This is a genomic window from Rhizobium sp. 05N430 (assembly GCF_056396985.1).
In genome coordinates this window covers 224,217-278,953 of sequence record NZ_JBFTMO010000001.1, presented here as the reverse complement: position 1 = coordinate 278,953, position 54,737 = coordinate 224,217, and the positions used below count along the sequence as shown (strand labels likewise).

Here is a 54,737-nt window from a genome sequence, read left to right as displayed (position 1 = left end):
GATGACGAAGGAGAGCAGCGTCGGCAGGAACATGGCGGTGCGGTAGAAGGCCACGAACCGCAGCCGCGGCGTTGACAGCAGGGCTGCCAGCGCAATGCCGATCGGGTTCTGCACGCACATATGAATGACGAAGAAGATCAGGTTGTTGACCAGCGCGTTCCAGAAATCATGCGCCCAGCGCGCGTCTCCGAACAGTACCTTGTAATTCGCCAGACCAACGAAGGCCGGCTGACCGTCGACGAGATTGTAGAACGAAAGCCTGAGCGTTTCGATCAGCGGCAGGATCATGATCGCCGAATAGACGACGAATGCCGGAAAGAGAAAGACGCCGATATGCCAGCGTATGGGGCGCTTGATCGGGGTGATGTCTGCCGATGTCTGGTCGGTCATTGCTTGGCTCGCTGTTCGCATCATTCTCTCCCTCATCTCTGTGCTTGTCACAGAGATCCAGCAGCGCCGCGTCGGCGGCGCGGGAGACTCATTCACGCGAAAGACTTCGCGTGGCTAGATTCCTGTGACGAGCACAGGAATGAGGGCGGCAACAGAGTTGCCGCCCGTCTTAGGCTGTACCGCTTACTTGGCAGCGCCCGGCTTGTACCAGCTGTCGAGGCCCTTCTGGAGCTTCTCGCCGGCAACGGCAGGCGTGTCCGTACCGTTGATGACGTTGGCCGATTCAACCCAGGTCTCGTTTTCGAGATTCGGGGTGCCGCGCGACAGGATCTGGTAGGTCGAGCGGACGGTCGACTTGTACGGGCCGCGCCAGGAAACGAATTCCTGAGCCAGCGGATCGCTCATCTTCACCGGATTGGAGTTCAGGCTGAAGAAGCCCGGCAGCGAGTTCGCGTAGATGTCGGCGAATTCGCTGGAAGCAACCCACGACAGGAACTTCTTGGCTTCTTCGGCATGGGCGCTCTTGGCGTTCAGGGCAACGCCGATATCCGGATGATCCGAAATGTAGCCCTGGTCGCCAGCCTTCGGAACCGGCGGCGGGAATGCGCCCATCTTGAACTGTGCCTGCGTGTTGAACAGCGCGATTTCCCACGAACCGGCAGGATAGATCGCTGCACGGCCGAGCGTGAAGAGGTTCTGGCTGTCCGAGTAGGTCTGGGCTTCGAAACCGTCGCCGAGGTAAGGCTTCCACTTGGCAAGCTCTTCATAAGGCTTGACCCAGTCGGCATCCGTCAGCTTCTGCTTGCCGGAGATCAGAGCGGCGCGGCCGTCTTCACCCTTCCAGTAGTTCGGACCGATGTTCTGGTAGCCCATGGTGGCGGCTTCCCAGAGATCCTTCGTACCCATGGCGAGCGGGATATAGGTGCCGTCGGCCTTGATCTTGTCGAGGGCTGCGAAGAACTCGTCTTCCGTCTTCGGGATCGAGATGCCGAGCTTGTCGAAGGCATCCTTGTTGTAGATGAAGCCGTGGATAACGGATGCCATCGGCACGCAGAAGGTCGACTTGCCGTCGTCGGTGGACCAGGCAGCCTTGGCGACCGGCGTGAAGTTCTCCATGCCCGGCAGGCTCGTCAGGTCGGCCAACTGCTTCTTGTTGAAGAGCTCGAGCGAAGCGTCGAACGGACGGCAGGTGATGATGTCGCCAGCGGAACCGGCGTCGAGCTTGGCGTTCAGCGAAGCATTGTATTCGGTCGGAGCGGTCGGCGAGAAGACAATCTTGATGCCCGGGTTCTTGGCTTCGAAAGCCGGGATGATCTTTTCCTGCCAGATCTGCAGGTCGTCGTTACGCCAGCTTTCGACCGTCAGCGTCACGTCGGCGCCATAGGCAAAACCGGCCGACGTCAGCAGGCTCGACGCCAGCAGGAAGCTTTTCAGAGCAGTGTTTTTCATTTCCCTCTCCTGTTTTTAAGCGCCATCAGGCGCATCTTTGGTTCTGAAACAAGCAATCGGAGTGTCTGAGGAAACACCCAACGCCCCTTTGGAGGATCGCCAGGGCTGGCGGTCCCTTAAGCTCGAACCGGCATGAAGGCTTGGAGCCCCCGGGCCGGACTGCACCCTCCCATACACAAGCGGGGCGCGGTGTTTTCATGAGGAAAAAGCTGATGATGACGGGCCAGCGGATTGCCTGAACGGGCAGTTCCGCGTCAAACCCAATCGTCTTCAGGAGCGTCCCGGCATTTGGTTTTGGCGCCGGTGTAAATTTGCCCCTGTTTGCTGTTCCCTTTTTCAGAATTAAGGCCAAAAAAATACCAATTGTCCAGCCGAATTTAACTTTTGGCGGTCCGAATTTTCATAAAAAATTTTTATCATTAAATATCAACATGATAGAAATATGAAATTTCAAAGCCAATTTCGCTTGGTAAATGGTATTTTTTTGGTATGGTAATAAAAAACGACGGGAACAGCGTTATCCGGGGGTCCGATGACGGAACTGGCAATCGGCATTGATGGCGGCGGGTCAAGCTGCCGCGCCGCGGTCGCAGACCGGAGCGGCAAGATTCTGGGCCGCGGCACCGCAGGCCCCGCCAATATCCTGTCCAATCTCCAGGGTTCCTTGGAAAACATCATTCTCGCCGCGAAAGAAGCATTGCGCGATGCCGCATTGCCGCCTGAAACCGTTTCCGGCGTCTCCGCCGTCGTCGGCGTCGCAGGCGCCAATGTCGGCGACTACGGCAGCCGCATCGAGAAGGCCCTTCCCTTTGCCGATGGCAAGGTCGTGACCGACGCCCTGATTGCACTGCAGGGCGCGCTCGGCGATTCCGACGGTGTTATCGGCGCCTTCGGCACCGGCTCCGTCTATAACGCGCGGCGCAACGGCACGATCAGCGGCATCGGCGGCTGGGGCTTCATCGTCGGTGACCAGGCAAGCGGCGCCCGCCTCGGCCGCGACCTACTGGAAAGGTCGCTCCTCGCTTATGACAGGGTACGATCCGGCTCTGCCTTGACCGAGAAGATCATGGCCGAGTTCGGAAACGATCCTGAAAAGCTCGTCGAATTCGCCCATGTCTCCAAGCCGAAGGATTTCGCGCGCTACGCGCCTGTGATCTTCGACCATGCGAACAACAATGACGAAGTCGCAGTGGGCATCGTCAGCGAAGCCGCATCCGCGATCGGCGAAAATCTCGATGCGCTGATCTGGCCGCAATGCCCGGCGATCTGCCTGCTGGGTGGCCTGGCAAATGCCTATCGCCCCTGGCTCGTGGAGCGTCACGCCGCGCTGCTCGCCGAGCCGAAAGGCGACGTGTTGCAGGGGGCTGTCGAACTGGCCGTCAGACGCCTTGCCATCGAGACGCGGGGGGCGGCATGACCGAAGATCTTTCCGCCATCCTCTCGCCCGAACGCGTCCAGGCCGGCGGCACCGGCCCGCTCTATGTCAAGCTTCGCCGTACGCTGGAAGAAGCCGTCCGCACAGGCACGCTCGGTCACGGCGATGCCCTGCCCCCGGAACGCGACATTGCCGAATTCGCCGCCGTCAGCCGCGTCACCGTTCGCAAGGCGATCGACGATCTTGTCGCCGATGGCCTGCTGGTGCGCCGTCACGGTTCGGGGACCTTCGTCACCAAGCCGGTTTCCAAGGTTGAGCAGCGCCTGTCGCAATTGACCTCGTTTACCGAAGACATGGCGCGGCGCGGTATGACCTCGCGCTCCGAATGGCTGCACAAGGGCATCCACACGCCCTCGCCCGACGAGATGATGATCCTCGGCCTCGGCACCGACATCAAGGTCTCGCGCCTGTCACGCCTGCGCATCGCCGACGACCAGCCGCTGGCCATCGAAAATGCCAGCGTCTCAGGCGAGTTCCTGCCTGATCCCTCTGTCGTCACCACCTCGCTCTACGCCGAACTCGAACGCCGCCAGGTCCGCCCGACCCGCGCCGTCCAGCGCATCTCGGCCACCAACATGAAGGAAGCCGACGCCCACCTCCTCGGCGTCGCCGTCGGCGCCGCGGGCCTGTCGATAGAACGTATCTCCTACCTCGCCTCCGGCCGCGCCGTCGAATTCACCCGCTCGCTCTACCGCGGCGACGCCTATGATTTCGTCGCCGAACTGACGATCGCCTCGTAGTCATGCAGATCGCATTGAAGAGCCGCTCGCTTGGCGCTATTCCTTGAGATCATGATCACAGGACCCAGAATTTCCGTCCTCGACGCCGTTTCCGACCCAGGCAATCCGGCAAAGGCAAACGAAGACCGCTTCGGTCACAACGAAGCCTGCGCCTTCGTCATCGACGGCGCAACGGGTCTCGGCGACCGCCAATATGTCGATGCTGACGGCAGCGATGCCGCCTGGATCGCCGCGCGCTTCGCGGATGGTTTTCAGCGCGGCATTACGCGCAAGACGGCAATATCGGATATCGCCCGCGCCGTATCCAAGGACGCCCGCAAGGACTTCACCGACAGCCACCCGGGCGTCCCCCGCTATGCCTGGCCGCTCTCGGCCTTCGCCATGATACACGCAACGGGTAACGCCTTCGGCTTCTATGGTCTCGGCGACTCCTGTGTTTTTCTGCTTCAAGAGGACGGTTCGGAAAGCCTCCACACGGCGATACCGGGTGCCTATGCGCGCGAGCAGGAGCATGCGCGCAGCCACATCGCCCGCACCGGCGGCATCAACAAGGGCGGCGGCGCGCTCGGTGACACCGAGACGCTCGCCGCACTTCGGCGGCATCGCGAAAGCCAGAACACCCCGGGCGGCATCTGGACGCTCGGCCTCGTTTCCGAGGCAGCCGACCATCTTGTCCATGAGCGGCTAACGGTCAAAACCCGGGCGCACGCCGTCATCTGCAGCGACGGCCTGGCCGACCTCGTCGTCCTCTACGCGCGCTACGACGCCGCAAGTCTTGTGCGGACGGCGCTCGACAAGGGACTGCGCCCGATGATCGAAGAACTCCGCCAATTGGAACGGGAGATCGATCCCGAAGGACTGCGCTATCCCCGCTTCAAGCAGAGCGACGATACAACGGCGATATTGGCGGAGCTCAGCGCTTAAACCAAAAACAGCATCATTTCAAAACGATAAGGGCGGAAAGTGAATCACTTTCCGCCCTTCTTGATTCAAACTCTGAACTTGCGGTCCTGAGATCAGGCAGCGTCCTCGATCGCGTCGCTGACCTTGGCAGGCACATAGTTCAGCACCGGGCCGAGCCAGCGTTCGACCTCGGTGACCTCCATGCCCTTGCGGGCGGCGTAGTCTTCCACCTGGTCCCGCTCCACCTTGGCAACGCCGAAATAGTAGGAGTCGGGGTGACCGATATAGATGCCTGAGACCGAAGAGCCCGGCCACATCGCGTAGCTTTCCGTCAGCGTCACACCTGCGGTCTTCTCGGCGTCGAGCAGTTCGAACAGCGTCTTCTTCTCGGTATGATCGGGCTGTGCCGGATAGCCGGGCGCCGGGCGGATACCGGCGTACTGCTCGGTGATCAGCTCGTCGTTGGAGAGCGTCTCATCCTTGGCGTAGCCCCAGTACTCGCGGCGAACCTGCTCATGCATGCGCTCGGCAAAGGCTTCCGCGAAGCGGTCTGCCAGCGCCTTGACGAGGATCGACGAATAGTCGTCGTTCGCCCGCTCGAAACGCTCGGCAATCGCCACTTCCTCGATACCGGCGGTCACGACGAAGCCGCCGACATATTCCTCGATACCGGTTGCTTCGGGCGCGACGAAATCCGACAGCGCCACATTCGGACGGCCATCGCGCTTCGACAGCTGCTGACGCAGCGTGTAGAAGGTCGCGAGCTCGTGCTTGCGGTCCTCGCCGGTGAAGAGACGGATATCGTCGCCGACAGCGTTCGCCGGCCAGAAGCCGATCACCGCCCGCGGCCGGAACCACTTCTCGTCGATGATCTTCTTCAGCATCGCCTGCGCATCGTTCCAGAGCGCCCGCGCCGCCTCGCCCTGCTTCTCGTCTTCGAGAATGGCCGGATAGCGGCCGCGCAGTTCCCAGGTCTGGAAGAACGGCGTCCAGTCGATATAGCGGGCGATATCGGCCAGGTCGTAATCTTCGAAAACCTTGGTCCCCAGGAAGCTCGGCTTGGTCGGCTTGTAACCGGTCCAGTCGACCTTGTGAGCATTTTCACGGGCACGCGACAGCGGCAGGCGTACCTTCTCTGCTTCGCTGCGCGCATGCGCGGCTGCGACCTTGGCATATTCGGTGCGGATATCGGCGACATAGCCGTCCCGGTTGTCAGGTGACAACAGCGACGACACCACGCCGACTGCGCGGCTGGCATCCGTCACGTAGATCGCCTGGCCCTTGTTGTAGCCCGGATGGATCTTCACCGCGGTATGCACACGGCTCGTCGTCGCGCCGCCGATCAGCAGCGGGATCTCGAAGCCCTGGCGCTCCATTTCGGCCGCCACATGCACCATCTCGTCGAGTGACGGTGTGATCAGGCCGGAGAGGCCGATGACATCGACCTTCTCGGCAACCGCCGTCTCCAGGATTTTCGTTGCCGGCACCATGACGCCGAGATCGATGATCTCATAGTTGTTGCAGGCGAGCACGACGCCGACGATGTTCTTGCCGATATCGTGCACGTCGCCCTTGACGGTCGCCATCAGGATCTTGCCGGCCGACTTCTGCTCGCTGCCGCCGTTCAGCCGCTTCTCTTCTTCCATAAAGGGAAGCAGAACGGCAACGGCCTGCTTCATGACTCGGGCGGATTTCACCACCTGCGGCAGGAACATCTTGCCCGATCCGAAGAGATCGCCGACGACATTCATCCCGGCCATCAGCGGGCCCTCGATGACATGCAGCGGACGCGCAGCCTTTAGTCGCGCCTCTTCCGTATCGGCCTCGATATATTCGGTAATGCCGTTGACCAGCGAATGCTCGAGACGCTTCTCGACCGGCCATTCACGCCAGGAGAGATCCTGCACGCGGCCTTCGCGCGCCGCCCCGCCCCGGAACTTCTCGGCCACCTCAAGCAGGCGCTCGGTGCTGTCAGACCGGCGGTTCAGCACCACGTCTTCGCAGGCTTCGCGCAGCTCGGCATCGATGTTGTCATAGACGGCCAGCTGACCGGCATTGACGATGCCCATGTCCATGCCCGCCTGGATGGCGTGATAGAGGAACACGGCATGCATCGCCTCGCGCACCGGCTCGTTGCCGCGGAACGAGAAGGACAGGTTAGAGACGCCGCCCGAAATATGCACCAGCGGCATTTCCTTGCGGATCGTCCGGGTCGCCTCGATGAAATCGACGCCGTAATTGTTGTGCTCTTCGATGCCGGTCGCAACAGCGAAGATATTCGGATCGAAGATGATGTCCTCGGGCGAGAGCCCCGCCTCTTCCGTCAACAGCTTGTAGGCGCGGCGGCAGATTTCGACCTTGCGATCGTAGCTATCCGCCTGCCCGGTTTCGTCGAACGCCATGACGACGACCGCAGCACCGTAGCGATGCAGCAGCTTCGCCTGCGCCAGGAAATTCTCCTCGCCTTCCTTCAGCGAGATCGAATTGACGATCGGCTTGCCCTGAACGCATTTCAGGCCCGACTCGATGATCTGGAACTTCGAACTATCGATCATCACAGGGACGCGGGCGATATCCGGCTCGGCGGCGATCAGGTTCAGGAACTCGACCATCGCCTTCTCGGAATCGATCAGGCCTTCGTCCATGTTGATGTCGATGACCTGCGCGCCGTTCTCCACCTGGTCGCGCGCCACGTCGAGCGCTGCGGTGTAATCGGCATTGGTGATCAGCTTGCGGAACTTGGCAGAACCCGTGACGTTGGTGCGCTCGCCGACATTGACGAACGGAATGTCCTTGGTCAGCTCGAAGGGCTCAAGGCCCGACAGCGACATGAAGGGGCGATGTTCCGGGATCGGCCGCGGCTTGTACTTGGCAACCGTCTCGGCAATGACGCGGATATGTTCCGGCGTCGAGCCACAGCAGCCGCCGACGATATTGACGAGACCTTCGCGGGCAAAGCCCTCGATCTGCGCCGCCATCAGCTCGGGCGTCTCGTCATACTGGCCGAATTCGTTCGGCAGGCCGGCATTCGGATAGGCGCAGATGAAGGTATCGGCAACGCCCGACAGCTCCTGCAGATGCGGACGCATCGCGTTAGCGCCGAGCGCGCAGTTGAGGCCGATGGTGAACGGATTGGCGTGCCGCACCGAGTTCCAGAAGGCCGACGGCGTCTGGCCCGACAGCGTACGGCCGGAAAGGTCGGTGATCGTGCCGGAGATCATGACGGGCAGACGGATGCCCTTGGCCTCGAAGCGCTCTTCGCAGGCAAAGATCGCCGCCTTGGCATTCAGCGTATCGAAGATCGTCTCGATCAGAATGATGTCGGCGCCGCCATCAATCAATCCGTCGATCTGTTCGCCATAGGCGATGCGCAGATCGTCGAAGGAAACGGCGCGGTAGCCCGGATTGTTGACGTCGGGGGAAATCGAGGCCGTGCGGTTGGTCGGGCCGATAGCACCGGCCACGAAACGGCGGCGGCCGTCTTCACGCTCGGCGCGGATGGCCGCGCGACGGACGATCTCGGCACCCTCCTTGTTCAGCGCGTAGACCTCGCCTTCCATCTCGTAATCGGCCTGCGCGATGCGGGTCGAGGAGAAGGTGTTGGTTTCGAGAATATCGGCGCCGGCCTTGGCATATTTATAATGGATCTCTTCGATCGCATCCGGCTGGCTGAGGATCAGAAGGTCGTTATTGCCCTTCTGGTGGCAGGCGCAACCGATGAACCGGTCACCGCGAAACTGGTCCTCGTCATAGCCGAGCCCTTGGATCTGCGTGCCCATGGCGCCGTCGAGAACGAGGATGCGTTCGCTGGCAGCTTTCTTCAGCGCTGCGAACACTTCACTGCCGTCGCGTTTTACCCCATCGGGGCCAAAAAGATTGTCGAACACGGGCGGACTCCTTGACGTCGCTAAGAATAGGGCGATCAAATCACATAAAGATATCTTTATGTCAATATATGCAGCGCGATTCCGCCATTTGCAAGCCCCGGCGGATGACAGACTCGGCGGACCCCTATATAGGCGTTCCGCAAAGCTTTGTGCACGAATTCGGAGGAGTAGCATGGCACTCGCAACTGGCGGCACCGCCCTCGGCAATTGGACGAACCGGGCCTATCACCGGAACTGGCTTCTCGCCCAGGCAAACGGCCTTTTCGACTTCTTCCAGCACAATTCCATCAACCCGAAGGGCGGCTTCTACGATCTAGACGATGAGGGCAAGCCGCTGGATGCCGAAGGACAGGTGCGCAGCATCCACATCGCGGCCCGCTCGGTGCATTGCTTCACCCTCGGCGCGCTACTCGGCCGTCCAGGCGCATCCGATGCCGTCGACCACGGCATGGATTATCTCTGGAACCACCACCGCGACCGCAAGAACGGCGGCTATTTCTGGTCTTTGGACAACAATGGCCCTGTCGATTCCAACAAGCAGGGCTATGGCCACGCCTTCGTGCTGCTCGCCGCCTCCTCTGCCAAGACCATCGGCCATCCGCTCGCCGACGGCATGATCGCCGATATCACCGAAGTGCTGAACACCCGCTTCTGGGAAGCCAAGCACGGCGCCATCGCCGAAGAATTCACAGCCGACTGGCAGCCGCTCGATGGCGGCAACTACCGCGGCCAGAATTCCAACATGCATCTGACCGAAGCGCTGATGGCGGCTTTCGAGGCAACCGGCGACCGCGAATACCTGACCAAGGCCGAAAGCATCGCCGATCTCGTCATCCGCCGTGCTGCCGGTTCCGTCGGCTGGCGCGTTGCCGAACATTTCGGCGCCGATTGGCAGCTCGACAAGAATTACTACCACCCGAACGAGATGTTCCGCCCTGCCGGCACCACGCCCGGCCATTCGCTGGAATGGTGCCGCCTCATCCTGCAGCTCTGGGTGCTCGGCGGCAAGAAGCAGGACTGGATGCCGGAAGCCGCACGCGGCCTGTTCTCACAGTCGATCGCACTCGGCTGGGACAACGACAAGGGCGGCTTCTTCTATACGCTCGACTGGGACGACAAGCCCGCCAAGCGCAATAAGCTCTGGTGGCCGGTCTGCGAAGCGGCCGCTGCGGCGCACTTCCTCAACGAACATCAGCCGAGCGATTTCCACGAGGAAAGCTACCGCAAGGTTTGGAACCTCATCGAGCGCCGCTTCATCGACCACAAGAACGGCGGCTGGCACGAGGAACTGACGGAAGACCTCGTGCCCTCGCACAGCCTCTTCCCCGGCAAGGGCGACATCTACCACGCCCTGCAGGCCTGCCTGATCCCGCTCTTCCCGGCCACCGGCAGCATCACCAAGGGCATCATCGAGGCCGGCGGCAAGATCTGAACGACATCTGCCATTCCCGCTCCGGCGGGAATGGCTTTCCGGCTTTAGGCAAGCCGCAGCGAATCCAGGTCCTTGGCGAGCATCAGCGCCAGCGCCTCGACCGCGAGATTGTGGTCGTCGCGCTGAGGCAGGCCCGAAACCGTCACCGCGCCGATGCAGCCGGTGCCCTTCACATTGATCGGGAAACTGCCGCCATGGGCGGCGTAATCGGCGCTCGAAAGCCCGTTGGTCTCGATCGTCTTGCCGTCCGATTTCAGCTTCAGGCCAGAGGCATAACTGCTCTTCGAATAGCGGAAGACCATATTGCGTTTGCCCCTCACCCACTGGACGTTGTCAGGAGTGACGCCCGGCAGCGCCGCATAGAACACCGGCATGGAATGCAGCGACACATCGATCGCCACGCCGAGGCCGCGCTCTGTCGCCAGCTCCTGCAGGAGCTTGCCGAGCTGCCAGGCGGTCGTCAGGTCGAAACTGTCGAAGGCCAACACCTTTTCCTGCTCGGCAATGCGAACCAGATCGTCCTCGATGGTCATGACAAGCAATCCTCTTCCGATACAAACAATCGGAAGAGAACATCCGCAGGCTGCGGAAAAAGTAAAGCGAAATCGTAGTGATAGCTGTTGGTGCGGCATCGGCGATAGTGGCTGGCGCGGCATCACGCCGGTGCCGCGTACGAGCTCCTCGTCAATGCGGCATCGTTGCAAGCGCCCCGATGATCTCTTCCGGCCGCATCGGCTCGCTGGCGCGCAGCTTAACCTTGCCGTCGCGGTCGATCAGGATCAGCCCGAACTCGCCCGGCTGCGGACCATCGAGATCCTCGCGCAGTTCGTCGGCATCGAGATCATGCGGATCATCGAACAGCGGAAACACCCCGCCACCGGCGACATTGAAAACCTCGATGTCCTCCTCGATGAAGCGCATATGCGCTTTGCGCAGCAGGTCGTCCTGCCTGCTGGCGCGGTCGTCCTCGGCATCGGCAAACACCAGGAGAACGCGTTTCTTGCCGGCGAACTGCCTGAGGCATCGCGGCGCCGGCAGTTTATGCGGCGCCGTTCCCATGATTTCCCGTACGAATGATTTCAGCATGATGCCCGTCCTTCCTATCACCATCAACGGCTGGAAGCGTGAGCGGTTCCCGTTTCAGGGATGGGATCGCCGCGTGGCAGCGATCCCGAGCCTTAAAGGCTATTCGCAGGATTCGCGCGCTGCGCGTCCCTCGATGGCGACGACATCGGTCACGCCATTGGCGAGAAGCCGTTTGCGGACGAGAACGCGCATGACGCGCGCCGCCGTCGAAAACGTCATCTGGTCGAGCGGCCCCTCGCCTTCCCAAGGCTTGGTGAGCCGTTCGGTGACGGCGCCGACGATATTCCGCGGCACGATGTCATCGCATTCGCGCATGGCTTCGAACACCATGCTGATCGGCAGGACCTTCCCTTCGAAGGTCACGATCGGTTCCGTGAGTTCCGTATCCCATTCTTCGAAGGCATAGAGCGCCTCGCGAAAGAGTTCCTGAAGGGTGAACGGGGCGTGTCCGTTGTGAAGTGGCGGCAAGGCATTCGTCATGTCTGTCTCCTCTTGGCAGGGATGAAGCCATTTCCTCCTCATCGGCCGGGTACAATGCGGAGAACAGAACTCGGGTTCCCTCGCGCGGCCGAATAACACGATCGATTTTATAGTGTAACAGTCGCGTGATAAAGCGATTTATGCCCGGGGCTCTCTGCAAGCGCCTGCCGGAAACAGACAAGCCGTTGATATCGCTCAGGATACCAACGGCCATTTTTTGACACCGGAAAGCGATGTTAGCGCTTACTGCTCAAGCGCGAAGGTGACGTTGACGGTTACATTATAGGTATTTTCGCCGCCCTGAACCGGCACGGAGGAATCGGCTGCCTCCTTCATCATCGCGGCGCGATAGACCGGCTGCGGCATCGGACGGCCGCTGTTTTCGCTGATTTCGATGATCCGGCCGAGCTTGACACCGGCCGCCTGCGTCAGCGTCTTCGCCTTCTTCAGCGCGGAGGCGACCGCATCCTTGCGCGCCTCGTCGATCACGCCCTCGGGCTTGTCATTAGTGAAGGCAATATCTCCGCCCTGATTGATGCCGAGCGTCACCGACTGGTCGATGATGGCGCCGAGCTTCGAGAGATCGCGCACCCGCACCGTGATGCCGTTCGACACCTGGTAGCCGATCAGCTCCGGCTGCTTCGGCTGGCCGTCGCTGCTCTGCGGATAGTTATATTGCGGCTGCACCGAAAAACCCGATGTCTGCAGGTCCTTCTCGGCGATCCCGCCCTTCTTCAAGGCGGCAAGCACGTCGGCCATCGCCTTGTTGTTGTCGTCGAGCGCCTCACGCGCCGTCTTCGCCTGCTTGACAACAGAGAGATTGATCACCGCCATATCGGGCGCCACCGAAGACTGCCCGTCCCCCGACACGGTGATGACAGCCTCGCGCGGCTTTGAATCATCGGCCAGAGCCGCCGCCGTCACCGGCAAAACGGCCGCTGCCGTCATCAAAAGGCCAAGCACAAGCTTTGTGGAATTCCGCAGCGCCATGATTCACTCCTTGGTTGTCGCTACCCCTTTCCCTTCTTTGGCGTTTGATTGTGAAGCTATTGCGGCAACGTCTTGTCGCTGCATCCGAATTACGCTAGAGCGAAACCGCTGCGGGGAACCATTGCCCCAAAGCAGCGCAGACACCTGCGCCAGGGCCTGTAGCTCAATGGTTAGAGCCGGCGGCTCATAACCGCTTGGTTGGGGGTTCGAGTCCCTCCGGGCCCACCATGTTTTCTCTTTTCCGTTGTCCCGAGAAGAAGCTCGATGGCAAGGCCGTCACCACGGACGGCCAGAGAAGCCTTCGACGAGTTTCTCGCGACGATTGCCCGGGATGCCATTGTCTCGTTCGTCGAGGATGACGACGTCTCGGTGCATTGAAACCCGCTGCACTTTTCTTCGGCAGGCGCCCACTCCCGCCTTGCGCCGCAGGCAGGATGCTATAAATCCTGCCTGAGAACGCGACTGCCATTAACTTTAGAATGGGGTCGGGCGGCCGATTGACGTCACGCTGCTGCCACGAGATCACGTGGCCGTTCTTCAGCCCCTCAATAGCCCGCCAGCAAATTCTGCCCGAAATCCGGCTCGACGCCGAGCAACGGTGCCGTCCGCGCGATGATGTCATGCACCATCGGGGCGGCCGTTTCAGCGGCGAGGTTCAGGTTGTGCACCCCCGTCAGCGGCTGGTCGATGAAGGACAGCACGACATATTTCGGGTTGCTCATCGGGAAGGCGGCGAGGAACGAGTTGAAGCTCAGCTTGTGGGAATAGACGCCGTTGATGACCTTGTTGGCCGTCCCCGTCTTGCCACCCACATGAAAGCCCGGGACATCGGCAGCCCTGCCGGTGCCCTGCTCGCCGTTCAGGCGAAACAGGTAGCGGATCGTGTCACTGGTGCTCTTCTTGACCACCTGCGTTTCCGTCTTTTCCGCTTCTTCCTGCGTGCGCGGGAAGAAGGTCGGCTCGATCAGCTTGCCGTCGTCGATCAGCGCTGCACCCGCGACCGCCGTCTGCATCGGCGTCGTCGCAACCCCATGGCCGAAAGCGATGGTGATCGAATTGATCTTCTTCCAGACCTTCGGCTGGCTCGGCGCCTTCACTTCGGGCAGTTCGGTTTGCATCCGTGACAGGAGGCCGAAGCGTGTCAGGTAGTCTTTCTGGATATCCATGCCGACCTTGTCCATCATCCGGGCGGTGCCGATGTTGGACGAGTAGCGGAAGATTTCGGGGATCGACAGCACGCGGCGCGGCACGTCGCGGTCGTCATGGATGGTGAAGCCGCCATAATGCAGTGGCGCGCTGGCATCGAAGCTGTCGCTGAGCTTCACCGTCCCGGTATCGATCGCCATTGCGATCGAGAAGGTCTTGAACACCGAGCCCATTTCGTCGGTGCCGTTGCTCATCCGGTTCAGCCAGCCCTCGCCGCCGGTCGCCTTCGGATCGTTCGGATCGAAATCCGGCGCCGAGGCCATGGCGATCACCTCGCCCGTATGGATATCGAGAATGACGGCGCCCGCCGCCTTGCTCTGATAGGTGGTCAGCGCGTCGGAAACGACGTCATGAACGATGTTCTGGGCGCGGATATCGATCGACAGCTTCACCGGTTCCAGGCTGTTATCGCTGGCAAGCCCGGTGGAGGCGAGGTCGGACATTCCCTGGTTATCGAGATACTTTTCCATCCCGGCAACGCCGTGGTTGTCGATATCGACATAGCCCAGAATATGCGCCGCCGTGCGGCCCGCCGGATAGAAGCGCTTCACCTCGGGCCGGAAGCCGATCGCCGGCAGGCCGAGCGCCAGCACCTCGCTCTGCTGCTTCGGCGTCAGCTGGCGGCGCAGCCAGGTGAAATGCGATTTGCGGTCGGAGAGCCGCTGATAGAGCGACTTGCGGTCGAGATCCGGGAAAACCTGCGTCAGCTTCTCCACCGCCTCGTCGGCATCGACGACATGGATCGGCTCGGCAAACATCGAGACTGTGCGCACATCAGTCGCAAGCACCTGCCCGTTGCGGTCGACGATATCGGGGCGCGAGGCAACGATGGCGTTCGGCGGAATGCTCGACGTCTCGTCGTCGGTCAGCATCGCGTAATAGACGAGCTTTCCCGACATGGTCGAAAAGACGAGCAGCAGCGCACCCGCGAGCGTGAAGATACGCGATCGCGTCTGCTTGTCCCGGCGATGGCTGGCCCCGCGGCTGTTGGCGCGGGATCCGGAGCCGAACGTCAGTCTGACGACCCGGCCACTTCTGGAGGTAACGGCATGAATAATAGACATGGGCTATGCACATTGCGGAGGATGAAGCCGGCGCGCCTCTTTCCGCACATGAGACCAGCTAGCGCCGGTAAGGCTAACAGACCCTTAATCCAGACTATGGATTGTCGTATTTCGGCCGCGGACTGCCGCCGCAGGCGGCAAGCGCGTGGGCAAGATCACGAGAACGTGATCGCCCCGAGGACTCAGAACAGCTTGCCGCGCGGGCTTGCATGGTGCTCGGCGATGACAGCATCGCTGCCGTCGATCTCCTGCAACAGAACGTCGTAGCCCCAAAGATCGGCGAGGTGCTGGAGGACGAGCTTGGTGTCGTTTTCCTGCAGCATCCAGTCGTTGGTGACCTTGTGCTGGACCAGCAGGCGCCGGTCGCCGGCCAGATCGACGTCGACGATCTCGATACCCGGATCCGTCCAACCGATATCATATTCGCGGGAGAGCTGGCGGCGGATGCGGCGGTAACCGCGTTCATCGTGGATCGCCGAGACCAGTATCCCCTCCTCCTGCTCCGGATCGTCATAGAGGTGGAAAAGCCTGAGCTGGCGGATCAGATTGGGGCTGAGGAACTGGCTGACGAAGCTCTCGTCGCGGTAATCGGCCCAGATGCCGCGCAGCACGCCCATGACGTCGCCGCGCCCGGCAATATCGGGGAACCAGGCGCGATCCTCCTCTGTCGGATTGGTGACCATCCGCTCGATGTCCTGCATCATCGCAAAGCCGAGCGCATAGGGATTGAAGCCCGAGAAGCGGCGATCGTCATAGGTCGGCTGGAACACCACGTTGGCGTGGGATTTCAGGAATTCGAGATAGTTTCCGTCCGACAGCTGCCCCTTCTCGTGCAGCCGGTTCATGATCCGGTAGTGTACATAGGTCGCCGTGCCCTCGTTCATCACCTTGGTCTGGCGCTGCGGATGGAAATATTGCGCCACGTGGCGGACGATGCGCAGAATCTCGCGCTGCCAGGGTTTCAGCCGCGGAGCGGATTTTTCGAGGAAATAAAGGAGATTGTCCTGCGGCAGGCCAAGGGCTGCCCGCCGGCGCTCCAAATCGACATTGGCGGCCGTTGCGGTCTTGCCCGCCGGTACCGTGCGCCAGAGATCGTTGAAGATCTGCTCTTCGTGACGCCGGCGCTCTTCCTCGCGCTTCTGCTCCTCGCGCAGGTTGAGCTTCACCTTGCCGGCATGCCGGTGCACGCCATGCGACATCAGCGCATGCGCCGCATCGAGCGTCCGCTCGACGGCGATCTCGCCGTAGCGTTCCTCGCAGCGGGCGATATAGCCCTTGGCGAAGTCGAGATAGTCGAGAATGCCCTCGGCATCGGTCCAGAGCTTGAAGAGATAGTTGTTCTTGAAGAAGTGGTTATGGCCGAAGGCGGCATGGGCGATGACCAGCGTCTGCATCGTCGCCGTGTTCTCCTCCATCAGGTAGGAGATGCAGGGAGACGAATTGATGACGATCTCATAGGCGAGATCCCGCATGCCGCGCCGGTAGAAAGCCTCGTGATGGGCAAAATGCTTGCCGAACGACCAGTGGCGGTAGAAGAGCGGCATGCCGGTCGAGGAATAGGCGTCCAGCATCTGTTCCGAGGTGATCACCTCGATTTGGTTGGGATAGACGTCGAGGCCGAGCTCCTTGAGCGCGATCTCCTCGCAGGCATCATGAATGCGTTGCAGCGTCGGGAAGTCCCAGTCCGATCCGTCGAAAAGCAGCCTTTCCTTCACCGCAGCCGTCATGGCGCCACCCTTTCGCCCTCGCGTTTCTGGAAGAGATCGTGGAAGACGGGGAAGATCTCGTTCTTCCGGCAGACCTTGCGCATCGACAGCGGCAGCGCCTCGGCGCGGATGCTGTCGTAAAGCTGCCAGAGGGGCGAGCGCGACACGGAGGAGTCGCCGCTTTCCTCATCGACCTCGATATAGGCGAAGTACTGGCAGAGCGGCAGAATTTCGTGGCGCAGCAGCTGGCCGGTCGTCGAGCCGTCCGAATAGGAATTGTCGCCGTCGGACGCCTGGGCGGCATAGATGTTCCATTCGGCCGGATCGAAGCGGGCGGCAATGATCTGGCGCATGCAGGCCAGCGCGCTCGAAACCAGCGTGCCGCCGGTCGCCGGACCGTAGAAGAACGTCTGTTCGTCCACCTCTTCGGCACGATCCGTGTGGCGGATGAAGACGATCTCCACCTTCTTGTAGCGCTGCGACAGGAACAGATAGAGCAGCAGATAGAAGCGCTTGGCGAGATCCTTCATATGCTCCGACATCGAACCTGACACATCCATCAGGCAGAACATCACGGCTTTCGCGACCGGCTTCGGCTCGTCCTCGAAGCGGCGGTAGCGCACGTCGAGCGGATCGATATAGGGAATACGCTTACTCTTTTCGGTGAGCGACTTCAGCTCGGCCGTCAGCGCGATCTTCTTCTCCTCGTCGTCGGTCTCCTCGATCTCCCGCTTCAGCGCCTCGATCTCGTCGGTGCGCGGACGCTTGAGCGCGATGCGCCGCATCATGGCAAGCCGCGTGGTGCGCCCGACAGCGATGTTTGATGGAGAGCCCGAGACGGAGAACCCCGCCCGCGCCGGGCTGTATTCCTCGGTCTCGCTGAGACGGCGCTTGGCGAGATCCGGAAGCTCGAGATCATCGAGGAAGACGTCGAGGAACTCCTCGCGGGTCAGCACGAAACGGAAACTGTCTTCCGCTTCGCCATCGCCCGCTTCCTTCGGCTTTCCGCCGCCGCGGCCGGGCGGCCGCGGGATGATGTCGCCTTCGACGAAGGCTCTGTTGCCGGGCAGCACCTGATCGCTGATGCCGCCCTCGCCGCGCCGGAAGCTCGGCTCGGTCATCCCGTCGATGGGCAGGCTGATCTCGCCGCCATCGAGCACATCACGGATGCTCCGGTTCTGCAGCGAGCGTTTTACCGCTTGCTGCACGGCGCTCTTGGCACGCCGCAGGAACCGTTGACGATTTTCCAGACTTTTACCGCGCGGATTCAGCCGGCGGTCGACGATGTGCATGTTGGCTCCAGTTTTACATTAACCCGCCTGTTTGACGCGCATGTACCACTCCACCAGGCGGCGCACCTGCCGCTCGGTATATCCGCGCTCCGTCATCCGGGACACGAATTCGCTATGCTTCTTCTCGCTATCGCTATCCTTCTTCGAGCCGAAGGAGATGACCGGCAGCAGATCCTCGACTTGCGAGAACATGCGTTTCTCGATCACTTCCCGGATTTTCTCATAGCTCGTCCAGGATGGGTTCTTGCCTGTGTTGTTCGCCCGCGACCGCAAGCAGAACTTGACGATCTCGTTGCGGAAGTCCTTCGGATTGGCGATGCCGGCAGGCTTTTCGATCTTTGTCAGCTCCTGGTTCAGGAGCTCGCGGTCGAGCAGCTGGCCGGTGTCGGGATCCTTGAAATCGACATCCTCTATCCAGGCATCGGCATAATCGACGTATCGGTCGAAAAGGTTCTGTCCGTAGTCGGAATAGGATTCTAGATAGGCTTTCTGGATCTCGTTGCCGATGAACTCCGCATAGCGCGGCGCAAGATCGGCCTTGATGAACTCCATATAGCGTTTCTCGGTATCGTCAGCGAACTGCTCCCTGCGGATCGCCTGTTCCAGCACATACATCAGATGCACGGGATCGGCGCCGACCTCGCTCGTATGATGGTTGAAGGTCGAGGCGAGGATCTTGAAGGCGAAGCGGGTCGAGACCCCATCCATGCCCTCATCGACACCGGCCGCATCCTTGTATTCCTGGACGCTTCTGGCCCGCGGATCGGTCTCCTTCAGGCTCTCGCCGTCATAGGCCCGCATCTTCGAGAAGTAGGTCGAGTTTTCATGCTTGCGCAGCCGCGACAGGACCGAGAAGCGGGCCAGCATTTCGAGCGTGCCGGGTGCGCAGGGCGCATCAGCCAATTCGGATCCCTCGATGAGCTTGTCGTAGATCTTCTCTTCTTCGGTCACCCGCAAACAATAGGGAACCTTGATGACGCAAATGCGGTCGATGAAGGCCTCATTGTTCTTGTTCGCCTTGAAGGTCTGCCATTCCGCTTCGTTGGAATGGGCAAGAATGACGCCGGAGAACGGAACCGCGCCGATATTCTCGGTGCCGATATAGTTGCCCTCCTGAGTCGCCGTCAGCAGCGGATGCAGCATCTTGATCGGCGCCTTGAACATCTCGACGAATTCGAGAATGCCCTGGTTGGCCCGGTTGAGGCCGCCGGAATAGGCGTAGGCATCGGGGTCGTTCTGCGAATAGTGCTCGAGCTTGCGGATATCGACCTTGCCGACCAGCGAGGAGATGTCCTGGTTGTTCTCGTCGCCCGGCTCCGTCTTGGCGATGCCGATCTGGCGAAGCCGCGACGGCTGCATCCGGACCACCCGGAACTTGGAGATATCGCCGCCGAATTCATCGAGGCGCTTCAGGCACCACGGGCTCATCAGCCCGGTCAGCCGCCGCGTCGGGATGTTGTACTGCTCCAGCAGCATCGGCCCCATGATCGCGGGATCGAAGAGGTTGAGCGGGCTTTCGAAGACCGGGCTGACATCGTCGCCGGCTTTCAGCACATAGATCGGATGCACTTCCATCAGCTGCTTCAGCCGCTCTGCGAGCGACGACTTGCCGCCGCCGACCGGGCCGAGCAGATAGAGGATCTGCTTGCGTTCTTCGAGACCTTGGGCGGCATGTCGGAAGAAGGACACGATCCGCTCGATCGTCTCTTCCATGCCGTAGAAACCAGTGAAGGCAGGATAGGTTCGGATGGTGCGGTTCATGAAGATCCGCCCGAGGCGGGCATCCTTCGAACTGTCGACCATCTCAGGTTCGCCGATCGCCGCGAGCAGCCGCTCGGTGGCGTTGGCATAGGCCATCGGATCTTTCTTGCAGAGGGTCAGATAGTCGGCGATCGACATATCCGTTTCGCGTCGCGCTTCGTAACTCCTCGCAAACGCATCGAACAACGATTCATTCAGCATGGGGCCTCCATTGCGGGTTGTGCCACAGCCTCCGGAGTGCCCGATCACGTCACACGTGATCTTGCATCCCATTGGGAATCAATATGTTTCGTGAATTGATAGGACACCTGACGGTCAACCATTTCAATGCACGTTTACGTGCATTCACCGAAGTCGAGGGTCGTACCAAACTATCTGCTATATTAGCGAATTACGCCGTCGAGCGGTATCGGAAAATTTGGGGACATGACATATCCGTCAAAAAGGTGTGTTATTTCGCCACTGATTCTTTTGGCGTATTACCGACTCTGCCGCGCAGGTTTTTCGCAATGCACTCGGTTATTTTTGCGCCGCACAATCACCGGAAGGCTTAGGCCGCTACGTTTATGTGGATATGTGCCTCGTTTGCCGCATCGATGAATGCGCGCCGCGCGGTGGCGGGCTGCTTCTTTCCACGAATCGACAGCAGGCACATTCTGATTGCCCGGTCATAGGCCTCGCCGTGATCGACTGGCCACTCCTCCATCAGATAGGCCGCCGCGTCATAGGTATTCTCGACCGTGCGAAGGCCGAGATGCGGAAGGCGAAGAGCGACCGGATTTTCCCAATAGTTCTTGTCCATCGTGAACACCTCCTGCATGGTTAACGGCGCAGGCGCGCATTTGGTTTTCACCGGCTGGCATGTGTGGTTTACGCTTCGTTTGCCGATCGCCTCTATGGTGTCGCGCCATGGCACACCGGAAAATCGCCGGAGGTTCGCGCTGAGCGGGAACTTTACGCTTCCGCATGTGTTTTTGCTTGAACGGGGAATAGTCAGATGTTGCTAAAGTCGCCGGTGTTCCGCATATCCGTTTTGGCCATCATCATGGCGGGGCTGGTCGTACTCAACCCCTTCGGGCGCAACCTCGGCGACCCGGTGACCACGGGAAGCATTCCCGCGGCGTCCCCGGTGCATTGAACCTCAGAGCGTTCTGACGAGGTTGCAGACATGCGCGCCGACGATCGATCGGGCGATTTCGCCGGCTTTTTCGATCACCGACGTGCTTGGTGCCGTCCCTTCGAGAAAAATCGTGCCGGCCTCTTCAACGACTTCGATATGGGCATCTTCCATACCAACGCCATAAGCGATTGCAGAAGAGACACTCTCGGCCGCTCCGGCGAGCGTGGCGCCGACAAGCCGGCTTGATTGAATGAATGAGCTGAACATCGTCGTGTTCCTCCTGTGATGGTGAAACGCACAACGGCGCATTCCGTTCATCTAGCATTCATCTTTGTGCAGAAGATGGCAGCCGGGAACAAAGCCGAACCCGCACCGTTAGCCGGAAAGGAACACCCGGATGCCACGCATGGCGCGCGGGACCGGGTAACCGGAGGAAAACGGCAATGGCAAATCTCTACAATGACAATGCCCCGGCTGGCACGCTGGGTTCCGCCTATAACACGCTGACGGCCTTTTTCGACAGCCGTGCCGATGCAGACCGCGCCGTCGCGCGGCTGAAGGATGCAGGCGTCGCCGATGAAAGCATCCGCTTTATGCCTGGCTACGAAGCGGACCCGGAAGCCGCCGCCAGAGCCGGCGAACGCTCGGGCTTCTGGGCAGCGCTCGAAGACTGGTTCTTCCCGGTTGACGATCGCGAAACCTATGCCGAGGGCCTGCGTCGCGGCGGCTTCCTGATCTCGGTCAGTGTCGGCGATGCGCTTTATGACACCGCCCACGACATTCTCGATGACGAAGGCAGCATCGACATGGACGAACGTGCAGACATGTGGCGCAGCGACGGTTGGGAGGCCCGCAACAGCGGCTTTGCCGGCAGCGCCAATAGCGGCCGCGCTGCCGACGATCTTTCCACGTCAGAGCAGGCCATGCCGGAGGAAAGCCCGGTCGGCAGCCGCGATCCCGATCACAGCTCGCCGCGGGTGCGCGCCTATCATTTCGACCAGATGGCGCCAGGCTATCGCCGCGACCACTGACCTGAAGACAAGGGAGGCCGCCGAATGCCGGCCTCCCCTGCTTGGCAGTAAAACGAGACGCGCTATTTCACCCGCATTGGAAACCGGGAGTTCGGCATGAGCGACAAGAAGAAATCCGGCAAAGAGCAGAAGACCGACAAGGAACAGGACGACTATCTGGAAGAAGCCCTGGAAGAAACCTTCCCGGCCAGCGATCCGATAGCACCCGGCCATACCGGCAAGAAGCCGTCGGACAAGAAATAGCCTGCTACGTGGCGGAGATAGACAGAGAAAAACTATTGAGCGCTGACGCGATCAGCGGTGGCGTCAGCATCTTCGGCCGGAACATGGCCGTTATTGGTGACCTCGCCGGCAATCGCCGACAGATCGATGTTACCCCAGATCGACTTTTCCTTGCTGCGATCGACGCGGCGGGACGATTTGACTTCTACGATGAACGGCTTCGATTGAGCGCGCATAAATGTCCTGTCGAAATATGTTGATGCGAATCTTTCAACGCTCTCAGCCTACGAAGCGTTCCATCACCGTGCAAGACGGCCCTCACCGCTTATCCAGCCCCACGCATGCCTCGTCCTCAGGAACCGGCAGCACCGCCAAGCGTTGATCCCTGTGCATGGCAGCTGCCCCGAAAAAATCAACATTAAACGCTTGAAGGAAAAACCGATGTCGATTACCTACCACGTCGGCGAACATGACGAGGCTTGGGCTTACCGCTTGGGCGATGTCTGGTCAGAAGCCTTTCCAACTCACGAACTCGCATTGGCCGCGGCAAAGCAAGCCGCAGAGCGGCAACAGCTTGGCGGTCAGGATGCGGAGATTACCTTTCAGCGTGCGGATGGCACGTGGGCAACAGAGCGTGTGAGCGGTGGTGACCGCCCGCAGGCTGATGTCGTCGACGATGCGCCGGACACATAATGCAGATCAATAAAAGGCTTCGGCCGAAAAAGACGACGGAATGACCCTGAAAGAACGTTTCTTGAAATCGCAGCACGCGTGGATGATCGGCGCCTGCTACTCCTCGAAGCACCCGGACTTCTCGCGCTATGGCGGCATCGACGTGGCTGTCGCGCCGCGCTGGCGTGAATCCCCGGATGCCTTCATCAACGACATGATGGACAGCCTCCCCCGGCGTCTGGCCGAGCGCCAGTTGGCGCTGCGCAACCCGCGCCGCCCCTTTGAGCCGGGCAATGTGGAATGGGTGTTTACCAGCAAGCACCGCGGCCTTCGTGCGCCTGACGGCGCCAGACCGGGTACCGGCTCCTCTCTCAGCCGCCAGCGGCGGATGTGACAATCAGAAGCTCGCGGCGATGAAAATTTCCGCGAGCTTTTCGATTCCGGCCTGATCTTCGGAATCGAAGCGCGATGGCACCGGGCTGTCGAGATCGATGACGCCAAGCACGCGTCCCTCATGGATCACAGGCACCACCAGCTCCGAGCGCGACGCGGCATCGCAGGCGATATGCCCCGGAAACGCATGCACGTCCTCGACGACCACTGAAGCCTTGCGCTCGACGGCTGCGCCGCAGACACCTTTGCCAACCGGGATGCGCACGCAGGCAGGCTTGCCCTGGAAGGGACCAAGCACCAGCTCGTCTTCCTGCTTCAGAAGATAGAAGCCTGCCCAGTTCAGCTCCGGCATCATCTGGTACATCAGCGCTGATGTGTTGGCGGCATTGGCGATCATGTCGCTCTCTCCCGACAGCAGCGCCTCGAGCTGCTGCGCAAGCTCGCGGTAGAATTCCGCCTTGCTGGTGGTGTCGATCGTCGCTGCCTGGAACATGGGAAACCCGCCTTTTCGTTGCCGCAGATATAGTCCCGCCCACCACCCGGCTTCAAGGGCAAGGAAGCAAAGGTCAGGCATCGCGGAGATATTCCAACAGATATAACGCTATGCCATAGTGCGGCTCCGATCCAACGAGCCAGCCCTTGCCATGAAGCTTTTCACCGCCCTTCTCGTCGCTGCCTTCAGTCTTCTCGCCGCAGGCGCCGAGGCCCGCGTCATCACCGATGCGGCCGGCCGCAAGGTCGAGATCCCGGACAAGGTCAGCCGCGTGCTGGCCGCCGGTCCTCCGGCATCGGTCCTGATCTACGTCCTGGCGCCGGATAAGCTGACGGGCTGGGTGCGCCAGCCGGGTGATGCCGAAAAGGCCTTCCTGCTGCCATCGGTCCGGGATCTGCCTGTTTTCGGCCAGCTGACCGGCAAGGGCGGAACCGCCAATATGGAGGCCGTGCTGGCCGCCAAGCCCGATATCATCATCGATGTCGGCACCGTCAATCCCACCTATGCGTCGCTCGCCGACAAGGTGCAGGCCCAGACCGGCATCCCCTATGTACTCATCGATGGCAGCTTTGCCCGAAGCGCCGAAACGCTACGCCAGACCGGCGAGATCCTGGGCGTCACCGAACGCGCCGCCAAACTTGCCAACTACGCATCGACGGCAATCGGCGGACTGAACGCCAGGCTGGCCGCCATTCCACAGAGCGACCGGCCGCGCGTCTATTACGGCCGTGGCCCCGAAGGTCTGGAAACTGGCCTGGCTGGCTCGATCAATCTGGAGATCCTTGAAGCTGCCGGCGCGGCCAATGTCGCGGCGGCTGCCGGCAAGGGCGGACTGACGCAGGTTTCGCTCGAACAGATCCTCTCCTGGAAGCCGGACACCATTCTCGCCGCCTCCGGAAAATTCGCGGCCAGCGTCAAGACCGACCCCCTCTGGGCCGGCCTCGATGCCGTCAAGAGCGGCCGCGTCTTCGTCACACCCAGCCTGCCCTTCGGCTGGTTCGATTCCCCGCCGGGCATCAACCGGCTGATCGGCATCGCCTGGCTGGAGCGCCTCTTCTACCCGAAAGTCTTCACCGGCGATCTGAAAGCCGAGGTCGGTGATTTCTTCAAGCTCTTCTATCAGGTCGACCTGACCGAGGATCAGCTCGCAACGCTGCTAAAGGGCTCCGGCGTTTCGCCGCAATGATGGCCGCGCGGGATGAGAGCGAGGGAGCCGCGCCACCCGGCAATCGATGGCTCTGGCCCGGACTTGCCGGTCTGCTGCTGCTCGCCTTGCTGTCGATGATGACCGGCAAATATGGCGGCGGGCCACGGCCGTTGATCGAGGCGTTGACGGCGCTAGCCGGTGGCAAGGCCGGTGATCCCCTGCTTGCAACCGTCCTCTGGAACGTCCGCCTGCCCCGCGTTGCCGCCGCAATCGTCGTCGGCGCGGCGCTGGCAGCGGCCGGCGCCACCTACCAGGGCATCTTCCGCAATCCGCTTGTCTCACCCGATATTTTGGGTGTCTCCGTCGGCGCCAGTCTTGGCGCGGTGCTCGGCATCTTTCTGTCGCTGCAGGTGTTCGCCATCCAGGCGCTCGCCTTTGCCGGCGGCCTGCTCGCCGTCGCCGCCGTCTATGCGGTCGGCGCGGCCGTGCGCCACCGCGATCCGGCGCTGACGCTGGTTCTGGCAGGCATCGCCATCCAGGCGCTGGTGGGTGCCGGCATCTCGCTGATCAAGATCCTCGCCGACCCCTATGATCAGCTCCCCGCCATCACCTATTGGCTGCTCGGCAGCATGACCGCCGTCACCCGCTTCGACGTGCTCTCCATTCTGCCTGCCGTGCTGATCGGCCTCGTTCCGCTCATCCTCCTGCGCTGGCGGATGAACGTGATGACGCTCGGCGACGAGGAAGCGCAGACACTCGGCATCGACACCAAGAAAACCCGGCTGGCGCTGGTCTGCGGCGCCACGCTGATCACCGCCGCCACCGTCTCGGTCACCGGTATCGTCGGCTGGATCGGCCTGATCATCCCGCATATCGCCCGCATGCTTGCCGGGCCCGACTTCCGCAGGCTCCTCCCCGCATCAATGATCCTCGGCGCCGCCTATCTGCTGATCGTCGACATGCTGGCCCGCAGCATCGCCACCATCGAGGTGCCGCTCGGTATCCTGACGGCCGTGGTCGGCGCCCCCTTCTTCCTCTGGCTGCTGACATCGGGAAAGCGGGGCTGGCAATGAGTTTCGAGCTGAAATCGCTGACCTTCGGCTATGGCGACAGGGCGATCGGCAGCAACATCGACCTCGCGCTGAGATCGGGCGAGGTGCTCGCCCTGCTCGGCCCGAACGGCGCCGGAAAGACGACGCTCTTCAAGACCATGCTTGGATTGCTCCCGGTCAAGGCGGGTAAAATCCTGCTGGATGGCCGCGCGCTCTCGGGCTGGTCTCGCCGGGAACGCGCTGCCCGCATCGCCTATGTGCCGCAAGCCCATGCCGCGCTCTTTCCCTTTGCTGTGCTGGATGTCGTGCTGATGGGCCGTGCCGCCCGCATCGCTCCCTTCGCCATGCCTTCGCGGCAGGATCGCATCATCGCCCACGATGCGCTGGAGAGCGTCGGTATGGCGCAGCTTGCGGCCAAGCCCTATACAGAGATCAGCGGCGGCGAGCGGCAGCTGGTGCTGATCGCCCGCGCCCTGGCGCAACAGCCGCAGATCCTGATCATGGACGAACCCTCCGCCAGCCTCGATTACGGCAACCAGATGCGCCTTCTCGCCCATATCCGCCGGCTCGCCCGCCAGAACCTTTCGATCGTCCTGTCGACCCACAATCCGGATCACGCCTTACTCGCCGCCGATCGCGTCGCGCTTTTGAAAGGCGGTTCGCTGACGGCGCTCGGAACACCCGCAGACGTGCTGACACCCGAGACGCTGAAAGAGCTTTACGATATCGACGTCGTCGTCGGCGCCCTCGACGGCAGCGCCCGCATCTGCGCTCCGCGCCTCGATCAATTTCCCGCCTAGAAAGGAAGAACCATGGTCCGCGAAAACGAATTACGGGAAAACGAAGTGGCGATCGAGCCGCCAGAGGCAAGCGATGCCGGGCTGGTCTTCATCGGCCGCGTCCACACGCCCTGGACCTCGCGGATGGAAACTCCGCGCCAGGGCAGGCACGACGGGCCGCTCTGCCGCATCGAGATTTTCGAGCCATGGATCGCCGCGCTGAAAGGCGTCGATGCCTTCGAGCGGCTGGAAGTCCTCTACTGGCTCGACCGCTCGCGCCGCGATCTGGTGTTGCAGAGCCCGGCCAGCAACGGCAAGGTCCATGGCACGTTTTCATTGCGCTCCCCCGTCCGCCCCAATCCGATCGGTACCTCGATCGTCAAGCTGGAGCGGGTCGAAGACGGCATGATCTTCGTGCGCGGCATGGATTGCCTCGACGGCACGCCGCTGCTCGACCTCAAGCCCGACCGGACGCTGTTCAAGCCGATCGCCCCTCCGCAGAAGGGCGACTACGAGACCGGCGATACCGGCACCGCAACCCACTGCCAGAAGGCGTGACCGGACGAATGTCAGTCGACGGCGACCATGACGTCCGAAGCCTTGACCACAGCATAGGCTTCGGCGCCTGGCTTCAGCCCGAGCTCGTCGACGGCCTCGTTGGTGATCGACGCGGTGACGATGGCGCCATTGCCGATATCGATGCGGACATGCGCCGTCGTTGCGCCCTTGGTGACTTCGACAACCTTGCCCTTCAGACGGTTGCGCGCGCTGATTTTCATCCGGTGTCCTCCTTGATTTGGCGAGACCTTAGACGGCCCGCACCATTCATGTCAAAAGCCGTGCGGATAGCCGGTGGATCGCTCGTGGCATCATGGAGGGGAAGCTAGTCGTGAAGGTGATACGGATCGCAGCGGCGCTGATTGCCCGCGAGAATGGCGACGTGCTGCTGGTGCGCAAACGGGGAAGCGCGGTTTTCATGCAGCCGGGCGGCAAGATCGATGCCGGGGAAACGCCGATTTCCGCGCTGGTGCGTGAGCTCGATGAAGAGATCGGCCTGCAAACGCAAGAAGACCGACTTGAACCGCTCGGCACGTTCGAAGCGCTTGCAGCGAACGAACCGGATCACCGCGTCATCGCCGATCTCTTCCTGCTGGCCGAGCTCGCCGGAACGATCGCGCCGCGCGCTGAGATCGAAGAGATCCGTTGGATCGATCCGCACCAACCGGGAGACCTCCCGATGGCGGCACTCACAGCGGACCACATCCTGCCTTTCTGGTGCCAGCGGCTGGCAGGCACCTGAACAGCGCCCAAAGAAAAGCCCGGCGCTGAGGCCGGGCCTTTGACTATTCGCTGATATTTACTGCGCCGAAGGTGCGGCCGGAGCCGGTGCTGCGGGTGCCGGAGTCGCTGGCGCTGGTGCGGCAGGAGCCGGAGCAGCGGCCGGTGGCGTTGCCGGAGCAGCCGGTTCGCTCGTTGCTGCCGGCGGAGTGGCCGGAGCAGCAGGAGCCGCCGGTGTCGTCGTGGTGCTGGTTTCGCCTGCAGGCGCCGTTGCCGGAGCCGGGCCAGAACGCGGCCAGTAGGATGCGGCCAATGCAATAATTACAATGACGGCCGCAATACCGATCCACATCGTCCAGGGCGAACGGCGATCGGCCACGGGCGGCGTGGTACGCAAATCAGGGTTTGGTCTGTTGAAATCATTTGTCATGGGTGTCCTCCTGTACGCGTTAAACGGAGAACTGCGGCAAAAGGTTCCACTTTACCGCTAGGAGACGGCAGCAATGCCCTGCCTGCCGCGCCCCGCCCGCTCGCGTCCGCCTGCGGCACGCGCAGCGCAGAGCGCGCCTGTCCGGATTGCATCACCGGCATCGATCGCCTCGGTGATCGCCCGCAGCTCGGCAAGCCGCTCGCCGCGCTTGCCACCAGTCTTGCTGGACAGCCGCCTCAGCATGATGACGCGTCCATTCAGCTGCCGGAAGAAGCCGGCTGCGACCTTGTTTCCGCATCCAGCCGCCAACAGCGAAAAGAACTCACTCTCCTTCATCAGCGCATCGCGCTCGTCCGCGGCAACTTCCAGAGCGGCGAGAATGGCGTGAAGGTCGAGGACCTGCGCCTTCGTGGCATTGCGGGTAAAACCCTCGCCGATCAGCCGTTCCAGGGCCTCGCGCGTCTCTTCTATCTCCCGCGCTTCCTGCATCTCGATCGCAATCACCGAGCGCCCGCGCCGCGCATTGATCAGCAACCCCTCGGCATCGAGATGCTGTAGCGCCTCGCGCAACACGGTGCGGCTGATGCCCATCTCTTCGCAGATCTGCCGCTCGATCAGTTTCTGACCGGGCTTCAACGTGCCGAAAAGGATCGAGTTGCGGAGCGCATCCGTCACCTGTTCGCGAAGCGAGATGCTTCGCGGCAGGCTGAGCCCGAGATTGCTCATGCCGGCACTCTCCCGCCTTGCGGCCCGGTTGCGGTCAGGTCGCCGAGGACAGCGATGAAGCTCGCAAGGCTGGCCGAGCGCAGCGGCATGAACGGCTTGCCGCTGTCCCGGCAGTGCCGCTTGACGATCCCGGCGGCGGTATGGCTGACGCAATCGACCGGAAACAGCGTCACCGACGTCTGTGCGATCAGCCCGGGAAGCAACGATGTGCTTTCTTCGACGCCGCCGTCGTGAAACAGCAGCTCGATGCCCGCCTGCCCGGCAAGCAGCCGCAGCCGCTCGAAAAGGTTCCGCCGCCCGCCGACATAGAGAAGCGTGGTGCCGGATTGCGCAGCAGCAGACGGCGCGTCTGCATCCCCGTCATCGAGCAGCGCTCGCTCGAGACCGGTGTTTTCATGCAGCAGCGCCAGATTTTCCCTGGCCAGCGCCGCCGCGCGTTTGCCGGCCGCCAGTGCCTGCGCTTCGCTCTCGTCAAGCCGCCGCTCCAATGCCTCGGCCCGCTCACGCGCCGCCTGCAGCTTCTCGATCAGCGCGGCATTGACACCATCACCATGCTCCGCCGCCACATTCACGGCCTTGGCGCGAAGCACGACCTCCTCAAGCGCGTCGACCCGGCGCTGCAAGGCACTACGTTCCTCAGAAGACCGGCGTAGCTGCGCTTCCTGCCGGGCAATCTTCTCGTCCTTCAGGGCAAGCTCGGTCTGCAGCGCGCGTAGCCGGGCGATATCCAGGCGGCTGGAACTGCCAACGAGATGCGACAGCATATGCACCTCGCCGAAGACATCCTGCAGCAAGCCGTGATCGGCCGCTTGATGGCTGATCACCGCCCAATAGGCGCCGGAAATTTCTCCCTCCTCCATGCAGGTATTCCAGAGCGTGCGAAGCTCCGCTGCGGTGCCGAGCCGCGCGAAGCGCTTCAGAACAGCTTCATGGCGCCGGTCGAGCGCCTTGTTCAAGAGCTTGCCGGCCAGATCGCGCTGCCCGGCAGCGCGGACGCCGCGGCTGTGCAGCGCATGATCGCTCGCCGTCTTCGCATCGATATCGCCGAGCTTGGCGATGACCTGCCGCAGTTCGCCGGCCGTCAGGCATGTGCCGATGATCGAGCAATGGAAGGTGGGAGAAATCTCCCAGGTCTTCCGCCTCTGCATCTTTACGGAACGGCAGCCAAGCGATCGCCTCCCGAAAGGAGAGTCAGTTCGCTGGGGAAGCTCTTCTGCGGTCGGTTGTAATCGGCCAGAGGCGGCATCGTGAACTCGAAGCGTTATATTCAACGAAATATGACGCTATCACCAAGGGCATGGAACGGACAAGCGCTTCGGGCAGCTCCGTCACATCGCGAAGGCCGAAATTGTTCGTCCTCCCCACCATAAATTTCCGTAACAGCCTGTTCCGCAAGGTGACGGCGCCGCGCAGATGCGGCCGGAACCTCTGGCTGCATCCACCGTTCCCTCTCCATCGCTAAACGGAGGTATTCGATAATGCGAAAGATGATTTGTGCTACGATGGCTCAGTGGCAGCATTGAGTTTCAGCGTTCCTGCCATGGCCGAGACGGTCGTGGTCAAGAAGCGCGTCTATACCGAAGACCGCGGCGAAGTCCGCCCGGACATCAGGATCAGCAACCGCGGTGTCGCAATCGGCGCCTACCGCGAGCGGGATCGCGATCGCTGCGTCACCAAGAGCATCACCCGCGATGACGGCGAGCGCACCGTCACCAAGACGATCAGGCACTGCCGCTAAAAATCACCGAGGAGGCCCGGCCGAAGCGGAGCCCGGGTCTCCCGACAACCAGAACATCTCCGCATCGCCCCACGGGAGGGAACCATGTCTGACCAGCTGCCGATGTTCATCCTGCAATCGATCGCGGTTTTCGGGCTTGTGGGAGCCCTGTTCATCCGGGCGTGAAGCCCTGAATTCCGGCGGCTATCAGCATTCTTGATAGCAGCATCAGAATCAATGAAGCAAAAGCGTACCGGAATAGACAAAAGTGTCCTTTGCAGCCGTACCGCGGAGTACTAGATAACTACCCGTCGCCTCTTCTTTTCCCCGAGGCGGCCTAGAACTCAGCCTCGCCCGTGCGAGGCTTTTTTCGTTTTGGGCAATAAAAAACCGCCCTTGCCGCGATCCGGGGAGACTTTGGCAAAGGGCGGTTCTGTGGCGCCGCATCGGGGAGACCGGCGCCTGCTACTGTTAGCGACGGATCAGCGGGCAACCGCGAACGTTCGCAAAGGTCATTCTATCAAGGCCACGGCGGTCACGGCCAGTGACGACGACGCGGCGCGGCGTAACGGCGGTGATGCGCACATCGCGTAGGCCGCTCCAGCGCGCCTTGCGCACGGCTTCCATCGGCGAGCAACCACGCATCGGCGGACGATACTGCACATCGACGACAGCGGCGCGGTCAGCACCGGCTGCGGAAGCCGCCGTGGTGCCGAACGGAATAGAAGCGATGGCAAGCAATGCTGCAAAGGAAGCCTTGGCAATAAAGGTGGTCATGGGGTTTTCCTCGTTTCATGTGGCGGTCGAAGCTCCCTTGCGGGGATGATTCGACAATAGAGAGCTAATTCTGAATGGTGTTCGAATTGCGCATTCAGTTTCGGTTCAGCCACTGAAATGAAACAGGATTTCGCGATGATGGGGCCGGTCGCGGTGTTCGAAAAGATAGATCCCCTGCCATGTCCCAAGCCCCAGCCGGCCATTGATCACGGGGATGCCGATCGACACCTGTGTCAGTGCCGACTTGATATGGGCTGGCATGTCGTCAGGCCCTTCCATCGTGTGGACGACCCAGCGCATCGACGGATCCGATGTCGGCGGCACGAGGCGAGCGAAGAAGGCCTTCAGGTCGGTGCGCACGTCGGGATCGGCATTTTCCTGGATCAGCAGCGAGCAGGAGGTGTGCCGCACGAACACGGTCAGCAACCCCTCTTCCGCCTCCTGCGCCCGCACGAAGGCCTCGGCCTCGCCGGTGAATTCATAGAGGCCCTGGCCGCGGGTTGCGACCGTGATCGACGTGACTGGCATGCGAAAGGCTCCGTTCTTGCGTCCGGATCACCTGTCGCGCCGCATGCCCGAAGTCAATGCCTGCGATGACCGCCTAGCCTAGAGGCGCAGCAGCTCCTTGAAGCCGCCATAGATCATCCGCTTGCCATCGAATGGCATCTGCCACTTGTCGCCTTCCAGCCTGGGATCGGCCATCACCTTCTTGTTGATCTCGTCGCGCACCTCGCGGGACGGATAGAGGATCCAGGAAAACACGGCGATCTCGTCTTCCTTGAGATGCACCGCCCGCGGGAAGGACGTCACCTCGCCATAGGGCACGTCGTCGCCGACGCATTCGACATATTCCAGCGCCCCGAATTCCTTCCAGATCGCCCCGGCATAGGCGGAGAACTCCTTGTAGGCCTCGAGCTTGTCCTTCGGCACGGGAACGATGAAACCATCCACATAAGCCATGTCTCTTCCTCCTTTTCGTCTGTCGATGGACATAGGACGAATGACGCCCCGTCAAACCGACAGACCGGAAAAAGAAAATCGCGGACCATCTATCCCTGCAGCGTCTTCACCTTGGCAAGGTCGGGGAAGAGCCGCGTCCAGAGCAGCACGACCACGATCGTGCCGACGCCGCCGATGATCCCTGCGGCGACCGGCCCCATGAAGCCCGCCAGCATGCCGGATTCGAATTCGCCAAGCTGGTTCGAGGTGCCGATGAACAGCGAGTTGACGGCGTTGACGCGGCCGCGCATCTCGTCCGGCGTCAGCAGCTGCACCAGCGAACTGCGCACCACGACGCTGACCGTATCGGACGCGCCGACGACCAGCAGTGCCACCACCGACAGCGCGATATTGGTCGAGACGGCAAAGACGATCGTCGCCAAGCCGAAGACGGCCACGGCAGCGAACATCTTCTTGCCGACATTGCTGCTCAGCGGACGCCGCGCCATCACGATCGACATGGCAAGCGCGCCGATGGCGGGTGCTGCGCGCAAAAGGCCAAGCCCCCAGGGACCGGCATGCAGGATATCCCGGGCAAACATCGGCAGCAGCGCCGTGGCGCCGCCGAGCAGAACCGCGAAAAGATCGAGCGAGATCGTCCCCAGCATCACCGGCCGGCTCTTGATGAAGGACACCCCGGCAAACACCGAGGTCAGCGTAACCGGTTCGCGCTTCGAGGGCGTCCAGCTCATGCGGATCGAGATGACGTTGATGCTGGCGGCCGTGAACATCACCGCCGAAACCGCAAACGGCGCCACAGGATGCGCGCCATAGAGCAGACCGCCGAGCGACGGGCCGATGATCAGCGCCGTCTGCATCATCGAGGTCGAGGTGGCGACCGCCCGCTGCAGCATCGAGGACGGCACGATGTTCGGCAGCAGTGCCGCCATCGTCGGCCGCTCGAAGGCGACGGTCGCCCCCATGATCGTCACCGCGACGAGAATGCCCGCCGGCGTCAGCCAGTCCTGCCATGTGGCGATCGCCAGGACCGCGGCGGTGACTGCCTCGATCAGCTGGCAGATCAGCCCGATCCGCCGCCGGTCGAACCGGTCTGCGACATGGCCGACGACGAAGGTCAGCACCACCATCGGCAGGAACTGGCAAAGCCCGACCAGCGCCAGTGCAAAGGCGCTATGCGTCTTGTCGTAAATCATCCAGCCCATCGCGATTGCGGCACACTGGAACGAAAGCGACGAGAAAACGCGCGAGGCGGCGAAATTGAGATAGCCGGGGTGCTTGAGAACGCTGTCCCGAGGAGCGTGAACTGTGTCCATTTGGAAACTTCCGGCCGGCGGAACCCACGGGCCATTGATAGGAATTTTATAAGCCCCTGTTCTGCCTCTATGAACCCGATGTCAACTGCGGCGAAAGTGCACTACCGATTTGGGGATTCGGGACGATTGTCTCGATCGCGACAAAGCATTTAAGCAATCGTTGAAAGAAAGCGCCATTGCGCCATATTCTGACGCAATCGGAATGGCGCTTGCACGCCCTGTGCAGGCTCAATGTGCTTGCTGGCAGACGCGGTGCTGCCAGCGCCCGGGTTCACGTTGCACCGCGACCAGAGGGAACAAAAAAATGAAAGCACTTTTGGCTTCTACCGTCCTTGCTGCCGGCCTGTTGGCTATGGGCGGCGCAGCATCCGCTGCTGAATGCGGCAATGTCACGATCGCAAGCATGAACTGGCAGTCTGCCGAAGTTGCTGCAAATCTCGACAAGGTCATTCTCGAAACAGGTTACGGCTGCACCGCCGAAATCGTCACCGGCGACACGGTGCCGACGCTGACCTCGATGGCTGAAAAGGGCGAGCCCGATATCGCGCCGGAAGCCTGGGTCAGCCTGCAGCCGGAACTCGTCAAGCGCGGCCTCGAAGGCGGCAAGGTCGTCGCCGCCGCCAAGATTCTCTCCGACGGCGCCATCCAGGGCTGGTGGATCCCCAAGTATGTCGCCGACGCCCATCCTGACATCAAGACCATTCCCGATCTCTTCAAGCATCCGGAACTGTTCCCGGCCCCTGAAGACAAGAGCAAGGGCGCCGTCTTCAACGGCCCGCAGGGCTGGGGCGGCACTGTCGTCACGACGCAGCTCTTCAAGGCGAATGGCGGTGACAAAGCAAACTTCACGCTCGTCGACACCGGCTCGGCCGCCGGCCTCGACGGCTCGATCGCCAAGGCCTATGAAGGCAAGCAGCCGTGGGTTGGCTACTACTGGGCGCCGACTTCGCTGCTCGGCAAGTATGAGATGGTAAAGCTCGGCTTCGGTGTCGATTATGATGCGGCCGAATGGAAGCGCTGCACCTCGATCGCCGACTGCGCCGATCCCAAGCCGAACGCCTGGCCGTCCGACGACGTCCAGACCCTCGTCAGCAAGAGCTTCGCCGACCGCGCCGGTCCTGCCATGGACTACCTCAACAAGCGCGCCTGGACCAACGACACGGTCAACAAGCTGATCGCCTGGATGAGCGACAACCAGGCAACCGGTGAAGACGGTGCGAAGCACTTCCTCAAGGAAAACGGCGATCTCTGGACCAAGTGGGTCTCCCCCGAAGTCGCAGAGAAGATCAAGGCTTCTCTCTGATCCCCGATATTTCGCAAGCGGGCGGCGTCTTGACACCAGGACGCCGCCCGCCCGATGTTTTCAAGCGACGCCCGTAAGAAGAATGGGCCGCCGCTGCTTTTGCCATGGGGACCGACATGGATTGGCTTTGGAAATTTCCAACGATGAACGACGATATGCTGCGCGACCTGAAAAGGGCCGTGGATGAAGGCTTTCGCGGCTTCACCCGCGCCTATGGCGACAGCATCGAAGGGCTCTTCAGCCCGCTGCAAAGTTTCCTGATCTGGGCCGAAAGGCTTCTCACCGGCGCACCGTGGCCGGTGGTCATCCTTGCCGTTGCCGCCATTGCCTGGGTGGCCAGCCGCAGCTGGAAGATCGTCGCCGGCTGTGTGGTGACCCTGCTTCTGATCGGCTGGTTCGACATGTGGCAGGATACGATGAAGACGGTATCGATGATCTTCGTCTGTACGGTTCTGTCGATCGTCATCGGCATTCCGATCGGCATCGGCATGTCGCGGTCGAACCGCATGCAGAACATCGTCAATCCGGTGCTCGACGTCATGCAGACCATGCCGAGCTTCGTCTACCTGATCCCTGTCGTCATGTTGCTCGGCATCGGCCGAGTGCCCGGCGTCATCGCGGTCGTCATCTACGCCCTTCCCCCGATGATCCGCCTGACCAATCTCGGCATCCGCATGGTCGACAAGGATGTGCTCGAAGCCGCCGACGCCTTCGGCTCCTCCAGCTGGCAGAAACTGCGCAACGTCCAGCTTCCCCTCGCGCTGCCGACCATCATGGCCGGCATCAACCAGACCATCATGATGGCGCTCGCCATGGTCGTCATCGCCTCGATGATCGGCGTCCAGGGCCTCGGCCAGCCCGTGCTGAAAGCGATCGCCAACCAGTATTTCACCCTCGGCGTCTTCAACGGTCTCGCCATCGTCGGCATCGCCATCATCTTCGACCGCATCAGCCAGGCCTATGGTCTGCGCCTGCAGAAGCACCGGGAAATCGTGCATGGCTAGTCAATCGATCGAAATCCGCAATCTCTACAAGATCTTCGGTCCGCGCGGCCGCGACTTCGTGGAAGCCGTCACCAAAGGGATGTCGAAGACCGAGCTCAACAAGGAGCACGGCCACGTTCTCGGTCTGAAGGACATCAATATCCATATCCCCGGCGGCAGCATTACCGTCATCATGGGGCTTTCGGGCTCCGGCAAGTCGACGCTGATCCGCCACATCAACCGGCTGATCGACCCGACATCGGGCGAAGTGCTCTATGGCGGCACCGACGTCTGCCAGATGAACGAGGAAGAACTTCGCGAATTCCGCCGCCACAAGACGGCGATGGTGTTCCAGAAATTCGGCCTCCTGCCGCACCGCACGGTGCTGCAAAACACCGTCTACGGCCTGGAAATCCAGGGTGTGGCGAAGGCCGAGCGCGAGGCCCGTGCTGATATCTGGATCAAGCGGGTGGGTTTGGAAGGCTTTTCCAATCACTACCCGAACCAGCTGTCCGGCGGCATGCAGCAGCGCGTCGGCCTCGCCCGCGCATTGACCAACGACGCAGACATCCTCCTCATGGACGAAGCCTATTCGGCCCTCGATCCACTGATCCGCGTCGACATGCAGACTGTGCTTCTCGAGCTGCAGCGGGAACTGAAGAAGACCGTCGTCTTCATCACCCACGATCTCGACGAGGCGCTGCGTCTGGGCGACAAGATCGCCATCCTGCGCGACGGCGAGGTCATCCAGCAGGGCACGGCGGCCGATATCGTGCTGAGCCCCGCCGACGACTACATCAAGGCCTTCGTCAAGGAAGTGAACCGCGGCCGGGTCATCCGCATCGACGCGCTGATGGAGCCGCTCAGCAACCCCGCAGGCGACTCGTCGGTACGCATCCCCGGCAGCTACAATGTCGAGGAAGCCATGCGCATGATGACGGAAAACAACGCCACGCAGGCGACCGTCATCGGCGAGAGCGGCACACCCGCCGGCCGCGTCTCGCTGGAAGGCCTGGTGCGCTGTCTCGTCCGGACGAACTGAACGCGATGCGCGGCGCCAAGCCGCGCATCGTCACCCCGCGTCAGAACTGCCCGGCTTCGGGCACCTGCAGCTCCTCGATGGAATCGACGCGATCCGGATAGAAGGCCATATGGTCCTTGATCTCGCTGACCGCAGGGTTCGGCGTCTCATAGGTCCAGATAGCATTCTTCGAGCGATCCCCACCCAGCACGATGCTGTAATAGGAAGCATCGCCCTTATACGGGCAATGGGTCGAATGATCGGTGCGCGCCAGCAGCGACATGTCGATATCCTTGCGGGGAATATACTGCACCGGCGGATAGGACGCCTCGCGCAGCGTCAGCGCATCATGCGTATCGGCAATCACCTTGCCGTCGAGTTTCACAACGATACGGGCCGGATTATGCTCGACGCTGATCGGATGATCGGGTCCGGGAATCTTGACGGGCCTGCCTGACATGGGTGCCTCCAATAGATTGATCCATGGAGAGATAGGGAGGACTTGTGAGATGCCCAAGGGGCGGGAGTGCCGGACACGCCGATTGTGAGCGGAGAGCGCTCCCCAACCTCCCCCTCATTCCTGTGCTTGTCACAGGAATCTAGCCGGCCCAAGTCCTTGGGCCGAAAAGGCTCTTCCCACCGCGCAGACGCACGGTGACTGGATTCCTGTGACAAGCACAGGAATGAGGGCACCTAAGAGGCGCCCCCCGCAAAATCAAACTCCGTGGCGGTACCCCATCAACCCCAGCGATCCAACCCCAGCAACTTCCGCCCCAGCGGCGTCAGTTCCGCGGTCGTCGCATTGTTCTTCTCCCATTCGCGCGGGTCGCCCGGGAAGGCGTCGCGCTTCGGGCTGTCGAGCTCGCGCCACAGGCGGATGCGCTCGTCGCGTTCCTCGGCATTGTCGTATTCCGCCGGATGCATGGAGATATACTGCGCCATGCGGACGCGGTTGTCGGAATGGTTCGGGCGCACACCATGGGCCAGCAGCGAATTGAAGATCATCAGGTCGCCGGGCTCCATCGAGATATTCTCGGTCGACAGACCGGTCATGTCAGGATGCATCGGATCGCGGTCCGCAGGCTGTGTCTTCACCCATTCCTCGTAATGCTCGAAGAGATAGGGAACGCACTGGAAGCCGCCGACATCGCCGTCCTGCTTCTTCAGGCTGAGAACCGCCTGGACGCCGATCGGCAGCGGGTCGATCGAGGTGTCGACGTCCCAGTGGATGAAGCCGTTCGGATTGCCCTTGACCTTCTTCGGCGGATTGAGGTTGGCGCGGTCGATCGTCACCCACAGGTCTTCGCGGTCCCAGATGTCGACGAACACGTCATAGACGCGCTTCTCCATCCGGTTGTCCCACAGCGCCTGGTGATTGTAGATCTCCAGCATGCCGGTATTGTTGAGTTCCTTCATCTTGTGCTCGCGGCGCTGCGGCGCGTACCAGGTCGAAGGATCGTTCGGGTCCTTCTCGTCAAAACGCCAGAGCACCTCCACAAGCCGCTCGACATTCTCTGCAGGCACCGCCTGACGGACAATGACGTAGCCCTTCTTCGTCCAGTGCTGCCAGTCGGCCTCCGAGAGCACGCGAAGCGGAAGCTTCTTCTTGATATCCTTGAGCTGCGTGGTGACCGAACCTGCGGTCGGATGCGCGTCGCGCTTCATGGCTGTCTGCTGCATGTCTCTCTCCCATTGCGGTAATCCCTGTCGGTTCAGGCGATGGAGAGAGTGTAGCTGCAGCGTGGCGGCAATGTTGCCTGCCTATGGCCTGTTCTGATACTATTTTGGCGTCATCAACGTGATCAGCGCCCGATGAGACCCTATCTCGAAGTCCTCCCCCGCCAATCCGATGTCAGCTGGCCGATGCTGAACCGGCGGCTCGACGATGCCATTCCCTTCGTCTGGCACCACCATCCGGAATTTGAGCTGACGCTCACCCTCAATTCCGTCGGCCAGCGCTTCATAGGCGATCACACCGGCGAATATGAGGATGGCGACCTCGTACTCGTCGGCCCCAACCTGCCGCACACCTGGGCGTCGCGAGAAAAGCTCGATGCGGCCGCACCGCACCGCGCTCTGGTTCTCTGGTTTCACCCGGACTGGATGCGGCAGATGACGGCGGGCGCGGTCGAGCTTCGGCCGATCGAGCAGCTGATGGCCCGTGGACAGAACGGCCTACAATTTTCGAAAGAGACCGGAATGGCCGCCCGTGCCCAGTTCGAAACCATCTTCGACCGGCCACCGGCCGAGCGCCTGCTCTCGCTGCTGTCGATCCTCACCCAGGTCGCCGCCGACCGCCAGGCCGCGCCGCTTGCCAGCACGCCCGGCCAGCAACCTGCCCTGCAGGAAAGCCGCGAGCGGATCGACCGGGTGCTCACTCACCTCCATCTGAACTATGCGCGGCCGCTTGGGCTCGACGAGCTTGCCGATATCGCCGCCCTCAGCATATCGGGCCTGCACCGGATGTTCCGCCGCCATACCGGCACGACAGTCAGCGACTATCTGATCCGCATGCGGATCGGTGATGCCTGCGCCCGCCTCTCGTCGACCAGCCAGCCGGTCGCCCATATTGCTGACGCCGTCGGTTATGCCTCGCTTGCCAATTTCAATCGCCAGTTCCGCGCCGAAAAAGGCATGACGCCGCGCGACTACCGCGCTCATTTCCGCCGCGACGAAGGCTAGGCCGCCCCGCGCCTGCGGCCAGCGAGGGCAAGCCCCGCGACCGCCGCCAGCACCGCGCCGATGCCGACGACCTGGTTGAGACTGACGGGTTCGCCGAGCAATACAAAGGCAAAGATGACGGCAGAAACCGGGGCAACGGCCGTGAACAGCGACGCTTCCGAGCCGCTGACCCGCTCGGCACCGGCATACCACAGCATGAACCCCGCCACCGTCGGCACCAGGGCGTAGTAGAGCACGGAAAGCAGCGCCGTTCCTGACGCCGCCGAAATCGCGTGGCTTTCGAACAGCGCCGGGATGGCAGCAGCCACAAGGCCGATCGCCGCCATCAGCGACGATTGCGCCAGAGGCGGAATGGCAGTCCTCAGCCGCTTGTTGAGCAGAATGAACAGCCCCTCGCAGAGAACCGCGCCGGCGATCATGACGTCACCGACAAGAGACCCATGACCGGCGCCGGGCGCAAAGACGATCGACAGCACACCGGCCGCCGCAAGGCCGATCGCCAGCAGCAGAAAGCGATCCGGCCGCTCGCCGAGCAGCAGGATGGAGATGGCAGCCGAGACGACCGGCAGCGTTCCGATGATGACCCCGGCATTGGCGGCCGAAGTGATAGACAGCCCCGAGATCAGCAGCGTCGTATAGCCGACGCTGCCTGCTGCCGCCTGGATGACGAGAATGCCCCAGTCGTGGCGCGGCAGCCGCGGAAAGCGTGCCCCAGTTATACGCATCAAAATCAGGAAGAACGGCAGTGCCGCGGCAAAGCGCAGCGCCGTCGCCGTGAACGGCGGCAAGCCCGCCGCAATCAGTTTGCTGGCGATCACGGTGCTGCCGACCGTCGTCATCGCCAATGTCAGATAGAGATAACCCTGCTGCCGTGTCATGTCCTGCTCCCTGGATCGAAGCCAGATGAACGGGAAAGCAGGCCGGGGTCTTGAAGGAAATTGCAGGCGATCAGGAAGCGCCGCGGGCATAGATGCCGGGAGAGAGCCCGTAGCGCGCCGTAAAGGCCCGCGTCATATGGCTCTGATCGGCAAAGCCGCTGGCCGCCGCCACCTCGGCAAGCGGCATCTTCCGGCCGATCAACCGCCTCGCCAGATGCACCCGCGCCTGAACCAGATAGGCATGCGGCGTGAGACCGGTGGCGCGGCTGAAGGCCCGCACCAGCTGAAAGCGGCTGAGCCCGCTTTCCCGCGCCAGTTCGGCAAGCGAGACCGGTGCTGCCGGATCGTCATCGATCAGCGACCGGGCGCGGCCGACAGAAGCAGGAACAGGCGCGGCATCCGCTGTCTGGCGCCCCTCGCGCAGAATATCGGCCGTCGGCGTCACCAGAAGTTCGTCTGAGCGCAGCGGCTCCCCGCTGCCGGTGACGGCCGAAAACAGCGCCAGGAAGCGCTGGGCCATCCGGTTGTCGCGAAGCACGGGATGCGGAATTTCGCAGCGCCGCGATCCACTCTCGGCCGCTTCCATGGCGAGATCGCCGAAGACGCCGGGATCGAAATAGAGGATACGCCACGCCCTGCCCTCGCCGAGCGGCATGCCGTCGTGCACTTCATTGGGATTGACGGTGATGATATCGCCCGCCTCGGCCTCGACCATGCCGCGGCCACTCAGCGATTTCTGGGCGCCGCGATGGATCAGCCCGATCCCGAACTGCTCATGCGTATGGCGCGCGAAACTCTGCCGGCTCACCGCCTCGACAGCGTCGATACCTGATACCGCCGAGCGGTACATTCTGAATCCGCCATCCATGCTGCACTCTCCGCAATAGCCAAGAGTGCCAGCCGCCGGATGGCGGCACAAGGCGTCAAGCGATCAATGGACCGTCTGCGGGCCAATTTCCTGGGAAAGGATCTGCAGCGCATCTTCAAGGGCTGCGACAAGGATATCGGTCAGTTCGTCCGACTTGTTTTCGATAAAAGCCAGAGCCACGGCTTCATCTTGGGATTCGAGGAAGTGCTCGACATCGTTCGACATATCATCGTCCTTTCATTCACCGGAACATCGGCGATGACGGGAGAATACGGGGGCTTTCTTGCGCAAGGCTGGCGCTATTCCGGAAAGCGGCGGCTGCGCCATTCGCTGCGCGGCACCGCATTGCCGACATCGAGCGCAAAGGACACGACTTCGGTCGCGGCGTCATTGACCTCGCAACGGAACCGCACGTCATACCAGGTCTCGGCCGTCCGGAAGGCGCCGCGTTTCACGTCGAGAACGGTACCCTTCGCCAACGCGTACATCGGCACGATGACAGGACGATAGGCGGGCGATCCGTGAACCAGCTGCTCGCGCAGCTCGGTGCTGCAGAGCTGCGCAGCGCGGCGGCCACGCGGAATACCGTTCATTGCCGTACGCGCCACCTGATCGCCGTCGTCATCCTGCGAAAACAACGTCTTTGCTTCGGCAAGACCGTCCTTCGGCGCATCCGGCTTCGCGGCGTCTACGGGCTTTTCGACAGGCTTTGCCTGTTCGATGCTGGTCATCGCCGTGCCCGAAGCATCGATCTCAGGGCCGTTGTTCTCCGAATGCGCGTCGGCAATATCCACCTGCGGCAGATCGATGTCGTCGGGCACCGGCTTGGCGGGCGGCTCCTTGGCGCCATCGGGCTTGTCACCGGCATCGGCCTTGGGCTTCGGTTCGCCCGCGGCATCCTCATGGCTCGGCGCGCTGGTGGCCGGCTTGGCTTCGCCTTCGGCGCTATTGCCGGTATCGGACTTCTTCGGGCCGCTATCCTTGTCGCCGAACTGGAAGACCGGCCGAAGCACAGGCATGGGTGAACCCTGCCCCTGCTTGCCTTCAGCCTGCTTGTTTGCGGCGTCCTGCTCGGCCTTCGGCGGTTCGGCTTTCGGCTCCTCAGCCTTCTTCTCTTCCGGCGGAGGCGGCGGAGGAGGAGGTGGTGGCGGTGGCGGCTCCTGCTTTGCCTGCTCTTCCGGCTTCTTCTCTTCCGGAGGCGGCGGTGGGGGCTCTTCCTTCTTGACCTGCTCCTCGGCCTTCTTTTCCTCAGGCGGAGGGGGCGGCGGCGGTTCCTGCTTCGCCTCCTCCTGCGGTTTTTTCTCTTCCGGTGGCGGCGGAGGTGGCGGCTCTTCCTTCTTCGCCTGCTCTTCCGGCTTCTTCTCCTCGGGCTTCGGCGGCTCGGGTTTCGGTTCTTCCTTCTTCTCCTCCGGCGGCGGCACCATTTCGACCTGGACGGCCTCTTCCTGCTGCGGCTCAGGCTGCGGCGTCGGAAGTTTCACCAGAAGCACGGCAGCGACCAGCACATGCAGCGCAACCGATGCCGCCACACCCCAACTGATCCCTGCCAAATGCTTCTTCGTGAGTTTCTGCATTGCACCTAAAACCGCTTGATGCCGATGTGGCGTCAAAAGCAGGCAGCATCAAGCCGCAAAACGGAAAGATGCATGATTTCCAGCGAATATGGCGGGGTTAGTCGGCCGGGCCGTCGTCGGCCACGAGATTGTGATCCCGCCAGAGGTTGCGCGGAATGGGATCGCCGGCGGCAAAGGCAAACGAGCGTACCGCACCGGAAGCCATGTCGACCTCGCAGCGGAAGCGGATCGCGTACCACATCCTGCCGCTGCGGAACGCGCCGCCTTCGACATCGATGCTGCCGCCCCTGATCTTTTCCGGTGTCATGGCATAGGGCGCGATTGCATCGGGGCTGATACCCGGCCGCGACCGGCGCAGCTGTTCCATCGCCTCGAGCCCGCAAAGCTGTAGATTGCGTTCGTCACCGGAGAGCTGGCGCAGCGCCGCCTTGGCCTTTCTGCTGCGGGGATCGCTGAGCGCCCGGCCAGAGAACAGCTGGGTCGCTTGCACCAGCGCATCGGCAGGCGGATCGATCTTGATCACTGGCGGCTGTAGCGGCTTGAAGACCGGAACGGCGGGTGAAGGCTCTGCGGGAACTTTACCCGCTTCGGCTTGCTGCGGAACAGGATCAGCGCGGCGTTCGGAAGGCACATCCGCGGGCGGCGCCGGGACGATATCGACGCTGACGCTATCCTCGCCGGATGCATTGAAAATTGCAGGCTTCGGCAGATAGATGAGCAGCAAGGCGATGAACAGCGCGTGCACCAGCAGGGAAGCCGGAGCGCCCCAGTTGATACCCGCCTCTGGCTGTCGCCCGGCCCACGCCATTGGTCATCCTGCCACTATGTTTGGATGCGACGTGATCGTCATGCACTGCGGCCCGTTGCTTGCTGGAACGCCAGCCATCCTCTGCCGAATTGTGGCATGACGGCGGCAGGCAAACGCCTTAGTTGCACTCCGCCCCAAAGAAAAGCCCGGCACATGGCCGGGCTTCGTATGTCGTGGTGTCGTCCGCTTAGCTGTCGAGGAACGAGCGCAGCTTGCGCGAGCGGCTCGGGTGCTTGAGCTTGCGCAGCGCCTTCGCTTCGATCTGGCGGATACGTTCGCGGGTAACCGAGAACTGCTGGCCGACTTCTTCGAGCGTGTGGTCGGTGTTCATGCCGATGCCGAAGCGCATGCGAAGAACACGTTCTTCGCGCGGCGTCAGCGATGCCAGAACGCGGGTCGTCGTCTCGCGCAGGTTCGCCTGGATGGCGGCATCGATCGGCAGAAGCGCGTTCTTGTCCTCGATGAAATCGCCGAGATGCGAATCCTCTTCGTCACCCACAGGGGTTTCGAGCGAGATCGGTTCCTTGGCGATCTTCAGGACCTTGCGGACCTTTTCGAGCGGCATGGCAAGCTTTTCAGCCAGTTCTTCCGGCGTCGGCTCGCGGCCGATTTCGTGCAGCATCTGGCGCGAGGTACGAACGATCTTGTTGATCGTTTCGATCATGTGCACCGGAATACGGATCGTGCGGGCCTGGTCGGCGATCGAGCGGGTGATCGCCTGACGAATCCACCACGTCGCATAGGTCGAGAACTTGTAACCGCGGCGGTATTCGAACTTGTCGACCGCCTTCATCAGGCCGATATTGCCTTCCTGAATGAGGTCGAGGAACTGCAGGCCGCGGTTCGTGTACTTCTTGGCGATGGAGATGACGAGGCGAAGGTTCGCTTCGACCATTTCCTTCTTGGCGATACGCGCTTCACGCTCGCCCTTCTGCACCATATGCACGATACGGCGGAATTCCGAGATCGAGATGCCGGTTTCGGTCGCCAGATTCTGGATTTCCTGGCGGATGTCGCGGATCGTCGTGTTTTCGCCCTTGGCGAATTCCTTCCAGCCGCGGGCAGCCAGATTTGCGATCGACTTCATCCAGTTCGGGTCGAGCTCGGCACCCTGGTACTGTTCCAGGAAGCTATCGCGCTTGACGCCGTAGGATTCGGCCAGACGCAGCAGACGGCCTTCGTTCTGAACGAGGCGCTTGTTGATATCGTAAAGCTGCTCGACCAGAGCCTCGATGCGGTTCTGGTTCAAGGACAGCGACTTGACGGCCTTGATCAGCTCGTCCTTGAGCTCCTTGTAGCGGCGCTCCTGGGCCGACGAAAGCGTACCGGTCGCAGCAAGGCGCTGTTCGACCTGCTGGTCCTGCAGCTTGCGCAGCTTCTTGTAGGTCTCGGCGATCAGGTCGAGAGTTTCCATGACCTGCGGGCGCAGCTCGGCTTCCATCGCGGCCAGCGAAAGGTTGGACTCGTCTTCGTCCTCTTCCTCTTCTTCGATCGGCATGCCTTCGCCGCCGACATCGGTGATGTCGTCGTCGCCGGTGCGGGCGCGGCGGGTCTTTTCCTTCTCTTCGGCAGCCTTGCGGTCCGCCTCGATCTTTTCAGGGCTCTGGAACTGCGGCGCGGCCTTGGCTTCCGGACCCGAATAGGTCGTTTCGAGATCGATGATCTCGCGCAGCAGCGTCGTGCCTTCGTTCAGTTCGTCGCGCCAGATGATGATGGCCTGGAAGGTCAGCGGGCTCTCGCAGAGACCAGCGATCATCGTTTCGCGGCCGGCCTCGATGCGCTTGGCGATGGCGATTTCGCCTTCGCGCGACAGAAGCTCGACGGAACCCATTTCGCGCAGATACATGCGCACCGGATCGTCGGTACGATCGGTCGGTTCCTTCTTCTTCGCCGTCGCAAGCGCGGTGCCGCTCGAAGGCGCGAGTTCGCCGCCTTCGTTGTCGTCATCGCTGCCGCTGTCGTCGTCGTCGCTGTTGCCGCCGCCCTGGGCTTCTTCAGCTTCTTCGTCTTCGATCACGTTGATGCCCATGTCAGAGAGCATCGACATCGTGTCTTCGATCTGTTCGGACGTCACTTCTTCGGACGGAAGAACGGCATTAAGCTCGTCCATCGTCACATAGCCGCGCTTTTTCGCGGCCTTGATCATCTTCTTGACCGCGTCATCGGAAAGATCGAGAAGAGGGCCGTCGGTTGCGCCGTCGCGTTCGACTTCCGCTTCTTCGTTCTCTTTGACCTTCGTTGCCATTTATGTCGTCGCCTTCCTGACGCTATTCAAACTCGCTGGTGATGGCCGCTACGAGACTGCGTGCAACCGCCGGTCTCGAATCACCAATTACCCACCTAACGGGATGACCTTTAAAGCCTGATTAACCACGATTGCCGGCGCCGGATGACAGAGCTTCAATGCTTCTAAATTTCCGGCCATGGTTTGTGCGATCCGCCTTGACCCAAGTTCACCGCTTTAAGTCGAACGGTGATTCCCACAATTTTTCATCTCGTCAAGCTTTTCCACAAAAAAAGCTGCCGAAAACACGGAAAATGCCTTATCCACAGGCTGACGAACCGCTTAAGCGATTGCCAGCCTTAGATAGGATGTCACCAGTGAAAGACAAGGGCGTAAAGCTCTCGTCCCCTCTTATCCGAGTCAATGGCGGTTTTATAGTGGCATTTGCGGCCCCATGTCTTGACGCCGCAGTATAGGCCGCTACCGCGACGCCCCATCAAAGGGATTGATCTTCAATGCCCCGATATCGACCGCCGGAATGCAGCGCAGGTTGATCGCCGCCATTGCCGTTCCATCCGGCGCGGTCGCCTCGCTATACGGCGCAATACCGCAATCGGCACAGAAATTGTGCCGGATTGCGTGGCTCTTGAACGTATAGGTCGACACCTTCTCGCGCGGCGTCTTCAGCTCGAACTGGGTCATCGGCACGAAACCGAGCAAGCCGCCGCGCTTGCGGCAGAAGCTGCAATTGCAATCCAGTGCCTCGGCGAATTCTCCCTCGACCTCGAAGGCGACGTTACCGCAGTGACAGCTTCCCTCGTATTTCATGCCGTTTTCCTCCTCGTTTACAGCCAGTCCATGACCACCTTGCCGGAATTGCCCGAGCGCATCGCCTCGAAGCCATCGCGGAACTCACCGATCTTGATGCGATGGGTGATGACAGGCGCAAGATTCAAGCCGCCCTGGACGAAAGCGATCATCTTGTACCAGGTCTCGAACATCTCGCGGCCGTAGATGCCCTTGAGGTTCAGCATCTTGAAGATCACCTTGTTCCAGTCGATCTCGAAACCGGCCGGCGCAATGCCGAGGATGGCGATCTTGCCGCCATTGTTCATCTTGTCGATCATGTCGCGGAACGCGGGTGCCGCACCCGACATTTCAAGCCCGACATCGAAGCCCTCGGTCATGCCGATCGACTTCATCACGTCGGCCAGGTTTTCCTTGGAAGCATCGACCACATAGTCGATCCCGAGCTTGCGGGCGAGATCCAGGCGGTTCGGATTGATGTCGGTGATCACGACCTTGCGGGCGCCGGAGCGCTTGGCAACCAGCGCGCCCATGATGCCGATCGGCCCCGCACCGGTGACGAGCACGTCTTCGCCGACGAGATCGAAGGACAGCGCGGTGTGAACGGCATTGCCGAACGGATCGAAGATCGCCGCGATCTCATCCGGAATATCATCCGGGATCGGCACGACATTGGCTTCCGGAATGCAGACGAACTCGCCGAACGAGCCCGGGCGGTTGACGCCGACGCCGAGCGTGTTGCGGCAGAGATGCCCACGGCCGGCACGGCAGTTGCGGCACTTGCCGCAGACGATATGTCCCTCGCCGGAGACACGCTCGCCGACATGGTATTTGGTGACCGCAGAACCGATCTCGGTGATCTCGCCGCAGAATTCGTGACCGACGACCATCGGCACCGGAATGGTCTTCTGCGCCCACTGGTCCCAGTTCCAGATATGCACGTCGGTGCCGCAAATCGCCGACTTCTTCACGCGGATCAGCACGTCGTTCGGGCCGACCTCGGGAACAGGGACGTTCTCCATCCAGAGCCCGACCTCCGCCTTCGACTTCACCAACGCCTTCATCATGTTCGACATAATTTTCTTCCTTCGATTGGCGCCCGGCCTCACCGTCCCTTCTCCCCAGCGGGGAGAAGGTGCCCGAAGGGCGGATGAGGGGGCTGCCCCCGTAAACATCAACTGCTCTTCGCTTACGCTCCGAGCCTCGCTTCGCTCGCCCCCTCATCTGTCCTGACGGACATCTTCTCCCCGTGGGGGAGAAGAGGGAGACCGCACCTAGATAACCCCAAGCTCCCTGCCCGCTTCGGCGAATACGGCAATCGCTCGCTCGACATCGGCTCTCGAATGCGCCGCCGACATCTGCGTGCGGATACGGGCCTGGCCCTTCGGCACGACCGGGAAGGAGAAGCCGACCACATAGACGCCCTTCTTCAGCATCAGCGCCGCCATATCCTGCGCCAGCTTGGCGTCGCCGAGCATCACAGGAATGATCGCATGCCCCTCGCCCGCCAGCGTGAAGCCGAGCTTGGTCATTTCGGTGCGGAACAGCGTGGCGTTGGCCGAGAGCTTTTCGCGCAGGCCATCGCCGTTCTCGATCAGGTCGAAGACCTTCAGCGATGCAGCGGCAATGACCGGGGCCAGCGTGTTCGAGAACAGATAAGGGCGCGAGCGCTGGCGCAGCCAGTCGATGACCTCGGCCTTGCCGGACGTGTAGCCGCCCGAAGCACCGCCCAGCGCCTTGCCGAGCGTTCCGGTGATGATATCGATCCGGCCCTCGACGCCGCAATATTCGGGCGAACCGCGGCCGTTCTTGCCGACGAAACCGACCGCATGGCTGTCATCGACCATGACCATCGCACCGTATTTATCGGCGAGATCGCACACGCCCTGCAGATTGGCGATGATGCCGTCCATCGAGAAGACGCCGTCGGTGGCGATCATCTTGAAGCGGCTGCCCTCGGCCTTCTTCAGCTCTTCTTCTAGCGCTGCCATGTCGTTGTTGGCATAGCGGAAGCGCTTGGCCTTGGAGAGGCGCACGCCGTCGATGATCGAGGCATGGTTCAGCGCATCCGAAATGATCGCATCCTCTTCGCCGAGCAGCGTCTCGAAGAGACCGCCATTGGCATCGAAGCAGGACGAATAGAGGATCGTGTCTTCCATGCCGAGAAAGGAGGAGATGCGCGCCTCGAGCTGCTTGTGCTCTTCCTGCGTCCCGCAGATGAAGCGCACCGATGCCATGCCGTAGCCGTACCGGTCGAGTGCCTGCTTGCCGGCTTCGGCAAGCTCCTCGTTGTCGGCGAGGCCAAGGTAATTGTTGGCACAGAAGTTGAGGACGCGGTCGCCGGAAGCAACGGCGATCTCCCCCGCCTGCTTCGAGGTGATGACACGCTCGGACTTGTAAAGCCCTGCTTCCTTGAGGGACGCGAGCTCGGTGGTGAGGTGTGAAAGAAATGCTTTTGTCATTGTAAACGCCATAATCCCCAAAAATTCCTCCGATGGGCGCTGCAATTAGCACAAAGCAAGTGCAGATGTCGCCGATCCGGTACGAAATATTTTCGAGGGCAGGCATTTTCGCGCACGATGCCGGTGGGTCGTGGTTCAGTCGTCGTGACTGAGGATCACGTCCAGGAAGGCGTCGCCGTAGCGCTCGAGCTTCGATTGGCCGACGCCTGATATGTCGAGCAGTTCCTTGCGGCTGCGCGGCCGTTCGGTGGCGAAGGCTATCAGCGTCGTGTCGGGGAAGACGACATAGGGCGGCACGCCGAGCGATTTGGCAATCGACGTGCGCTCGGCCCGGAGTGCCTCGAACAGCAGCCCGTCGGCGCCCGACAATCCGGCATGGCGGTTGGTCCGCTCGGCCTTCCGGGCGCTGCGCCCGGCGACTGCCCGATCCTTGCGGAAAAACACCTGCCGCTCATGCTTGAAGACGGCGCGCGCCTCCGCTTCCAGCTTCATCGCCCCATAGGCGTCGTGGTCGATACGGATCAGGCCCATGGCGAGCAGCTGGCGGAAGATCGATTGCCAGGTCTTCGCGGCGATATCTTTCCCTGCACCAAAGACCGGCATCGTCGTGTGGCCGAAACGTTCGGTCTTCTCGTTGGCATTGCCGAGCAGCACGTCGATGACATGACCGGTGCCGAAGCGTTCGCCGGTCCGGTAGACGGCGGCCAGCGCCTTGATCGCCGCCTCCGTTCCATCCCAGGTCTCGACCGGCTTGGTGCAGGTATCGCAGCTGCCGCAGCCGCCCGCATGCGCCTCGCCGAAATGCGCCAGGATGGCCTGGCGGCGGCAGGAGGCAGTCTCGCAGATGGCGAGCAGCGCATTCAGCTTGCCGCGCTCGATGCGTTTGATCTCATCGGCGGCATTGCCCTCGTCGATCATCCGCCGCCGCTGGATGACATCGGCCATCCCGTAGGCCATCCAGACTTCGGAGGGCAGCCCGTCGCGCCCGGCGCGTCCGGTCTCCTGATAATAGGCCTCGACCGAGCCCGGCAGATCGAGATGCGCCACATAGCGCACATTCGGCTTGTCGATCCCCATGCCGAAGGCAACGGTGGCGACAAGGCAGAGCTCGTCTTCCTTGAGGAAGGCATCCTGATTGGCATCGCGCATCGCCCGGTCCATGCCGGCGTGATAGGCAAGCGCCCGGATCCCCTGCGTATTCAGCCACTCCGCCGTGTCCTCCACCTTGGCGCGCGACAGGCAATAGACGATGCCGCTATTGCCCTTGTGTCCGGACAGGAACCGCAGCAGCTGCTGGCGCGGCTGATCGCGCTCGACGATTTCATAGGCGATGTTCGGCCGGTCGAAGCTGGTGGTAAAGACTTCTGCGCCTTCGAGCCTCAGGCGCTCTATGATGTCCTCGCGCGTATGCGGATCGGCAGTGGCTGTCAGCGCGATGCGCGGCACGCCGGGATAGTGCTCGGAAAGCCTGCCGAGCTCGCGATATTCGGGCCGGAAATCATGTCCCCACTGGGAGACACAATGGGCCTCATCAATCGCAAACAGCGCGATCCTGGCATCGCCGATGATGTCGCGGAAACCATCCATCAGGATCCGCTCGGGCGTCACATAGAGCAGATCCAGCGTGCCCGATGAAATGCCCCGGCGGATCTCGACATATTCGTCGCGGCTGATCGAGGAGTTGAGTGCTGCAGCACGGATGCCGAGCTGCTTCATCGCCTCCACCTGATCGCGCATCAGCGCAATCAGCGGCGAAACGACAATGCCGATGCCATCGCGGCAGAGCGCCGGGATCTGGAAACAAAGCGATTTTCCGGCGCCCGTCGGAAACAGCACCACGGCATCGCCGCCAGAGGCGACATGCTCGACCACCGCCTGCTGCTTGCCGCGAAAGGCCGGAAAGCCATAGACGCGCTTCAAGATGTCGAGCGGCGCCTTGCCATTGCCGAACAGCGCGCCACCCGCCGAAAATGCCTTGTCACCGCCGTCCATCAATGGCTCGCCGCGCCCTTGACCCGGCCGGACAGCACGCCGAAGCCGTCGATGATCGCTTCCTGGTTTTCAAGCCGCAAACCTTCGAAATGCACTTCCTGCAAGGCCCGCATCAGCTGATCGATGATCTCGGCATTGCCCTCTTCCGTCGCCTCGGCGATTTCGCGCTCGAGCTCGATCTTCTGCCAGCGCAGCGCCTTGGCGCGCTTGTGGAAGGCCAGCGCTTGACGGTAGCCCTCGCGCGCATCCTCCATCGCCGCCTCCTCGGTGGCGGTCCAGAGCCGCGCGTTGCGCACCTGCTGATCGAGCCCCTTGAGCAGACCGCCAAAGTCCTGGCGCTCCAGCTCCTCGAATAGATACTCGCGCGTCAGATGCGGACTGGCGACCATAGCCGCCGCCCCCAGCATCGCCGACCACAGGCGCTGCAGATCGCGGTTGTCATATTCGATGGCGGCGATTTCGTCGTAGTCGTCCTGCATCAGCGCCGGATGATTGATGACGGTCAGTGCCAGCACGCTTTCGCGCAGCGCCGGAATTTCCTGGTGGCCGCGCACCAGACCGGATCGCGTCAACCGCTCTGAGACCAGATTGACAGTCCGGGCACCGCCCGCCTGCGGGCGGCCCTGACCATCCTTTCCGCGGAAATTGCCGCCACCGCCATTGCCGCGTTCGAAATTGCGGCGGTCGCCGCCCCTGTTCTGAAACTGCGGCTGGAAGAACCGGTTCAGGCGGTCGCGGATATCCTGCTGGTAGTGGCGGCGGACGTTCTCGTCGCCGATGACAGCCACCATCTGCTTCAGCCGTGCTTCGAGTTCGGCGCGCGCCTCCGGCGTATCGAAATTGCCGCCACCGGCTTCCCGGCCCCAGAGCATTTCCGCCAGCGGCTTCGCCTGGCTCATCACCTTGTCGAAGGGCGCGCGACCTTCGTTGCGCACGAGATCGTCAGGATCCTTGCCATCCGGCAGCAGCGCGAAGCGCACGGTGCGTCCCGGCTTCAGATGCGGCAGGGCCAGATCGGCCGCGCGATTGGCAGCACGGATACCGGCGCCGTCGCCATCGAAGCAGAGCACCGGCTGCGACGTCATCTTCCAGAGCAGGTCGAGCTGGTTTTCGGTGAGCGCGGTGCCGAGCGGCGCCACGGCATTTTCGATTCCCGCCTGATGCAGCGCAATCACGTCCATATAGCCTTCGACGGCAATCACCGTCGGCTCGCCATCGGCTCCTTGCAGCGAACGGCGGGCACGGGCGAAATTGTAGAGAACCTGCCCCTTGTGGAAGAGCTCGGTCTCGTTCGAATTCAGATATTTCGCCGGCGCATCCGGCGACATGGCGCGGCCGCCGAAGGCGATCACCTTTTCCCGCGACGAGAGGATCGGAAACATGATGCGATCGCGGAACCGGTCGTAGCTGACGGGAATGTCGGATCCATGCACCACGAGACCGCAGGCCTCGATCTGCTCCTTGCCCACGCCCTTGCCCGACAGAAATTCCTTCAGCGCGTTGCGGCTGTCTGGCGCGAAACCGAGCCTGAACGTCTCGATCGTCCGTCCCGTCAGACCGCGGTCGCGCAGATAGGCGCGCGCACGGGCGCCATTGGCGGTCTGCAGCTGATCCTGGAAGAACTGCGTCGCAAGCTCCATGACGTCGAGCAGCGACGTCCGTTCCTTCTCGCGCTTCTCCATCACCGGGTCGGCGACCGGCATCGGCACGCCCGCCATATCGGCGATCTGCTGCACCGCTTCTGGAAAGCTCAAGCCTTCCAGCTCGGTCAGGAACCGGAAATGATCGCCCGTGACGCCGCAGCCGAAGCAGTGGTAGCGGCCCTTGCGATCCTCGCAGTGAAAGCTCGGCGATTTCTCGCCATGGAACGGGCAGCAGGCCCAGTAATCCCCGCGCGGCACATTGGTCTTGCGCTTGTCCCAGCTGACACGGCGGCCGATCACGTCCGAAATCTGGACGCGGTCGCGTATGTCATCGAGAAAGGAATTGGAAAAGCGCATCAGGACCTCGTGGCTGAGCGATCATATAAGCAGGTTTCCCCCCCGCCGCCACGAACTTCGAGGGAATTACGCGCTATTCACAGGCTTTCGCGCGCCGCTGACCTCTGAAAATCAACAATCAATAAAGCGTGACGCCCTGCGGCAGGAGGGTGCGACAATTGTGCACGCAGGGCCGCTGTCACGCCAGTTTTCAAGCATTTCCAAAAACATATGAAAATATTGATGTTTTCATTATTTCAATGACTTGTTTCTATCTGCGGCGGTAAAAACGCCTGATGGGAAGCGTGCTAATGAAAAGCCTTGGCGGGCATTCAGACTATCCACAACCCAATTATTATATTTTTGTAATTTGAATACTCCGCTGCGGCGCAATACCGTCTTCTCATCAAAGCGATCCCCGAGCGAGGCACCATCCCTACCCCCGGCGCCGCCTCGCAAGGGTGCCTTTGCAAATACACCGCCAGTGTGGGCCTAGCCCAGCGTCGCTGTCGGCAGCAAAGAGCAAGAAGGCAGGAGCGCCCCCAGCTCCTGCCTTCTTTAATTTCAGGCACAGCTGTCCCGGATTTTTGCAATTTAACCTTGCCGGTTAACTCACCTAACCATTTTTGGGACACTCCGTTCAAAACGGACATTGACTCGGGACGCTGAGAAGGCAAATGGAATAGCCGTCGCCTTGCCGAGTTCCCAGATGTCTTTGACCGCCGAAACACTTGCTATAGACGATCGCTTTTTTGGAGCAGTACTGATCTGCGCCAACGAGATGCTGACGATCTATAAGGAAAGCCCGAGAATCGCCTCCATTTTTGCTGCGCAGCAACGATGGCTGATGGCGCATTCAGGCTTTGCATTGCATTACGGATTGCCTGGCGAGGAGAAAAAAGGCCTGTATTCCGGGCGTTTCGTGGATTTCGTCGTCAGCAACAAGATCGCCAGCCGCAACACGGCCGCCGCCTTCCTCCAGGAAATGCTCGTCTACCGTTTCCTGCGCCCCTCAAGCGGCCAGGCCGACCGGCGCACGCGCCTCGTCGAGCCGACGGAGACTGCCGAGCAGCACTTCTTCAAGTGGCTGCAGACACATCTTTTCATTCTCGACAACCTGGACGGTGGCAAGCGCGCCGAAAAGCTCAGCACCGAGCCGGCGCTCATTGCCAAAATTCAACCCTTGATTGCTCAAGCTATCATCGCCACCAAGGCGGTGCGCGAT

Annotated in this window: 56 protein-coding genes and 1 tRNA gene (2 of these 57 cut by a window edge); 21 read left to right on the top strand and 36 right to left on the bottom strand. The window is 61.7% G+C overall.

Features of this window, described 5'->3' with window-relative positions; genetic code table 11:
- Together AC1DJO_RS01405 and AC1DJO_RS01400 are read right to left on the bottom strand one after the other, a co-directional pair.
- Positions 1–390, bottom strand: partial view of a carbohydrate ABC transporter permease gene (locus tag AC1DJO_RS01405; RefSeq protein ID WP_112443991.1) — the 5' end (the start) only. The gene continues 555 nt to the left of window position 1, outside the view; the window shows 390 of its 945 coding nt (coding positions 1–390); the start codon lies at positions 388–390; its stop codon lies beyond the left edge, outside the window.
- A gap of 183 nt (positions 391–573) precedes the next feature.
- Positions 574–1,839, bottom strand: coding sequence for an ABC transporter substrate-binding protein (locus AC1DJO_RS01400; protein WP_477968580.1), 1,266 nt, complete (start codon positions 1,837–1,839; stop codon positions 574–576).
- A gap of 532 nt (positions 1,840–2,371) precedes the next feature.
- Between AC1DJO_RS01400 and AC1DJO_RS01395 the strand changes: the two genes are divergently transcribed.
- Genes AC1DJO_RS01395 through AC1DJO_RS01385 form a run of 3 tightly spaced genes read left to right on the top strand, consistent with a single transcriptional unit; the run spans position 2,372 to position 4,938 of the window.
- A complete protein-coding gene (locus AC1DJO_RS01395) occupies positions 2,372–3,256 on the top strand; it encodes a glucosamine kinase nucleotide-binding domain-containing protein (RefSeq protein WP_477968578.1) in 885 nt (294 codons plus the stop codon).
- Entirely contained in the window at positions 3,253–4,014 is a 762-nt protein-coding gene (locus AC1DJO_RS01390; protein WP_112515842.1) for a GntR family transcriptional regulator, read from the top strand. The genes AC1DJO_RS01395 and AC1DJO_RS01390 overlap by 4 nt, the downstream gene beginning before the upstream one ends.
- A gap of 51 nt (positions 4,015–4,065) precedes the next feature.
- On the top strand, positions 4,066–4,938 hold the full coding sequence (locus AC1DJO_RS01385) for a hypothetical protein (protein WP_477969211.1): 873 nt from the start codon (positions 4,066–4,068) through the stop codon (positions 4,936–4,938).
- A gap of 92 nt (positions 4,939–5,030) precedes the next feature.
- Here the strand turns inward: AC1DJO_RS01385 and metH are convergent, their stop codons facing one another.
- Positions 5,031–8,804: a methionine synthase gene (metH, locus tag AC1DJO_RS01380; RefSeq protein ID WP_477968576.1), complete on the bottom strand. Its 3,774-nt coding sequence runs from the start codon at positions 8,802–8,804 to the stop codon at positions 5,031–5,033.
- Between the two features lie 172 nt (positions 8,805–8,976).
- Here metH and AC1DJO_RS01375 point away from each other — a divergent pair, with 172 nt between their 5' ends.
- Entirely contained in the window at positions 8,977–10,236 is a 1,260-nt protein-coding gene (locus AC1DJO_RS01375) for an AGE family epimerase/isomerase (RefSeq protein WP_477968574.1), read from the top strand.
- Positions 10,237–10,280: 44 nt separating this feature from the next.
- Here the strand turns inward: AC1DJO_RS01375 and AC1DJO_RS01370 are convergent, their stop codons facing one another.
- The 4 genes from AC1DJO_RS01370 to AC1DJO_RS01355 all read right to left on the bottom strand — a co-directional run bounded on the left by AC1DJO_RS01370 (position 10,281) and on the right by AC1DJO_RS01355 (position 12,792).
- Complete coding sequence (locus AC1DJO_RS01370; protein WP_477968572.1) at positions 10,281–10,769, bottom strand: heme-degrading domain-containing protein; 489 nt, start codon at positions 10,767–10,769, stop codon at positions 10,281–10,283.
- 151 nt (positions 10,770–10,920) lie between these two features.
- Positions 10,921–11,322: a DUF4174 domain-containing protein gene (locus AC1DJO_RS01365; RefSeq protein WP_112515838.1), complete on the bottom strand. Its 402-nt coding sequence runs from the start codon at positions 11,320–11,322 to the stop codon at positions 10,921–10,923.
- A 99-nt stretch (positions 11,323–11,421) separates the two neighbouring features.
- Positions 11,422–11,802: a BRA0787 family protein gene (locus AC1DJO_RS01360; RefSeq protein ID WP_112386932.1), complete on the bottom strand. Its 381-nt coding sequence runs from the start codon at positions 11,800–11,802 to the stop codon at positions 11,422–11,424.
- Between the two features lie 243 nt (positions 11,803–12,045).
- Entirely contained in the window at positions 12,046–12,792 is a 747-nt protein-coding gene (locus tag AC1DJO_RS01355) for an SIMPL domain-containing protein (RefSeq protein ID WP_477968570.1), read from the bottom strand.
- Between the two features lie 152 nt (positions 12,793–12,944).
- Here AC1DJO_RS01355 and AC1DJO_RS01350 point away from each other — a divergent pair.
- A tRNA-Ile gene (locus tag AC1DJO_RS01350) sits at positions 12,945–13,020 on the top strand.
- A 317-nt stretch (positions 13,021–13,337) separates the two neighbouring features.
- Here the strand turns inward: AC1DJO_RS01350 and AC1DJO_RS01345 are convergent.
- The 5 genes from AC1DJO_RS01345 to AC1DJO_RS01325 all read right to left on the bottom strand — a co-directional run bounded on the left by AC1DJO_RS01345 (position 13,338) and on the right by AC1DJO_RS01325 (position 20,623).
- The gene (locus AC1DJO_RS01345; protein WP_310294539.1) at positions 13,338–15,062 is read right to left on the bottom strand and encodes a peptidoglycan D,D-transpeptidase FtsI family protein; all 1,725 of its coding nucleotides are present in this window, start codon (positions 15,060–15,062) and stop codon (positions 13,338–13,340) included.
- Between the two features lie 182 nt (positions 15,063–15,244).
- Positions 15,245–16,789, bottom strand: coding sequence for a SpoVR family protein (locus AC1DJO_RS01340; RefSeq protein WP_477968567.1), 1,545 nt, complete (start codon positions 16,787–16,789; stop codon positions 15,245–15,247).
- Entirely contained in the window at positions 16,786–18,060 is a 1,275-nt protein-coding gene (locus AC1DJO_RS01335; protein ID WP_477940197.1) for a YeaH/YhbH family protein, read from the bottom strand. Before AC1DJO_RS01335 ends, AC1DJO_RS01340 begins: the two co-directional genes overlap by 4 nt.
- A gap of 18 nt (positions 18,061–18,078) precedes the next feature.
- Entirely contained in the window at positions 18,079–20,022 is a 1,944-nt protein-coding gene (locus tag AC1DJO_RS01330; RefSeq protein WP_477940198.1) for a PrkA family serine protein kinase, read from the bottom strand.
- A 349-nt stretch (positions 20,023–20,371) separates the two neighbouring features.
- Entirely contained in the window at positions 20,372–20,623 is a 252-nt protein-coding gene (locus tag AC1DJO_RS01325) for a DUF982 domain-containing protein (RefSeq protein WP_162702681.1), read from the bottom strand.
- 195 nt (positions 20,624–20,818) lie between these two features.
- On the opposite strand from AC1DJO_RS01325, the gene AC1DJO_RS01320 reads away from it, so the two are divergent.
- Positions 20,819–20,959 carry a hypothetical protein gene (locus tag AC1DJO_RS01320; RefSeq protein ID WP_162698677.1) on the top strand — a complete coding sequence of 47 codons (141 nt, stop codon included), beginning with the start codon at positions 20,819–20,821 and terminating at the stop codon, positions 20,957–20,959.
- A 3-nt stretch (positions 20,960–20,962) separates the two neighbouring features.
- On the opposite strand, the gene AC1DJO_RS01315 is transcribed toward AC1DJO_RS01320, so the two are convergent.
- On the bottom strand, positions 20,963–21,259 hold the full coding sequence (locus AC1DJO_RS01315) for a BON domain-containing protein (RefSeq protein WP_112386924.1): 297 nt from the start codon (positions 21,257–21,259) through the stop codon (positions 20,963–20,965).
- Positions 21,260–21,384: 125 nt separating this feature from the next.
- On the opposite strand from AC1DJO_RS01315, the gene AC1DJO_RS01310 reads away from it, so the two are divergent.
- Together AC1DJO_RS01310 and AC1DJO_RS01305 are read left to right on the top strand one after the other, a co-directional pair.
- Positions 21,385–21,972, top strand: coding sequence for a hypothetical protein (locus AC1DJO_RS01310; RefSeq protein WP_477940200.1), 588 nt, complete (start codon positions 21,385–21,387; stop codon positions 21,970–21,972).
- A gap of 96 nt (positions 21,973–22,068) precedes the next feature.
- Complete coding sequence (locus AC1DJO_RS01305; protein ID WP_477940201.1) at positions 22,069–22,215, top strand: hypothetical protein; 147 nt, start codon at positions 22,069–22,071, stop codon at positions 22,213–22,215.
- A gap of 32 nt (positions 22,216–22,247) precedes the next feature.
- Here AC1DJO_RS01305 and AC1DJO_RS01300 read toward each other — a convergent pair whose 3' ends face one another.
- Entirely contained in the window at positions 22,248–22,430 is a 183-nt protein-coding gene (locus AC1DJO_RS01300) for a hypothetical protein (protein WP_310294529.1), read from the bottom strand.
- Positions 22,431–22,635: 205 nt separating this feature from the next.
- Between AC1DJO_RS01300 and AC1DJO_RS01295 the strand changes: the two genes are divergently transcribed.
- The gene (locus tag AC1DJO_RS01295; protein WP_112386920.1) at positions 22,636–22,887 is read left to right on the top strand and encodes a DUF2188 domain-containing protein; all 252 of its coding nucleotides are present in this window, start codon (positions 22,636–22,638) and stop codon (positions 22,885–22,887) included.
- 40 nt (positions 22,888–22,927) lie between these two features.
- Positions 22,928–23,260 carry a hypothetical protein gene (locus tag AC1DJO_RS01290; protein WP_112386919.1) on the top strand — a complete coding sequence of 111 codons (333 nt, stop codon included), beginning with the start codon at positions 22,928–22,930 and terminating at the stop codon, positions 23,258–23,260.
- Between the two features lie 3 nt (positions 23,261–23,263).
- Here the strand turns inward: AC1DJO_RS01290 and AC1DJO_RS01285 are convergent, their stop codons facing one another.
- Positions 23,264–23,752: a GAF domain-containing protein gene (locus tag AC1DJO_RS01285; protein ID WP_477940203.1), complete on the bottom strand. Its 489-nt coding sequence runs from the start codon at positions 23,750–23,752 to the stop codon at positions 23,264–23,266.
- 151 nt (positions 23,753–23,903) lie between these two features.
- On the opposite strand from AC1DJO_RS01285, the gene AC1DJO_RS01280 reads away from it, so the two are divergent.
- The 4 genes from AC1DJO_RS01280 to tsaA are packed head-to-tail and all read left to right on the top strand — an operon-like array spanning position 23,904 to position 27,288.
- A complete protein-coding gene (locus AC1DJO_RS01280; RefSeq protein ID WP_477968565.1) occupies positions 23,904–24,938 on the top strand; it encodes an iron ABC transporter substrate-binding protein in 1,035 nt (344 codons plus the stop codon).
- Positions 24,938–25,972: a FecCD family ABC transporter permease gene (locus tag AC1DJO_RS01275; protein WP_477969209.1), complete on the top strand. Its 1,035-nt coding sequence runs from the start codon at positions 24,938–24,940 to the stop codon at positions 25,970–25,972. Before AC1DJO_RS01280 ends, AC1DJO_RS01275 begins: the two co-directional genes overlap by 1 nt.
- A complete protein-coding gene (locus AC1DJO_RS01270; RefSeq protein WP_477968563.1) occupies positions 25,969–26,751 on the top strand; it encodes an ABC transporter ATP-binding protein in 783 nt (260 codons plus the stop codon). The genes AC1DJO_RS01275 and AC1DJO_RS01270 overlap by 4 nt, the downstream gene beginning before the upstream one ends.
- Positions 26,752–26,763: 12 nt before the next feature.
- Positions 26,764–27,288, top strand: a complete 525-nt coding sequence (gene tsaA / locus AC1DJO_RS01265) for a tRNA (N6-threonylcarbamoyladenosine(37)-N6)-methyltransferase TrmO (RefSeq protein ID WP_477968562.1) — start codon at positions 26,764–26,766, stop codon at positions 27,286–27,288.
- An 11-nt stretch (positions 27,289–27,299) separates the two neighbouring features.
- Here tsaA and AC1DJO_RS01260 read toward each other — a convergent pair whose 3' ends face one another.
- On the bottom strand, positions 27,300–27,509 hold the full coding sequence (locus AC1DJO_RS01260; protein WP_112386914.1) for a TOBE domain-containing protein: 210 nt from the start codon (positions 27,507–27,509) through the stop codon (positions 27,300–27,302).
- Positions 27,510–27,619: 110 nt separating this feature from the next.
- On the opposite strand from AC1DJO_RS01260, the gene AC1DJO_RS01255 reads away from it, so the two are divergent.
- Positions 27,620–28,030, top strand: a complete 411-nt coding sequence (locus AC1DJO_RS01255; protein ID WP_477968561.1) for an NUDIX hydrolase — start codon at positions 27,620–27,622, stop codon at positions 28,028–28,030.
- Between the two features lie 57 nt (positions 28,031–28,087).
- Here the strand turns inward: AC1DJO_RS01255 and AC1DJO_RS01250 are convergent, their stop codons facing one another.
- The 3 genes from AC1DJO_RS01250 to AC1DJO_RS01240 are packed head-to-tail and all read right to left on the bottom strand — an operon-like array spanning position 28,088 to position 30,312.
- Positions 28,088–28,438, bottom strand: coding sequence for a hypothetical protein (locus tag AC1DJO_RS01250; protein WP_112386912.1), 351 nt, complete (start codon positions 28,436–28,438; stop codon positions 28,088–28,090).
- Between the two features lie 57 nt (positions 28,439–28,495).
- The gene (locus AC1DJO_RS01245; protein WP_477968560.1) at positions 28,496–29,164 is read right to left on the bottom strand and encodes a GntR family transcriptional regulator; all 669 of its coding nucleotides are present in this window, start codon (positions 29,162–29,164) and stop codon (positions 28,496–28,498) included.
- Positions 29,161–30,312 carry a DUF2325 domain-containing protein gene (locus AC1DJO_RS01240; RefSeq protein WP_477968558.1) on the bottom strand — a complete coding sequence of 384 codons (1,152 nt, stop codon included), beginning with the start codon at positions 30,310–30,312 and terminating at the stop codon, positions 29,161–29,163. The genes AC1DJO_RS01245 and AC1DJO_RS01240 overlap by 4 nt, the downstream gene beginning before the upstream one ends.
- A gap of 362 nt (positions 30,313–30,674) precedes the next feature.
- Between AC1DJO_RS01240 and AC1DJO_RS01235 the strand changes: the two genes are divergently transcribed.
- Positions 30,675–30,902, top strand: coding sequence for a hypothetical protein (locus AC1DJO_RS01235; RefSeq protein WP_477968556.1), 228 nt, complete (start codon positions 30,675–30,677; stop codon positions 30,900–30,902).
- 450 nt (positions 30,903–31,352) lie between these two features.
- Here the strand turns inward: AC1DJO_RS01235 and AC1DJO_RS01230 are convergent, their stop codons facing one another.
- From AC1DJO_RS01230 to AC1DJO_RS01215, 4 genes are all read right to left on the bottom strand, one after another.
- Positions 31,353–31,658 (bottom strand): hypothetical protein, encoded by a 306-nt coding sequence (locus tag AC1DJO_RS01230; RefSeq protein ID WP_112386907.1) that lies wholly within the window; start codon positions 31,656–31,658, stop codon positions 31,353–31,355.
- 105 nt (positions 31,659–31,763) lie between these two features.
- On the bottom strand, positions 31,764–32,186 hold the full coding sequence (locus AC1DJO_RS01225; protein ID WP_477968554.1) for a secondary thiamine-phosphate synthase enzyme YjbQ: 423 nt from the start codon (positions 32,184–32,186) through the stop codon (positions 31,764–31,766).
- Positions 32,187–32,264: 78 nt separating this feature from the next.
- A complete protein-coding gene (locus AC1DJO_RS01220) occupies positions 32,265–32,618 on the bottom strand; it encodes a DUF1428 domain-containing protein (RefSeq protein WP_112386905.1) in 354 nt (117 codons plus the stop codon).
- An 89-nt stretch (positions 32,619–32,707) separates the two neighbouring features.
- The gene (locus AC1DJO_RS01215) at positions 32,708–33,931 is read right to left on the bottom strand and encodes an MFS transporter (protein WP_477968552.1); all 1,224 of its coding nucleotides are present in this window, start codon (positions 33,929–33,931) and stop codon (positions 32,708–32,710) included.
- A 304-nt stretch (positions 33,932–34,235) separates the two neighbouring features.
- On the opposite strand from AC1DJO_RS01215, the gene AC1DJO_RS01210 reads away from it, so the two are divergent.
- From AC1DJO_RS01210 to AC1DJO_RS01200, 3 genes are all read left to right on the top strand, one after another.
- A complete protein-coding gene (locus tag AC1DJO_RS01210; RefSeq protein WP_112386903.1) occupies positions 34,236–35,234 on the top strand; it encodes an ABC transporter substrate-binding protein in 999 nt (332 codons plus the stop codon).
- A gap of 116 nt (positions 35,235–35,350) precedes the next feature.
- A complete protein-coding gene (locus AC1DJO_RS01205) occupies positions 35,351–36,238 on the top strand; it encodes an ABC transporter permease (RefSeq protein ID WP_112387442.1) in 888 nt (295 codons plus the stop codon).
- Positions 36,231–37,259, top strand: a complete 1,029-nt coding sequence (locus tag AC1DJO_RS01200; protein ID WP_112515808.1) for a quaternary amine ABC transporter ATP-binding protein — start codon at positions 36,231–36,233, stop codon at positions 37,257–37,259. Before AC1DJO_RS01205 ends, AC1DJO_RS01200 begins: the two co-directional genes overlap by 8 nt.
- A 40-nt stretch (positions 37,260–37,299) precedes the next feature.
- Here AC1DJO_RS01200 and AC1DJO_RS01195 read toward each other — a convergent pair whose 3' ends face one another.
- Together AC1DJO_RS01195 and AC1DJO_RS01190 are read right to left on the bottom strand one after the other, a co-directional pair.
- A complete protein-coding gene (locus AC1DJO_RS01195; protein ID WP_112537807.1) occupies positions 37,300–37,698 on the bottom strand; it encodes a DUF427 domain-containing protein in 399 nt (132 codons plus the stop codon).
- 278 nt (positions 37,699–37,976) lie between these two features.
- Positions 37,977–38,918: a phytanoyl-CoA dioxygenase family protein gene (locus tag AC1DJO_RS01190; RefSeq protein WP_112537808.1), complete on the bottom strand. Its 942-nt coding sequence runs from the start codon at positions 38,916–38,918 to the stop codon at positions 37,977–37,979.
- Between the two features lie 132 nt (positions 38,919–39,050).
- Here AC1DJO_RS01190 and AC1DJO_RS01185 point away from each other — a divergent pair, with 132 nt between their 5' ends.
- Entirely contained in the window at positions 39,051–39,920 is an 870-nt protein-coding gene (locus AC1DJO_RS01185) for a helix-turn-helix domain-containing protein (protein ID WP_477968549.1), read from the top strand.
- On the opposite strand, the gene AC1DJO_RS01180 is transcribed toward AC1DJO_RS01185, so the two are convergent.
- The 11 genes from AC1DJO_RS01180 to dnaG all read right to left on the bottom strand — a co-directional run bounded on the left by AC1DJO_RS01180 (position 39,917) and on the right by dnaG (position 53,533).
- The gene (locus AC1DJO_RS01180; RefSeq protein ID WP_477968547.1) at positions 39,917–40,798 is read right to left on the bottom strand and encodes a DMT family transporter; all 882 of its coding nucleotides are present in this window, start codon (positions 40,796–40,798) and stop codon (positions 39,917–39,919) included. The two genes, AC1DJO_RS01185 and AC1DJO_RS01180, sit on opposite strands and share 4 nt — an antisense overlap.
- 70 nt (positions 40,799–40,868) lie before the next feature.
- Positions 40,869–41,666 (bottom strand): AraC family transcriptional regulator, encoded by a 798-nt coding sequence (locus tag AC1DJO_RS01175; protein WP_477968545.1) that lies wholly within the window; start codon positions 41,664–41,666, stop codon positions 40,869–40,871.
- A 63-nt stretch (positions 41,667–41,729) separates the two neighbouring features.
- Complete coding sequence (locus AC1DJO_RS01170) at positions 41,730–41,891, bottom strand: hypothetical protein (protein ID WP_477968543.1); 162 nt, start codon at positions 41,889–41,891, stop codon at positions 41,730–41,732.
- 74 nt (positions 41,892–41,965) lie between these two features.
- The gene (locus AC1DJO_RS01165; protein WP_477968541.1) at positions 41,966–43,240 is read right to left on the bottom strand and encodes a DUF930 domain-containing protein; all 1,275 of its coding nucleotides are present in this window, start codon (positions 43,238–43,240) and stop codon (positions 41,966–41,968) included.
- Between the two features lie 97 nt (positions 43,241–43,337).
- On the bottom strand, positions 43,338–44,048 hold the full coding sequence (locus AC1DJO_RS01160) for a DUF930 domain-containing protein (protein WP_477968539.1): 711 nt from the start codon (positions 44,046–44,048) through the stop codon (positions 43,338–43,340).
- A 187-nt stretch (positions 44,049–44,235) separates the two neighbouring features.
- Complete coding sequence (rpoD, locus tag AC1DJO_RS01155; protein ID WP_112386334.1) at positions 44,236–46,293, bottom strand: RNA polymerase sigma factor RpoD; 2,058 nt, start codon at positions 46,291–46,293, stop codon at positions 44,236–44,238.
- A gap of 459 nt (positions 46,294–46,752) precedes the next feature.
- Positions 46,753–47,100: a GFA family protein gene (locus tag AC1DJO_RS01150; protein ID WP_112537815.1), complete on the bottom strand. Its 348-nt coding sequence runs from the start codon at positions 47,098–47,100 to the stop codon at positions 46,753–46,755.
- Positions 47,101–47,117: 17 nt separating this feature from the next.
- Positions 47,118–48,155, bottom strand: coding sequence for an L-threonine 3-dehydrogenase (tdh, locus tag AC1DJO_RS01145; protein WP_477968537.1), 1,038 nt, complete (start codon positions 48,153–48,155; stop codon positions 47,118–47,120).
- 198 nt (positions 48,156–48,353) lie between these two features.
- Positions 48,354–49,541 (bottom strand): glycine C-acetyltransferase, encoded by a 1,188-nt coding sequence (locus AC1DJO_RS01140; RefSeq protein ID WP_477968535.1) that lies wholly within the window; start codon positions 49,539–49,541, stop codon positions 48,354–48,356.
- A 135-nt stretch (positions 49,542–49,676) separates the two neighbouring features.
- Entirely contained in the window at positions 49,677–51,533 is a 1,857-nt protein-coding gene (gene recQ / locus AC1DJO_RS01135) for a DNA helicase RecQ (protein WP_477968533.1), read from the bottom strand.
- A complete protein-coding gene (gene dnaG / locus AC1DJO_RS01130) occupies positions 51,533–53,533 on the bottom strand; it encodes a DNA primase (RefSeq protein ID WP_477968531.1) in 2,001 nt (666 codons plus the stop codon). The genes recQ and dnaG overlap by 1 nt, the downstream gene beginning before the upstream one ends.
- Positions 53,534–54,221: 688 nt before the next feature.
- Between dnaG and AC1DJO_RS01125 the strand changes: the two genes are divergently transcribed.
- Positions 54,222–54,737, top strand: partial view of a hypothetical protein gene (locus AC1DJO_RS01125; RefSeq protein ID WP_477940235.1) — the 5' portion only. Its footprint extends 342 nt past the window's final position; only the first 516 of its 858 coding nucleotides appear in the window; it begins with the start codon at positions 54,222–54,224; its stop codon lies beyond the right edge, outside the window.

What these genes read in the sequence shown, in the direction of transcription:
- AC1DJO_RS01305 (WP_477940201.1), top strand. Translation starts at nt 22,069, where the DNA reads ATGAGCGACAAGAAGAAATCCGGCAAAGAGCAGAAGACCGACAAGGAA.
- AC1DJO_RS01340 (WP_477968567.1), bottom strand. Translation starts at nt 16,789, where the DNA reads ATGACGGCTGCGGTGAAGGAAAGGCTGCTTTTCGACGGATCGGACTGG.
- AC1DJO_RS01225 (WP_477968554.1), bottom strand. Translation starts at nt 32,186, where the DNA reads ATGCCAGTCACGTCGATCACGGTCGCAACCCGCGGCCAGGGCCTCTAT.
- AC1DJO_RS01260 (WP_112386914.1), bottom strand. Translation starts at nt 27,509, where the DNA reads ATGAAAATCAGCGCGCGCAACCGTCTGAAGGGCAAGGTTGTCGAAGTC.
- AC1DJO_RS01315 (WP_112386924.1), bottom strand. Translation starts at nt 21,259, where the DNA reads ATGAACGGAATGCGCCGTTGTGCGTTTCACCATCACAGGAGGAACACG.
- AC1DJO_RS01195 (WP_112537807.1), bottom strand. Translation starts at nt 37,698, where the DNA reads ATGTCAGGCAGGCCCGTCAAGATTCCCGGACCCGATCATCCGATCAGC.
- AC1DJO_RS01205 (WP_112387442.1), top strand. Translation starts at nt 35,351, where the DNA reads ATGGATTGGCTTTGGAAATTTCCAACGATGAACGACGATATGCTGCGC.
- AC1DJO_RS01280 (WP_477968565.1), top strand. Translation starts at nt 23,904, where the DNA reads ATGAAGCTTTTCACCGCCCTTCTCGTCGCTGCCTTCAGTCTTCTCGCC.
- AC1DJO_RS01370 (WP_477968572.1), bottom strand. Translation starts at nt 10,769, where the DNA reads ATGACCATCGAGGACGATCTGGTTCGCATTGCCGAGCAGGAAAAGGTG.
- tdh (WP_477968537.1), bottom strand. Translation starts at nt 48,155, where the DNA reads ATGTCGAACATGATGAAGGCGTTGGTGAAGTCGAAGGCGGAGGTCGGG.
- AC1DJO_RS01245 (WP_477968560.1), bottom strand. Translation starts at nt 29,164, where the DNA reads ATGAGCAATCTCGGGCTCAGCCTGCCGCGAAGCATCTCGCTTCGCGAA.
- recQ (WP_477968533.1), bottom strand. Translation starts at nt 51,533, where the DNA reads ATGGACGGCGGTGACAAGGCATTTTCGGCGGGTGGCGCGCTGTTCGGC.
- AC1DJO_RS01300 (WP_310294529.1), bottom strand. Translation starts at nt 22,430, where the DNA reads ATGCGCGCTCAATCGAAGCCGTTCATCGTAGAAGTCAAATCGTCCCGC.
- AC1DJO_RS01390 (WP_112515842.1), top strand. Translation starts at nt 3,253, where the DNA reads ATGACCGAAGATCTTTCCGCCATCCTCTCGCCCGAACGCGTCCAGGCC.
- AC1DJO_RS01200 (WP_112515808.1), top strand. Translation starts at nt 36,231, where the DNA reads ATGGCTAGTCAATCGATCGAAATCCGCAATCTCTACAAGATCTTCGGT.
- AC1DJO_RS01275 (WP_477969209.1), top strand. Translation starts at nt 24,938, where the DNA reads ATGGCCGCGCGGGATGAGAGCGAGGGAGCCGCGCCACCCGGCAATCGA.
- AC1DJO_RS01395 (WP_477968578.1), top strand. Translation starts at nt 2,372, where the DNA reads ATGACGGAACTGGCAATCGGCATTGATGGCGGCGGGTCAAGCTGCCGC.
- AC1DJO_RS01285 (WP_477940203.1), bottom strand. Translation starts at nt 23,752, where the DNA reads ATGTTCCAGGCAGCGACGATCGACACCACCAGCAAGGCGGAATTCTAC.
- tsaA (WP_477968562.1), top strand. Translation starts at nt 26,764, where the DNA reads ATGGTCCGCGAAAACGAATTACGGGAAAACGAAGTGGCGATCGAGCCG.
- AC1DJO_RS01140 (WP_477968535.1), bottom strand. Translation starts at nt 49,541, where the DNA reads ATGACAAAAGCATTTCTTTCACACCTCACCACCGAGCTCGCGTCCCTC.
- AC1DJO_RS01160 (WP_477968539.1), bottom strand. Translation starts at nt 44,048, where the DNA reads ATGGCGTGGGCCGGGCGACAGCCAGAGGCGGGTATCAACTGGGGCGCT.
- AC1DJO_RS01230 (WP_112386907.1), bottom strand. Translation starts at nt 31,658, where the DNA reads ATGACCACCTTTATTGCCAAGGCTTCCTTTGCAGCATTGCTTGCCATC.
- AC1DJO_RS01175 (WP_477968545.1), bottom strand. Translation starts at nt 41,666, where the DNA reads ATGGATGGCGGATTCAGAATGTACCGCTCGGCGGTATCAGGTATCGAC.
- AC1DJO_RS01240 (WP_477968558.1), bottom strand. Translation starts at nt 30,312, where the DNA reads ATGCAGAGGCGGAAGACCTGGGAGATTTCTCCCACCTTCCATTGCTCG.
- AC1DJO_RS01270 (WP_477968563.1), top strand. Translation starts at nt 25,969, where the DNA reads ATGAGTTTCGAGCTGAAATCGCTGACCTTCGGCTATGGCGACAGGGCG.
- AC1DJO_RS01365 (WP_112515838.1), bottom strand. Translation starts at nt 11,322, where the DNA reads ATGCTGAAATCATTCGTACGGGAAATCATGGGAACGGCGCCGCATAAA.
- AC1DJO_RS01185 (WP_477968549.1), top strand. Translation starts at nt 39,051, where the DNA reads ATGAGACCCTATCTCGAAGTCCTCCCCCGCCAATCCGATGTCAGCTGG.
- dnaG (WP_477968531.1), bottom strand. Translation starts at nt 53,533, where the DNA reads ATGCGCTTTTCCAATTCCTTTCTCGATGACATACGCGACCGCGTCCAG.
- AC1DJO_RS01250 (WP_112386912.1), bottom strand. Translation starts at nt 28,438, where the DNA reads ATGACAAATGATTTCAACAGACCAAACCCTGATTTGCGTACCACGCCG.
- AC1DJO_RS01345 (WP_310294539.1), bottom strand. Translation starts at nt 15,062, where the DNA reads ATGTCTATTATTCATGCCGTTACCTCCAGAAGTGGCCGGGTCGTCAGA.
- AC1DJO_RS01355 (WP_477968570.1), bottom strand. Translation starts at nt 12,792, where the DNA reads ATGGCGCTGCGGAATTCCACAAAGCTTGTGCTTGGCCTTTTGATGACG.
- AC1DJO_RS01330 (WP_477940198.1), bottom strand. Translation starts at nt 20,022, where the DNA reads ATGCTGAATGAATCGTTGTTCGATGCGTTTGCGAGGAGTTACGAAGCG.
- AC1DJO_RS01215 (WP_477968552.1), bottom strand. Translation starts at nt 33,931, where the DNA reads ATGGACACAGTTCACGCTCCTCGGGACAGCGTTCTCAAGCACCCCGGC.
- AC1DJO_RS01295 (WP_112386920.1), top strand. Translation starts at nt 22,636, where the DNA reads ATGTCGATTACCTACCACGTCGGCGAACATGACGAGGCTTGGGCTTAC.
- AC1DJO_RS01190 (WP_112537808.1), bottom strand. Translation starts at nt 38,918, where the DNA reads ATGCAGCAGACAGCCATGAAGCGCGACGCGCATCCGACCGCAGGTTCG.
- AC1DJO_RS01375 (WP_477968574.1), top strand. Translation starts at nt 8,977, where the DNA reads ATGGCACTCGCAACTGGCGGCACCGCCCTCGGCAATTGGACGAACCGG.
- AC1DJO_RS01165 (WP_477968541.1), bottom strand. Translation starts at nt 43,240, where the DNA reads ATGCAGAAACTCACGAAGAAGCATTTGGCAGGGATCAGTTGGGGTGTG.
- AC1DJO_RS01325 (WP_162702681.1), bottom strand. Translation starts at nt 20,623, where the DNA reads ATGGACAAGAACTATTGGGAAAATCCGGTCGCTCTTCGCCTTCCGCAT.
- AC1DJO_RS01335 (WP_477940197.1), bottom strand. Translation starts at nt 18,060, where the DNA reads ATGCACATCGTCGACCGCCGGCTGAATCCGCGCGGTAAAAGTCTGGAA.
- AC1DJO_RS01210 (WP_112386903.1), top strand. Translation starts at nt 34,236, where the DNA reads ATGAAAGCACTTTTGGCTTCTACCGTCCTTGCTGCCGGCCTGTTGGCT.
- AC1DJO_RS01360 (WP_112386932.1), bottom strand. Translation starts at nt 11,802, where the DNA reads ATGACGAATGCCTTGCCGCCACTTCACAACGGACACGCCCCGTTCACC.
- AC1DJO_RS01150 (WP_112537815.1), bottom strand. Translation starts at nt 47,100, where the DNA reads ATGAAATACGAGGGAAGCTGTCACTGCGGTAACGTCGCCTTCGAGGTC.
- AC1DJO_RS01310 (WP_477940200.1), top strand. Translation starts at nt 21,385, where the DNA reads ATGGCAAATCTCTACAATGACAATGCCCCGGCTGGCACGCTGGGTTCC.
- AC1DJO_RS01400 (WP_477968580.1), bottom strand. Translation starts at nt 1,839, where the DNA reads ATGAAAAACACTGCTCTGAAAAGCTTCCTGCTGGCGTCGAGCCTGCTG.
- AC1DJO_RS01180 (WP_477968547.1), bottom strand. Translation starts at nt 40,798, where the DNA reads ATGACACGGCAGCAGGGTTATCTCTATCTGACATTGGCGATGACGACG.
- AC1DJO_RS01170 (WP_477968543.1), bottom strand. Translation starts at nt 41,891, where the DNA reads ATGTCGAACGATGTCGAGCACTTCCTCGAATCCCAAGATGAAGCCGTG.
- rpoD (WP_112386334.1), bottom strand. Translation starts at nt 46,293, where the DNA reads ATGGCAACGAAGGTCAAAGAGAACGAAGAAGCGGAAGTCGAACGCGAC.
- AC1DJO_RS01385 (WP_477969211.1), top strand. Translation starts at nt 4,066, where the DNA reads ATGATCACAGGACCCAGAATTTCCGTCCTCGACGCCGTTTCCGACCCA.
- AC1DJO_RS01290 (WP_112386919.1), top strand. Translation starts at nt 22,928, where the DNA reads ATGACCCTGAAAGAACGTTTCTTGAAATCGCAGCACGCGTGGATGATC.
- AC1DJO_RS01320 (WP_162698677.1), top strand. Translation starts at nt 20,819, where the DNA reads ATGTTGCTAAAGTCGCCGGTGTTCCGCATATCCGTTTTGGCCATCATC.
- AC1DJO_RS01220 (WP_112386905.1), bottom strand. Translation starts at nt 32,618, where the DNA reads ATGGCTTATGTGGATGGTTTCATCGTTCCCGTGCCGAAGGACAAGCTC.